We start from the raw sequence: 57,065 nt of genomic DNA, 5'->3' as shown, positions 1-57,065 counted from the left end.
TGGAAGCATGAGGGGGACACTCCCGCCGACGCCGTCGCCAACGACCTCGCACGGTCGGAGGACGAACACGTCCTGGCCGTACGCCGTGACGCACGGGCTCTCGACAGCCTCTCGTCCCCGGCGCTGGAGGTGCTCTGGGAAGCCGGCTGCCAGTACATGCCGGCCTTCGAGGATCTGGGGGGCGGAACGACGTGGACCCGCACGGTCGCCGGCCTGTGTGACGCCCGGCTGTCGGCGAACGCCACTGGGCACGTGCTCACGGGGGCGGACGCCGAGGACGGCACCGCCTGCCTCGACGCGGTCGTCGCCGAGATCGGGGAAGCACGGTTCCTCACGGCCGAGGTGCGGTCGGCGCTCACCGACTGCGCGCGCCACTGCACCCCGGACCTGGCGTTCCGGATCCTGCTGAGAGCCATGAGGTGCGCCCCCGAAGTCTCGCTGTCCGCAGCGCAGTACACGAGGCTGGAGGCGATCGGAGCGGCGATGCGGTACGGCGAGTTCCTCGTCGACAGCGTCAGGTACCAGGTCCAGGAACCCTGACGGCACGCAACACCTGACGGCCCATGGGGGCGGGCGGAGAACGGATCTCCGGTCGCCCCCATGGCATGTCCGAAGCGGCCGGAGACCGCCGACGCCGGTGGACTGCGCGGACGGTCACCGCCCGTTCAGGCGGATGTCATCTACCGGACCAGCAGTTCGACCGGTGAGGCGGCGGTCGCCTCCATGGCCTCGGCCCCGGTGATGCGGGCCACGTCGCCAGGCCCCAACTCCTGACCCGCCAGGCGCACTTCACCCCTTACCGGATGGACGTAGGCATACGGCGCGCCTGAGGGCGGCGGACGTGGAGGAGGGCGTCAACCCGATCGGCATCCTCTTCGGTAGCTGGCGGCCAGCTGGTTCGTCGCGGGCGTGATCTTCCGGACGGCGAAGGCCGCGGTGATGGCGATGGACGCCTCCATCAAGACGGGCGTCGGGTTCATGGCCGCCTTCCAGTCGCTCCGCACCATCGGTCTGATCGAGGCCGCCGTCCAGGGCATCGTCCGCCGGATCTTCCAGCGGGTCGGCGTGGCGTGCGAGGTGGCGGACGCCGCGACCCTCAAGGTCGCGTCGTACTCCGTCACGGCGGCGTCGTCCGACGACGAGATCGTCAAGAAGTGCCAGGAGATCCTCAAGGATCTCGTGAAGGACGGTGATCACATCGTCCTCGGTATCAACGTCGGCAAGAACAATCCCGGCTCGGACAATCTGGCCGGCGTCGTCGGAGGCCAGACCTTCAACGGCAAGCCGTACGACATCGAACTGCCCGCAAGCATGGGCATGGGGGAGCGCGCCATCTGGACGGTGGGCGTGGAGCGGGAGGTGAGCAACCCCAACGTGAAGATCACGGTGTCCCTGGACGGTGTCGAAGGCGCCAAGGACTTCAACCCCGCGCTGCAACTGCTTCTGGCACGAAGGGAGACGATCACGGGCAGCAACTGGGAGCTCATCCAGTCCACCGGCTGGGGAACCGCGTGGGAGATGGTCAAGTTCCGTACGGCAGTCCGGGGCGGGGATCGTAAGTGGAGTTCCATCGAGTGGCGAATGTACAACCCCGATACGAAGCAGTACGACGTCGTCAAGCCGGATCGCTTCACGTACGCCAACGGAACGCTGGTGCCCGACGAGTGAGAAGGAAGGAGTGGTCATGACGGATTTCGTCCGAGAGGGGCGGCTCTTCAGAGTGAGCGGGTTCAACCCCTCACACCGCCAGCTCTTCCTGACCAGTGAGGCCCTGCGCGAGGACCGGACCACGAAAGGGTCGAGGTCTATATCGGGCATGTGGAACTGATGTTCCTGAAGCCCTTCTACGGGAACGGGCTCCACATCCGGCGGGCGACCGCCGAGGAGTTCGCCGTGCTCAGCGAACGGCACGGCATTCCGGCGGAGGACGCCGCCTACACCTGGATGCTGGAGCGGGACGGCGACAGCTTCGTCGTCGGCGGCCACCCGTCCTGGCGGGAGGCGGAGTACGAGCTGATGGTTGACCGGACGTCGTTGTACGACGCGAGCAAGCCCTGGCCGCCGGAGTACCCGGTGGAATCGGGGCACGTCACCTGAGTGAAAAGGGAAGGGGCTTCCCCGGTGCACAGAGCACCGGGGAAGCCCCTTCGTTTCGCGTTCCCGCTCAGAGCCGGTCGAGCGGTGATGCGGTAACCGCAGTAGGTAGCCTTCGTTGGTGAGTTGGAACAGCCGATTACGCGTGTACGCAAATTGGATCGGTGATGTTGGCCATTCCCTCGCACTGACGTCTGTGGACAACTTCTCCGGGAACCGGAATTATGATGTCAGTCCAGCTTCTCCAACTGCGCCTCGATCGCCGCCTCCGGAATCGCGCTCTTCTCCGGCGTCAGCATGTTCACCCCGTAGAAAGCGGCGATCACCCCGCCCTTGCGGACGATGGTGAACGTCATCGGCACGGACTGTTTGCCGACGACGTTCGTGATGCGGTAGCCGACCGCCTCGTCGCCGAGGGACGGGTCCTTGAGCTGCCTCACGTCCTTGTACGTGAGGCCGAGCGTCTTGAAGCCGTCGCACTTCTTCAGGGAAGCGCGCAGGTCGGACATGACCAGTTTGGCGTTCTTCTCGGAATGGGAGGCGAGCCACATCGAGCCGATGGTGGCGTCGGTGGCCTCCGTGGGCGTCAGGGAGCGGTGTTCCACGCTCACCGCCTTGATGTGGGTGTAGCCGCCCGCGAGGCTGGCGATCGGCTGGCACGCGGCCTTGTCGGCCTTCATGTCCAAGCCTGCCTCGACGTCCGCCTTGGCGACCTGCTTGAACTCGAAGCCCTCGCCCTTCCCGGAGATTGTGGCGCTTTTCAGAGCTTTCGGGTCCATCGCGCCGATCCGCTTGGCCTCGGCGGCCTCCTTGGCCTCCGCGCTCGACGTCGCCTCCGCGGTCGGTGTGGCCTTCTTGCCGTCGGATTCTTTCGAATCGCTACTGCACGCGGATATCACCAGCAGGGCGGGAAGTGCGGCGACGACCGGGAGGACCCTTCGCAATCTCATGCTCATTCCTGACATTTCTCGCGGGGCGAAGCATTGGCGAAAGAATCTTACCGACGTAAAAGTCTTTTCCCTATTACGTTTTGACTACGCCGGTTCCGCCGCGCCTGCCAGACCCAGCAGCAGGATTCGAGTGAAGCTGCGTACCCACTCCTCGTCCGCGGGCTCCGCACTCACCAGGGTGCGGTGTACCACCGCGCCCGCCACCACGTCGAAGATGAGGTCGGCCGTGCGGGCCGCCGTGACGGGGTCCGTCTCCGGGGGGAGTTCGCCTCGGAGCTGGGCGCGGGCGCGGCCCTCCAGGACCAGGCGCTTCTGGCGGTCGACGATGGAGGTGCGGATGCGTTCGCGCAGGGGTTCGTCGCGGGTTGATTCCGCCACCACCGCCATCAGGGCGGTCTTCGCTTCCGGGCGGGACAGGATCGCCGCGAACTGGAGGACCACGCCCTCGATGTCGGCGGCAAGGCTGCCGCGGTCGGGGAGTTCGAGTTCGTCGAAGAGTTCGGCAACCGCGTCGACCACGAGCTCGTTCTTGCCCGCCCAGCGGCGGTAGAGCGTCGTTTTCGCCACCCCGGCGCGGGTCGCGACGTCTCCCAACGTGAGCTTGGACCAGCCCAGTTCGACCAGTGCGGCCCGCGTCGCCTCCAGGATCGCGGCGTCCGCGGCGGCGCTGCGTGGGCGCCCCGTCGTATGGGGGGCGGAAGTGCGACTCTGCATGTCAGTGACCATATCCGGCCGTCCTGCGCCGCTGGATCCGGCCGTGCCCGCCGTCTCGCGCACCCGTATCCGAGCGTTCCTGTGGAGCCGTGAGGCAGATCACCGGTGGAGCGCGGACAGCGAGGCGCTCGGGCAGTTACGCTACGACTCGTAGCGAAAGCTCGAACGCGGGTGACAACCGCACTGGCGTCAGGTGGGGACCCGGCGCCTAGCAGTACTCAGTGGGGACGAAAACTGGCCTGGCTTTCACTTGATTCTTGCGTGGATGCCCCGGCGTTCACGCCGGGGAAGAATCGCATCCTTGACCGGTGACGCTCCGCGTCACCGGTCAAGGTCGGGGGCGGAGTGTCCGTGTCGCTGTCCGGCGGGCCGGGAGATGCGTACGTGTGTGCGGGGTGGTCGCGAGGGTGGGTGGCTGTGTGCGAAGTCCGCTCGGGTGTGCGGGGTGGTGTCTAGGTTTGGGGTCGTGAAGCTGGTGGTGCAGGTGAAGCTGTTGCCGTCGCCGGAGCAGGTGGCGGCGTTGGAGGCGACCCTGCGTGCCTGCAACCGGGCTGCCGATCATGTCTCCCGCATTGCTTTCGAGACGGGCGTGAGGGACCGCAACGGGCTGCAGAAGCTGGTCTACGCGGACGTCAAGGCTGCGTTCGGGTTGTCGGCGCAGCCGGCGGTGCGGGTGGTGAAGAAGGTTGTGGATGCCTACAGCGCGCTTGCGGCGAGTCTGAAGGCCGGGCGGCTGGGTGGTCCGTCGTCGAAGCGGTACCGCAAGGCGGTCGGTTCGCCGGCCGTTTTCCGGCCGGAGGCGGCGCAGCCGTTCGACGACCGGTGTCTGTCCTGGCAGACGGACGTGCGCACGGTGTCCATCTGGACGGTGGACGGGCGGATGCGCGGCATCCCCTACACCGGTTCAGCAGACCAGCTGAACACGCTGGCCGGGTACCGCAAAGGCGAGTCCGACCTGGTCCGGCGGGGCGGCAAGTGGTTTCTGATCGCGACCTGCGACCTTCCCGATCCCGAGGTGTTCGAGCCGGTGGACTGGGTCGGTGTGGACCGTGGCATCGTCAACCTGGCCACCACCTCCGACGGCACCAACTACCAGGGCCGACGGCTGGCCCGCTACCGGCGCTGGCAAGCCCGCAAACGCGCTGAACTCCAGGCCAAGCGGACCCGTTCGGCCACCCGTCGCATGGCCCGCCGGGCGAAGAAAGAGCAGCGCCATGCCACTCACCTGAATCACGGCATCAGCAAGGAGATCGTGTCCGTCGCGCAACGCACCGGTCGCGGGATCGCCGTCGAGCTGCTGGACGGGATCCGGGACCGGGTACGGCTTCGCCGCGACCAGCGGGGCGCGTTCTCCTCATGGCCGTTTCACCAGTTGGGACAGCACCTCGCCTATAAGGCAAAGATGGCCGGGGTGCCGTTCCTGGAGGTGGATGCGGCTTACACCTCGCAGCGCTGCCCGCGCTGCGGGCACACCGAGAAGGCCAACCGGCCTGACCGGGACCACTTCTGCTGTCGTCGGTGTGGCCTCGCTGGGCCCGCCGACCACGTCGCCGGGGTCAACGTGCGCAACCGCGCACGCTCGGCGTGGGTGTTCGTCACCGCACCCGTCCCCGCACCGGCCTGAACAGGCCGAACCGTGGGGAGATGCGCCCCGTGACCGTCCCGTCGTAGGGGACAGTCGGGAGCGCGACAAGGTGTGAACGACCGAGTGCACAAGCTCGGCCGTCCACGGCCGAGAAGATGACAAGGCTTTTCACACACGCGCACGGGAAGGGGGAAGATGTACTCATGCAGCCACGGAACATGTCCATGAGCGGAGTCGTCGACCTCGCCGCGGTGAAGGCGGCCCAGGAGGCCAAGGCGAAGGCGGAGCAGGCGCGCGCCGAAGCGGCCAGGCAGGGTGGCGGGGGTGTGAGCGGGGGCGTTTCCCCCGCCAGCCTTGTCATCGATGTCGACGAGGCCGGGTTCGAGCGCGACGTCCTGCAGCGCTCCACCGAGGTCCCGGTCGTCATCGACTTCTGGGCCGAGTGGTGTGAGCCGTGCAAGCAGCTCAGCCCGGTGCTCGAGCGGCTGGCCGCCGAATACAACGGACGCTTCGTTCTTGCCAAGATCGACGTCGATGCCAATCAGATGCTGATGCAGCAGTTCGGGATCCAGGGGATCCCGGCCGTCTTCGCGGTGGTCGCCGGGCAGGCGCTGCCGCTCTTCCAGGGTGCGGCGGGCGAGGCCCAGATCCGCGGGACCCTGGACCAGCTCGTGCAGGTCGCCGAGGAGCGCTTCGGGCTGACCGGCCTGGTCGTCGACCCGGACGCCGAGCCCGGGAGCGCCCCGGTGGAGGCTGCCGAAGCACCGGCCGGACCGTACGACGCGCTCCTCGAGGCCGCCGTACAGGCCCTGGACGCGGGCGACTTCGGCGGTGCCGTACAGGCGTACAAGAACGTGCTGAGCGACGACCCGGGCAACACGGAGGCCAAACTCGGTCTTGCCCAGGCCGAGTTGCTCCAGCGGGTGGCCGGCGCCGATCCGCAGCAGGTGCGCAAGGACGCCGCTGAGAAGCTGGGGGACGCGCAGGCGCAGATCGCCGCCGCCGACCTGGATCTCGTGGGTGGGCATGTCGAAGACGCTTTCGGGCGGCTCATCGACACGGTGCAGCGCACGGCGGGCAGCGACCGGGATGCCGTACGACTGCGGCTGCTGGAGCTCTTCGAGGTGGTCGGCGCCGACGACCCGCGGGTGATCGCGGCGCGCAGGGCGCTGGCCCGGGCGCTGTTCTGACGGGTGCTCCGACAGGTTCTCTGACCTGTTGCTAAACGCCAGGTCGTGTGATGCCCGGGTGAAAGATGTGCCGACGGAGCGAGAAGTGGCCGCGCTTTACCAAATCTTGGTAAACGCGGCCGCTGTTACTTGGAGTAAGTCGAGGGCGTTGTTCTGTCGGATTCTGTCCGAGGATCAACCGGTGTGTCACCCACCTTGGCGCCACCCTGCGTTGTCGACCGATACCGACGGGTCGTTGTTCGGTTATCCGCCCGTTACTAGCCAGTAACGAACCCCCTTGCGGGGGCGGCGAGAATGCACCACGATCGGCGACGCTCGGTCCATTACCCCCTACCCCGACAGCCAATCGGGTCAAGGGGTTTTCTGGGTCCCCACCGAGTAGGGACGGCGACAGTGGTGCCGTCTCTTGGGCAGGGGGGTCTTTGCCGTTCGGCAGAGCCTGTCCAGCAGGTTGTGCGTGATGTGCGTCAGGCGCGACCAGTGGTTGTCGCTCGGGGGTGATCGCCAGTGATTCGGGCTCGGTTTGCGCCTGAAAGTACGGGCGCTCTCCTTCCCGAGGACGTAGCACTTCTCCCATCCCTGCCCGGCTGGGCCGCTACAACGGGGCAGTCAGGGCCAGGAGATGTACGTCCGAGAAGGAGGAAATATGGAGTCCCAGGTGCGTGGCGGGACAAGATGGAAGCGCTTCGCTGTGGTCATGGTGCCCAGCGTCGTCGCGGCCGCGGCCGTGGGTGTCGGGCTTGCGCAGGGTGCGCTGGCCGCGTCGTTCAGCGTGTCCGGCCAGCAGTTCAAGGTGCATGTCGACAAGCTGCACGGTGACGGTTTCGCCCAGTACGGTGGCATGGACACCGTCTACACCTCGACCGCAGGTGACAAGCAGACGCAGGTTCCCGTCGCCATCTCGTCGTTCGACGACGCGACCCTGACCAATATGTGCCAGTCGGTTAAGACGACGATCCCTGTCATAAACAAGACGATCTACCTTCGTCTTGACGCGGGGGCCGACCCGAAGAACCCGGTCAAGGCACACAATCTCTACATCGACATGTCGCAGCTCGACGCCGATGCGACGTTCACGAACATCGACATCGGTGTTGCCCTTCAGGACAAGACCCGTGGTCCTGCCGTGAAGGACACGAAGACGACGCTGCCGGGCGGCTTCGCCCAGCAGGCGGAGTCGGCCGACCTGTCGGACGTCGATCAGACGGCGTGGGCGACCTCGGCCGGCACCTTCAAGCTCAGTGGCCTGAAGATGCGCCTCGGCACGAGTGCGGACATGGAGTGCTTCTGACGGCTGCGGCCGTGAGAAGTGACCTTGGACAGCTGAGCTGACCAGGGGGGCGGGGAAGCCTGTGCTTCTCCGCCCCACATGCCCAGCCCGACGCCCGACGGCGGACAACAAACTCAGACTTTCCGGCTTCTCCACGCCAACGGCCGAGCCGGTACGTACTTCAACCGGACCCAGGGAGCTGTTTTCCATGAGTGCCGAGACTCCGGTCCAGAGCGCCGGGTACTTCACCCACGCGCGTCTGCGATTCCGGGCCTGGCGGGGCGCCCGGCCGTTCTGGGCGGGTCTGTTCACCCTGCTCGGCGGTGTGCCGATCGCCTACTTCCCGTACGCCACCCTCAAGTTGGGCACCATGTCGGTCGCCATGGCGACCACCGCGGGTGCCGGCTCCCTCATCATCGGCGTACTGCTGTTCACGCTCGGCCTGACGATGTGGTTCCAGCAGGCCACACGCATCTTCGCCGGCGTCGCGGCGATCGTCCTCGCCCTGGTGTCCCTGGTGGTCTCCAACATCGGCGGCTTCATCGTGGGCTTCCTGCTGGCGATGCTCGGCGGCGCGCTCTCCGTCTCCTGGATGCCCGCCGACGCGTCGGCCGACGGCACGAAGGCCAAGCGGTCCCGTAAGCACGCGGGGTATGCGAAGGAAGCGCCCGCTCCCGCCGAGGCCGATGCCGCAGGCACGACCGACGCGGGCGCGCCGGAGTCGGACCAGCACCTGCCCGAGAGCGCCTCTGCCGACAACGGCAATGGGGGGTACCGTGCCGACTGACGAGGTGTCCCAGGGTGACTCCGAGGCTCAGCCCCGTGTGAGAACCGGGCCGCGTCACGCCGCTCCCAAGAAGCCGCTGTCCACCAGGTTCCACATGCCCGCCGGTAAGGCGATAGCCTTCGCGGCCATGCCGACCGCCGTCCTCATGGGCATAGGTCTCACGCCGACGCTCGCCAACGCCGAGGACCAGCCGACCACCTCGAAGAGTCTGACGGCCGAGGAGTACCAGGCCTGCGTCGAGCTCCTGGACGGGGCCGAGGACGGCACGGACGCGTCCGCCAGCGCGACGCCGTCCGCCTCGGCGAGCGCTTCGGAGTCCGCGGACGAGACCGAGCCGAGCCCTTCGGCCACGGCGACCTCGGGTGAGGGCGACACCTCTTCGTCGGATTCAGGTTCCGACGACGAGGCCGAGCCCACCCCGTCGGCGTCCGCGACCAAGACGTCCGAGAGCAGCGACAGCAGCGCGGACACGGTTACGGCGACCCCCTCGGCGTCCGAGACCAGCAGCAACCCGCTGGACCCGCTGGGCATCGGCGACGCCATCAAGGACATCCTCACGCCCGACGAGACGGCGAGCGCCACCCCCACGCCGTCCGCCAGCGCCTCGGCGAGCGCGAGCGAGGACACGTCGGGCAGCGACAGCTCCGGCACCGTCAAGGACACGGCCGACAAGGTCACCGAGACGGTCGAGGACACCGTGAAGGACGCCACCGACACGGCGTCCCAGGCGGCCGAGGACAGCGCGGAGGCGGCCAAGGAGGCGGCGGACGAGGCCACTTCGTCGGCCAGCCCCAGCCCGTCCGCGAGCGCCAGTACGGACGCCGCCGACTGCCCGATCTCCACCGACGAAGAGGGCAACGTCGACAACCCGGTGATCCTGCCCAACGATCCCTGGTACCTCAACGCCAGTTCCCTGCTGCTCAAGGGTGCCGACTACCAGGGTGTCGTGAAGGTGAAGACCGCCGACGGCACGGTCAAGAGGGTCCTGAAGTACGTGATCTCCGACGGCACCGACATCGGCGATCTGCACCAGACGGTGATCGACAAGCATGCGGGCGCGACCTACCACGTCCAGGCGGACGAGGGCACGACGTCCACCATCCGTGACGGCGACACGGTCATGTACACGGAGAGCATCTCCGGCAAGCTGTTCGGCCTGATACCGATCACGTTCGACCCGGACAACCCGCCCCCGCTGAACATCCCGCTGATCTACTTCACCGACGTGAAGGTCGTCCAGGCCGGCCAGTTCGGCGGAACGCTGACCATCCCCGGGATGAGCACGTACCAGACCGAGGACTGAGCACGGCCCAGAGCCCATCCGGGAGCCGCACATAGGGCTGTGGCCCGGTTCTTCCGCTCACGCGGAGGTGCCGGGCCACAGTCATTGCGGGTCCTCTGCCCCCGGGCCACTCCTTTAAAGGCTGTTTACAACTTTCACAACTTCCCCATAGAGTGAATTTGCCGTGAGCATGACCAGCCACGGCACGGGGGCGGCACCGGGGAAAGCATGACCAGCGCGCGATGCGCTGGGGCGTGTGCGCGTGCGTGTCCCCCGCCGACCTCATCAGCGAGGGGCATCACTCCATGTTCACTCTCGTCAGCCGCTCGGTACGCCGGGCGGCGGTGCTCGCGGCCGCAGTCGCCGTGACCGCCGCACTGGCGGTGACGACGGCGACGGTCGCACAGACCTCGCCCTCCGCGCCGGACTCCGCAGAGGCCGCGCACACCGACCAGGCGCCGCTGGTCCAGCAGGCGGCCGCCGACGGTACAGGCCTCTTCCCGCTCATCGGCCTCGACAAGAACGGCCGTCTCTTCGATCACGAGGCCAAGGGCACCGGTGGTTTCGCGGCCAAGTTCGACCTGGGTGGCGGCTACGCCGGTGCGACCCTGCTCGCCCAGGCCAACATCTCGAACAACCTGACAGGTACCGACCTGTACGCCGTGATCGACGGCACGCTGTACTACACCGCCGAACGCGGCAACGACACCAAGGTGCTCGGAACCGGCTGGGACCAGTACACCCTGCTCATCTCCGTGGGCAACATGGGCGGCACCGCCCACCCTGACTTGCTCGCCCGCGACACGACCGGCGCGCTCTGGCTCTACCAGGGCAAAGCCGACGGCACGTTGTCCACCAGAGTGCTGGTCCGCTCAGTCGGCTGGAACGGCATGGACAAACTCGCCGGCCGGGGTGACTACACCGGCGACGGCAAGGCCGACGTGATCGCCCGATCCACGGCTGGTGCCCTCTACGTCTACCCGGGCAGCGGCACCGCCACGGCCGAAGCGGTGTTCGCCAACACCCGCTACATCGTGCCCGCTCCCACCGGCGGGGCGTGGGCGGACTACACCAATCTCGTCTCTGTGGGCGACAACGATGGCGACGGCAAGACCGACCTGATCGGCGTGGACAGCGCGGGCGTGCTGTGGCTGTTCAAGGGCACCGGCACGGCCACGGCCCCCTTCGCACCGCGCACGCAGATCGGCGGCAGTGGCTGGGGTTACAACCTGCTCTTCTGAGTAGTTCCGGCCAGCCCCTTCGCCCCCCAACTTCCTCTCAGCAGAACGGCTGACACTTCCGCATGCGTACACACGCACGTCCGGTTGCGCAGAGACGCCGGACCATGTTCCGCCGGGCCCCGGGCAAATGGTCCCGGCTCCTGACCACCACGGCCCTGGCCACCGCCACCGCGATCGCCATCACCGGCGGCCAACTCCCCAGCCTGGACCGCCAACAGGCCGCGGCCACCACTGACGACCCCACCGTCCCGACCCTCTTCGACCTGGAGAACACCCAGCAGGTCCGCGAGGACCAGTGCCTCCTCAACGGTGTCTTACGCAAGGGCGGTCCGGCGACGAAGGAGGTCGCACGGGCAGGACTCAGCGGCACGGAAGCGCAGCTGCACACGGCTGCCAATCGGGAGTACTGGACCGCCACGCCGCTTGCCACGTCCTACAAGACGGACCGGGCAGTGGCCGACACCAAGCTGGATGAGCTCGCCGGCCGCCCAGACGTGTGGGAGGAATCCCTCGCGATTCCGTCCATGAGCACACCGCCGGGTTATACGAAGACCGGTTTCGAGTGGGTGGAGAGCGACGCCAATCCCTTCGACACGATCAATCTGAGCAGCTGGGTAGCCGCCCAGTACTGGAAGCGTGACAGCGACCTCTACACCGACTCCCACCCCATGGCGAGCCAGGAGTCCGTCGACGCGGCCACGGCGATCTACAACGCCCGCTACGACGAGGACGCGCACGAGGACTACGAGGACCGCCAGGCTTGGGAGTCCATGCAGTTCATGCATGGCATGTACGCCGATGACGCGCGCCTTTTCCTCCAGTACGGCGGATTCCCCACCACCGCTCCCGACCCGGACTCGATGGAGTTCCGGATCGACGTCGAGAACCTCAAAGCCCGGTTCGCGTCCTGCGCATATACCAACCCGCCGGACCCGCATGAGGTGCTGGGCACCGAGCTGGCCGTGGCCGCCACCGAGTGGCAGGACGAACTCGCCGGCCAGAAGAGCCAGCGGGACGCCATCATCAAGGCCGAGACCCAGGCCAACGCCGATCTGTCGATGGCCTCGCAGGCGCTCGGCGAGGCGCTTGCCCAGTCGCTGATCGCCGACCGGCTGACCGACTGGCAGGCGTACTGGACCAAGCAGAAGCCGGCCGACCACCCCATCTTCTACCCCACGGCGGCTGAGTTCGCCCAGGTCAAGAAGTGGATTGCGAACGCGCAGGGGCGTGCCTCGGGTCGTCTCTTCGTGGCGTCCCGCGCCGCGCTCTCCGCCAAGGCGCAAGGGGCGAAGGTCACCAAGGCGCAGACCGAGGCGTACGCCATAGCCGATGCTGCCGGTCTGCCGCGCGGCAGGGGTCTGATGTACGGGCAGCAGGCCGCGCAGGTGACCATGGCGTCAGCGGCGGCCGCGCAGGCGGCGGCGAAGGCCACGGAGACGGCGTTCAACGCCACCCGCGCCTCGGCCGCCGACAGCAAGACGCTGAACGCGCTGGCCAACACCCAGGCGCATGCCGCGAAGGCCGAGTTCCGGCGCAAGGCCGCCGAGGAGGCTGCCGCCCAGGCGAAGGCCGCTTCGGAGGGCGCCGCCGCGCAGGCCGCGGAGGCCGCGAAGCACGCGTCCGAGGCGAAGGCCGCCGAGAACAGGGCCAAGGCCGCTGAGCAGACCGCGAAGAACGCGGCGGCGGACGCCAAGACCAAGCGGCAGAAGGCCGAGACCGAGCGCGACTACGCCAAATCGCAGAAGGAACTGGCCGAGAAGGAACGCAAGAAGGCGCAGGACGCCGAGGCGATCGCTCAGTCCCAGCGTCAGGTCGCGGCCGACAAGCTGACCGCGGCCCAGACAGCGGGGAAGACGGCGTCCGATCGGAAGGACGACGCCCTGGCCGCCGAGAACAAGGCAGCGAAGGCACGTGACAAGGCGCTCGAAGCCGAGAGCGACCGGGACACCGCGGCTGCCAAGGCCGCAGCGCTGGAGGCCAAGGCCGAGGCGGACGAGGGCACATCGGCGGCCGAGGCGTCACGGAAGGCGGCCACCGACGCGCGGGCCGCGGCCGACGGCGCCACCACGGCCGCGACAAAGGCTCGCCAGGCGGCCGACGACGCGACTCAGGCGGCAGCCGATGCACGAGCAGCCGCGACCCGCGCCCAGGGCGCGGCCAAGCGCTCCCAGTCGGCGGCCGACGGTGCCAAACGTGACGTGGCCATCACCAATGCAGCCGTGACGAAGGCTCACGCTGCCGCCGCCGACGCCATCGACGCGTCCATGGCGGCGAAGTGGAACGCGATCGCGGCGAAGTCGGAAGCAGAGACGGCCCAGAAAGCCGCCGTGAAGGCCAAGGGCGACGCACTGGTCGCGCGCTCCGAAGCCGTGCTCGCAGGCGCCGACTCGATTCGCGCAGCGGGGCACGCCTACTCCACCGCGCAGGCCGCTACGGCAGCCCGTGACTCGGCCGCCCAGGTCGTCAAGCCGGCCAACGACGCCATCGAGCTCGGTTCCCCGTACGCGGAAACCGACTCCTCGGCGGGCCTCGCCGTGCTGACAGGTCAGGCTTCCAAGACGGCGGCCCAGCAGCAGGCCGCGCTGGCCAACGCCAAGGCGGCCGAGGCGGCGAAGGCCGCGGCGCTGGCCAAGACAGTGGCCGCCCAGGCGGGTGCCGACGCGAAGGCGGCGGCGCAGGCAGCGGCCGACGCGGCCGGATACGCGGCGAGTGCGACCAAGTCCGCGGCCGAAGCCCAGGCTTCGTCCGACGCTGCGGCGGCCTCCGCCAAGGCGGCGAAGAAGTCGGAGGCCAACACGGTCGAGTACGACCGGCAGGCCACCGAGGATGCCGCGGCGGCGCAGAGGGCGGCCGACTCGGCCGGCGGGTACGCGTCGGACGCCGACTCGGCGGCCACGGACGCCGAGCGGGACGCGGCGAGCGCCCGAGGCGCGGCAACCGCGGCAGAGGCCGACGCGGGCACCGCGCGTGATGTCGCCGACCAGGCCGAGGCCGATGCGACCGTGGCCGAGAAGGCTGCGGCGAACGCCCAGCAGTCCGCCAAGGAGGCCCAGGACGCAGCCACCCGCACCGAGAACGCCAAGGCCCGCGAGGACCTGACCAAGGGGGGTGCCACTGGCATCGGCGGCCTTTTCACCAGGCAGAAGGTCACGCCGCTCGGTGACCCGGTGGCGATGAACGAATGTGTGCTGGACGGCACCCCCTGGGACAGCTGTGACGTCAAGTTCAAGATGCGGTACGACCTGAAGGTCGACTTCTACCTGTGCCAGGGCTCGACCGACCTCGAAGTATCCGCGTCAACCTGCCCGACCGAGAACGTGACCTGGCTCGGCAGCGAGACGTACGAGGACCAGACGGCCTACATGACGAAGACCTTCACCACCTGGGACGTAACCAAGATGGTGGACAGGATCTTCCTGAACGTCCTGTGGGACATCTTTGTCCAGGACTTCATCGACTGCTCCAAGGGCGATGTCAGCGGCTGTGCCTGGGCGGCGAGCAACTTCGTCCCGGGCAAACTGATCGAGGACGCGGCGTTGGCGCTACGCGGCTTGGACGCGGCGCTGAAGACCGGGGTCGGGGTGGGCGACGCGATCAAGGCTCTGAAGAAGCTGGACCTGGACCCGCAGGTGCTGGCGGCCATAGAGCTGCAGGTCAACATCCTTGAGGACGCCCTCACTGCATGCAGGGTCAACAGCTTCCCCGGCAGCACCCAGGTGCTGATGGCGGACGGCTCACGTAGGGCGATCAGTGAGATGCGGGAGGGCGACCGACTGTTGGCGAGCGACCCCGAAACGGGGGAGCTGCGGCCCCAGCCGGTTACCGATACATTCCGGCACGACACCGAGCGACTGGTGGACATCACTGTGGCCGGCGATGGTCGGCTCACCAGCACAGTGGGTCACAGGTTCTACGTCACCGGCCGTGGCTGGACGGTGGTTTCCGACCTGCGTCTGGGCGACCGGTTGCGAACTCCGGATGGTTCCGTGCAGCCCGTGACGGCTTTGCGGGATCGTTCGGGCCTGGCTCCGCGCGAGGTCTACGACCTGACGGTGGGTGGTCTGCACACGTTCTTTGTGCGTACCGACGGGGTACGGCCGCAGGACGTTCTCGTCCACAACTGCTTGAACATCGTCGGTGACGAGGGTGTTAGCGGCGCTCACACCCTGAGGGATCACGTGATCCCCGACGCAGCTGCGCAACTGAGGGCGGACAAGTATGGAATCGCGACGAAATGGAGGGACCAGGAAACGGCCGCACGCGCCATCGACAAGGCGTTCCAGCAGTGGGTCACGCGGGGGAGCAACGCCAAGACCCTGGCGAACTGGATGACCAAGCAGGCTCAGCGAGGAGGCGCCTTCGATCCCACCATCGACCTCAAGGAGATCCGATGGCAGGTCAGGGACGAAGGTCAACTCGGCACGGTGTTCCGTCGCGACGGCTCCGGAGGTGTCCCGACCGGCAATACCGTGGTGATCCAGCTGAAGTACGTCAAGACACATGCACAGAAGTTCGTCGTCTACACGTCCTACCCGGAGTAAGAAAGCGATCATGGCCCATTCATACGAGGGGTGCGACGAGGACTTCGGACTCAGTGGTCTCACGCAGAAGGTGCGTTACCCGACGCTGTTTCCGGACGAGACCGAAGCGCTCCGCCTCGTCGAGCGGATGGCAGGCTACTTCGACGGGGCAAATGCCGGACTGTTGTTGGAGGACGTTCGGCTGCTATTGGAGTCCCCGCTGCCCGACGAGGTGATCGTCACGTTGTGGCTGGCTGCGACGCGCAGGTACTTCGACCCGGTTGCCCACGGCCTCGACGGCCGTGCATGGTTGAACCGGATCGCCGATGTGTGCGTCGCCCGGATCCGGCTGGACGATCCCTCTTTCGTCCTCCCCGCCGCCCCCGAGCCCGTTGGGGACCAGGGGGTGCGGGCGGCAGTTCTGGAGGAGATCCGGGGAGTCTCACCGGCTCTGACGAAGGCGGCTGCAACCAGCCTCTATGCTCCCGCGCTCCCGGACGTCGTGCCGGCGCTGGAGCGGGCTGTTGCCGAGGTTGGCGCCGACCTGGCATTCCGGCTCTTCCTGCGCGCCATGAAGGCGTACTTCGTGCCTATCGGCGAGGCCCGGCACAGCCGGTTCCTTTTGCTCGGTGAGAGGTTGGGTTACCACGAGTTCGTCGTCGACGACGGCTGTCTGAACGTCTGGGACGACCTAGTGGACTGACCGCGACACCAAAGCGTTGAGGGCGCCCCCTGCACACAGGGAGCGCCCTCAACGTCGTACAAGCACTGCCACAGGTCAGGCCGTGCGGGCGCTTTCGCCCAAGTGGTGTACCCGGACCATGTTGGTGGTGCCCGGGACCCCGGGAGGCGAGCCGGCCGTCATGACGACGACGTCGCCGTCGTTGAAGACGTTGAGCTGCTGGAGTTGCTGGTCGACGAGATCGACCATTTCGTCGGTGCTGTGGACGAAGGGGACGACGTGGGACTCGACGCCCCAGCTCAGGGTGAGCTGGTTGCGGGTGCCCTCGTCCGTGGTGAAGGCCAGGATCGGCTGGGAGGCGCGGTAGCGGGAGAGACGGCGGGCGGTGTCGCCGGACTTGGTGAAGGCGACCAGGCCCTTGCCGCCGAGGAAGTCGGCGATCTCGCAGGCGGCGCGGGCGACCGAACCGCCCTGCGTGCGCGGCTTCTTGCCGGGGACCAGGGGCTGCAGGCCCTTGGAGAGGAGCTCCTCCTCGGCCGCCACGACGATCTTCGACATCGTCTTGACCGTCTCGATCGGGTACGCGCCCACGGACGACTCGGCGGACAGCATGACCGCGTCGGCGCCGTCGAGGATCGCGTTGGCGACATCCGAGGCCTCGGCGCGCGTCGGGCGGGAGTTGGTGATCATCGACTCCATCATCTGGGTCGCGACGATCACCGGCTTGGCGTTGCGGCGGCACAGCTCCACGAGGCGCTTCTGCACCATCGGGACCTTCTCGAGCGGGTACTCGACGGCCAGGTCGCCACGGGCCACCATGACGGCGTCGAAGGCCGCGACGACGCCCTCCATGTTGTCGACCGCCTGCGGCTTCTCCACCTTGGCGATGACGGGGACCCGGCGGCCCTCCTCGTCCATCACCTTGTGGACGTCGTTCACGTCGTGGGCGTCGCGCACGAAGGACAGGGCGACCATGTCGCAGCCCATGTTCAGGGCGAAGCGCAGGTCCTCGACGTCCTTGTCGGACAGCGCGGGCACGTTCACGGCCGTACCCGGCAGGTTGATGCCCTTGTGGTCGGAGATCACGCCGCCCTCGACGACGATCGACTTGACCCGGGGGCCCTCGACCTCGACGACCCGCAGCTCGACGTTGCCGTCGTTGATGAGGATCTGGTCGCCCTTGGAGACGTCGCCGGGCAGGCCCTTGTAGGTCGTGCCGCAGATCGACTTGTCGCCCGGAACGTCCTCGGTGGTGATGGTGAACTCGTCACCGCGCACCAGCTCGACGGGCCCCTCGGCGAAGGTCTCCAGGCGGATCTTCGGGCCCTGGAGGTCGGCGAGCACACCGATGGCCTTGCCGGTCTCGGCCGAGGCGGCCCGGACACGGTCGTACCGGCCCTGGTGCTCGGCGTGAGTGCCGTGGCTGAAGTTGAAGCGGGCCACGTTCATGCCGGCCTCGATCAGCGCGACGAGCTGCTCGTGGGAGTCGACCGCGGGGCCGAGAGTACAGACGATTTTCGAACGGCGCATAGGGCGATCCTATCGGTTTGTTTCGCTACGGAATATTCCGTCTGGCGGAAGATACAAATGGGCGGGTACGTGCTCAGGCGTGGACCTCGGAGGCCCCTCCGGCGTCCGCGCCGCCCACCAGTGCGTACGTCTGTGTCGCGATCTCCAGTTCCTCGTCCGTCGGCACCACGGCGACCGCCACGCGCGCGTACTGCGGCGAGATGAGCCTGGGCCCATCCGCTCGTGCGGCGTTCAGGTCGCCGTCGACCGCCAGGCCCAGCTCCTCAAGCCCGGCGATCGCGGCCTCGCGCACCGGGGCGGCGTTCTCCCCGACTCCGGCGGTGAAGGCGATGGCGTCCACCCGGCCGAGGACCGCGTAGTAGGCGCCGATGTACTTCTTCAAGCGGTGGATGTAGATGTCGAAGGCGAGCCGGGCCTGCTCGTCACCCTCGTCGACACGACGGCGGATCTCGCGCATGTCGTTGTCGCCGCACAGGCCGATCAGGCCGCTCTTCTTGTTCAGCAAAGTGTCGATCTCGTCGGTGGACAACCCCCCAACGCGCATCAAATGGAAGATGACCGCCGGATCCAGGTCCCCGGAACGGGTCCCCATCACAAGCCCCTCCAAGGGCGTGAGCCCCATCGAGGTGTCCACGCACCGCCCGCCCCGCACCGCGGAGGCCGACGCCCCGTTGCCGAGGTGCAGCACGATGACGTTCACCTCCTCCGGCGCCTTGCCCAGGAGCTCCGCGGTCGCCCGGGACACGTACGCGTGCGAGGTGCCGTGGAACCCGTACCGGCGGATGCGGTACTCGTCGGCGGTCTTCACGTCGATCGCGTAGCGCGCCGCGGACTCCGGCATCGTCGTGTGGAACGCGGTGTCGAACACGGCGACCTGGGGGAGGTCGGGGCGCAGTGCCATGGCGGTACGGATGCCGGTGAGGTTCGCCGGGTTGTGCAGCGGGGCCACCGGGATCAGCCGCTCGATCTCGGCGAGTACGGCGTCGTCGATGACCGTCGGATCGGTGAAGGTCTTGCCGCCGTGCACGACCCGGTGGCCGATCGCGGCCAGTTCGGGGGAGTCGAGGCCCAGCCCGTCCTTGGCCAGTTCCGCGGCGACGGCCTTGAGGGCGGCCTCGTGGTCGGCGATGGGCGCGACGGTCTCGCGGGACTCGCCACCGAGCAGCGGGGTGTGCTTGAGCCTGCTGGTCTCCTCGCCGATGCGCTCGACCAGACCCATGGCCAGTCGACTGCTGTCCCGCATGTCGAGCAGCTGGTACTTCACCGACGAGGAGCCGGAGTTGAGGACAAGGACGCGGGTGGCGCTCACAGCTGGGACACCTTCTGGTCGGGGCTCTGGGCCTGGATCGCCGTGATGGCGACGGTGTTCACGATGTCCTGGACGAGCGCGCCGCGGGACAGGTCGTTGACGGGCTTGCGCAGGCCCTGGAGGACCGGGCCCACCGCGATCGCGCCGGCCGAGCGCTGCACGGCCTTGTAGGTGTTGTTGCCGGTGTTGAGGTCCGGGAAGATCAGCACCGACGCCTGCCCGGCGACCTCCGAGTCCGGCATCTTGGTGGCCGCGACGGACGGCTCGACGGCCGCGTCGTACTGGATCGGCCCCTCGATCCGCAGGTCGCCGCGGCGCAGCCGTACCAGCTCGGTCGCCTCGCGCACCTTGTCGACGTCGGCGCCCGAACCGGACGTACCCGTCGAGTACGACAGCATCGCGATCCGCGGCTCGACGCCGAACTGCTGGGCGGTGGCGGCCGACTGGATGGCGATGTCGCAGAGCTGCTCGGCGTTCGGGTCCGGGTTGACCGCGCAGTCGCCGTAGACGAGGACCTTGTCGGCGAGGCACATGAAGAAGACGGACGACACGATCTTCGTGTCCGGCTTGGTCTTGATGATCTCGAAGGCGGGCCGGATGGTGGCGGCGGTGGAGTGCACGGAGCCGGAGACCATGCCGTCGGCGAGGCCCTCCTGCACCATCAGGGTGCCGAAGTAGTTCACGTCGGCGACGACGTCGTACGCCAGCTCGATGCTCACGCCCCGGTGGGCGCGCAGCTCGGCGTACTTCTCGGCGAACCGGTCGCGCAGTTGGGAGGTCGCCGGGTCGATGAGCTGGGTGGCGCCCAGGTCGATGCCGAGGTCGGCGGCCTTCTTGCGGATCTGGTCGAGGGGGCCGAGCAGCGTCAGGTCGCAGACGCCCCGGCGCAGCAGCACCTCGGCGGCGTGCAGCACGCGCTCCTCGGTGCCTTCGGGCAGCACGACGCGGCGCTTGTCGGAGCGGGCCTGCTCCAGGAGCTTGTGCTCGAACATCATCGGCGTGAGGCGGTCGCTGCTCGGCGCGGAGACCCGCTTGAGGAGGTCGGTCGTGTCCACGTACCGCTCGAAGAGACCGAGCGCCGTCTCCGCCTTCCGCGGTGTGGCGGCGTTCAACTTCCCTTCCAGGCCGAAGAGTTCGGTGGCGGTGGGGAAGGAGTTCCCGGCCACCGAGACGACCGGGGTGCCGGGGGCGAGGCGGGCCGCGAGGGTGAGGATCTCGTCGGTGGGCCGCTCGTTCAGGGTGAGCAGTACACCGGCGATGGGCGGGGTGCCAGCGCTGTGCGCGGCGAGTGAGCCGATGACCAGGTCGGCGCGGTCGCCGGGGGTGACGACCAGGCAGCCGGGGGTCAGGGCGTTGAGGAAGTTCGGCAGCATCGCGCCGCCGAAGACGAAGTCGAGCGCGTCACGGGCGAGGCCCGCTTCGTCGCCGAGGAGCACTGTGCCGCCGAGGGCCTGGGTGATCTGCGCGACGGTGGGCGCGGAGAGCGCGGGCTCGTCCGGGAGCACGTAACAGGGCACCGGGAGACGGCTGTCGAGCCGCTCGTGTATCCCGGCGCGGTCGGCCGGGGCGACCCGGTTCACGATCATCGCGAGGACGTCGCAGCCGAGTCCGTCGTACGCGCGGTAGGCGTTGCGGGTCTCGGCGCGCACGGACTCGGAGGTCTGCCCGCGGCCGCCGACGACCGGGATGACGGACGCGCCGAACTCGTTTGCAAGCCGGGCGTTGAGCGCCAGCTCGTCGGGGAACTGCGTGTCGGCGAAGTCGGTGCCGAGCACGAGGACGACGTCGTAGTCACGGGCGACGAGATGAAAACGGTCGACCAGGGTGGACACCAGCTCGTCCGCCCCCTGCTCGGCCTGGAGCGCGGACGCCTCGTGGTAGTCCATGCCGTAGACCGTCGCCGGGTCCTGGGCGAGGCGGTAGCGGGCGCGCAGCAGCTCGAAGAGCCGGTCGGGACCGTCGTGCACGAGTGGACGGAACACCCCCACCCGGTCGACCTGGCGGGTCAGGAGTTCCATGACCCCCAGCTCGACGACCTGGCGGCCGTCGCCGCGGTCGATCCCGGTCACGTACACGCTGCGCGTCACGCGTGTTCTCCATCCGTTTCGTCGCTCGGTGAGCCCCTGGGCCCGTATCCGGATGAGCCCCTGGGCCCGTACTGGATGAGCTCCTGGGCCCGTAGGTGGTTTTTGGGGCTCGAGAAAATAGCCCGCTGACGTGAGCAGAACCCTCTTGACAATACCTCTGCGGGTAGCTAGGGCGCCCGCCAGGGAGAACGTCCTGCCCGGGGGTGCGGAAGCGACGGTGCCCTCCGTGCCGTGAAACAATCGGACCGGCTCACACGTACCGGCAGCGAGCAGGAGAAACAGCACGATGCGCATCGGAATTCTCACCGCAGGCGGCGACTGTCCTGGCCTGAACGCAGTGATCCGGTCGGTCGTGCACCGAGCGGTCACCAATTTCGGGGACGAGGTCGTCGGCTTCGAGGACGGCTACGCCGGCCTGCTCGAAGGTCGCTACCGCACCCTCGACCTCGACGCGGTCAGCGGCATCCTGGCCCGCGGCGGCACCATCCTCGGCTCCTCCCGCCTGCAGCGCGACCGGCTCCGGGAGGCCTGCGAGAACGCGCAGGACATGGCCCGTGAGTTCGGCATCGACGTGCTCATCCCGATCGGCGGCGAGGGCACGCTGACCGCCGCCCGGATGCTCTCGGACTCGGGCGGCCTCCCGGTCGTCGGCGTTCCGAAGACGATCGACAACGACATCTCGGCCACGGACCGGACCTTCGGCTTCGACACGGCGGTGGGTGTCGCCACCGAAGCCATGGACCGCCTCAAGACCACCGCCGAGTCCCATCAGCGCGTGATGGTCGTCGAGGTCATGGGCCGGCACGCCGGGTGGATCGCCCTGGAGTCCGGCATGGCCGCCGGTGCCCACGGCATCTGCCTGCCCGAGCGGCCCTTCGACCCGTCCCATCTGGTGTCGATGGTCGAGGAGCGCTTCGCGCGCGGCAAGAAGTTCGCCGTCATCTGCGTCGCCGAGGGCGCCCACCCCGTCGAGGGCACCATGGACTACGGCCACGGCGCAATCGACCAGTTCGGCCACGAGCGCTTCCAGGGCATCGGCACGGCCCTCGCGTACGAGCTGGAGCGGCGCCTCGGCAAGGAGGCCAAGCCGGTCATCCTCGGCCACATCCAGCGTGGCGGCACACCGACCGCGTACGACCGGGTGCTCGCCACCCGCTTCGGCTGGCACGCCGTCGAGGCCGCCCACCGCGGCGACTTCGGCAAGATGACGGCGCTGCGCGGCACGGACGTCGAGATGGTGCCGCTGGCGGACGCGACCACTGAGCTGAAGACGGTGCCGAAGGACCGGATGGACGAGGCGGAGTCGGTGTTCTAACCGACCTCTGGTTCGTACCGCTCAGTACGTACTCCTCTGGACCGGGTTCTGGTTCGTGCCGCTCAGTGCGTACTCCTCTGGACCATCGACCAGAAGTGGCCGACGATCTGGTCCAGGAAGTCCCGGCCCGATTCGCCGGCGTCGGTGGCGGCCGACCCGCCGCCCCAGCTCAGCGAGGCGACCATCTGCCCCTGGTACTCGGTGTGCATCTCCTCGAGGACGCCCTCCAGGAGACGCCGGTCCAGGGGCACCATCTTGCCGACCGGGCGCACGTACGCCTGCCAGCGCGTCGTCATCGCGCTGCGCAGCAGCTCCGCGAGCTTGCCGTCACGCCCTGTCACCGTGATGAAGTCGGGCAGCGAGAGTTCCAGGACCTCGGCGAGCGTGGTCGACTGCCGCTCGTTGCCGCGCCACTCGCCGGACTCCTCCATCCGCTGGTACGCGAGGAGTTCGAGCCCGACGGCACGCGCGAGGTCCTCGGTGGCGAGGCCGCGTGCGACACGGTGTTCGCGCAAGGTCCGTGGCGCGCCGATGAGTTCACCCTGCGAGCACCACAACACGCCCGCGAGCGCGGTGAGTTCGGGCGCGCTCGGCTCGGCTATCCCGCGTTCCCAGGCGGCGACCAGGTCCGGAGTGACGTAGGGAAGTCCGTACGAGGCTCTCATCCCGTACGCGACATGCTCGGGCCCCATTCCGAGTGCTGCGCGCAGTCTGCGGGCGGCCGGGGCGTTGAAGGGCGGGGTGGGCTGGTGGGCCTGCGGTCGGTGCACGCGGTCAAAGTATGGGCCGGGGGCGGCGGTGACTACGGTCTGTTCGGCCACAATCACAGATTGTAGGAACATACGGTTTCGGACGTAGGTCCGGGGTGGCCGAAGATCGGCTGGTGACACGCGTGCGTGGGTTGTCGCGCGGGTGCGGGGTGGCTGGTGGGGGACGGTCCGGGGCGGCGCCGAAAGCGTGAACGGCAAGGTGAAGGGGCATATGCGCGAGCGTTTGCCCACTCCCGGTCTGTGACGCCTGGTGACGGTGGGATCCGACGGTGCGCCGCAGGTGGAGCCTCCGCGGCTGGTGTCGGGTCCCGGTCGCGTCAGGGTCGGCACGGAGATCGGCCTTGCGGCGGGGTGCAACCCCCGGCGCGATTCGGCTCCTGCCCGGCTGCCGTGTGGCTCCTGGGCGCGGCTACGGCTCCCGGTCGGCGTCCAGTAGACGCCGGCCGAGAGCGCGGGCTGCCTCCCGCAGCTCGCGTGGTTTCACGATGCGGAAGGGTGCCTTGATCGCCGTCAACTGATCGGCGTACCAGTCCGGTTCGTCGGTGGTGGCGAGCAGGCGGGTGTGGTCGCCGTCGATCGGCTCGGGGCGGCCAAGGCTTCGCGGGATCCACTGGGCGACCGTGTCGGCGGGGGCATCGATGATCACTTCCACCTCGTACGTCCAGCCTTCGGCGAGGTGTGCTTCGAGGGCTTCCGCCGGGTTGAGGCCGGGGGGAAGGGTGTATGCGTCGTGTGTGTCGGCGAGTACGTCGACTGCGGTGACCCGGTCCACGCGCAGGACCCGCCTGGCGTTCTTCGTGTGCGACCAGCACAGGAGGTACCAGCGACCATGGCGTACGACGACGGCCCACGGGTCGACTTCCATGGCGCGCTCCTCTCTGCCGGGGCCCGTGCGGTATCCGAGGCGCAGCCGGCGCTGCGAGGCGCAGGCCTGGACGAGGGCGGCGGTGGTGTCGGGGGCGGGGCTCGCGGCGTCGGGGTCCGGGACCAGGGCGCTCACCTTTCGGACCGCCTGGGCCGGGCCCGCGACCGACTCGGGAAGCACGCGCATGATCTTGCCGAGCGCGCTGCCCACCGGGTCGGCGGGGTCGGCGGCGTCGCGATGTCCGTCCAGTACGGCCATCACCAGGCCGAGGGCCTCAGCTGTGGTGAACATCAGCGGAGGCAGCCGTAGCCCGCGGCCGACGCGGTAACCCCCGTGCGGGCCCCGGGCCGACTCCACCGGCACACCCGCCTCGCGCAGGATGCCGACGTACCGGCGGACCGCCCGCTCGGAGACGCCGAGCCGTTCGGCCAGTCGGCTCGCCGTGACTCCGGGGCTGCTCTGGACCAGTTCGAGGAGCAGGAGGGCTCGGGCGGTGGGGCTCGTGTCGTGTTTCATCGCCAACTCCGTACCTCATGGCCCCGTAATTGATCCGGAATTCCGGAAGCAGATCGTCCTGAATGGACCGTAGTCTGCCTGCCATGAGTGAGAGCAACGAGACGATTCTTTGGGAGCCGCCCGTCGCGGGCGACGAGGTCGACACGCTGTTGGGCTCCCTGGAGCGCCAGCGCAGGACCTTCGCGTGGAAGTGCGGCGGGCTGGACGCGGCGGGTCTGAGTGCGACGGTCGGCGCCTCGACGATGACCCTGGGCGGGCTGCTCAAGCACCTCGCCCTGGTGGAGGACGACTACTTCTCCGGGCGGCTGTTCGGGCGGGAGCCGGGGTCCCCCTGGGACGCGGCGGACTGGGATGCCGTGCCCGACTGGGAGTGGCGCTCCGCCGCCGAGGACACCCCCGAGCAGCTCTACGCGCTCTGGGAGGACACCGTGGCCCGCTCCCGCGCCCTGACCGCGGAAGCGCTGGCCGACGGTGGCCTGGACCGGCTCGCCCTGCGTACCTCGCGCAACGGCAGCGCCCCCAGCCTGCGGCGGATCCTGATCGACATGATCGAGGAGTACGCGCGGCACACCGGCCACGCCGACATGATCCGGGAGTCGGTGGACGGGCTGGTGGGGGAGGACCCGCCGCGCCCGTAGTCCCTACGGGGTCCCTACGGGGGGGGCAGCCGCTCAACCGGTGTAGCCCGCCAGGGTCTTGGTGAAGGCGTACGTGGCCTGGTCGATGCCGCTGCATTCGTCCGACGCCGTCGCCTCGGTGCCGTCGGCGCAGGCCCTGTCGCGGTTGACGGACCAGACGGAGACGCGCGCGAGGTGACGCTGCTTCGCGTACGTCACCATCGCCTTGAAGTCGGAGACGGTGACCGTCTCGCCGGCGGAGTCGGTCACACCGTTCATGGTGGAGAAGCCGACGCGACGGTAGGCGGCGGCCGAGGAGATGCCGTACGCGTCGGCGACCACGTCCTTGAGGCCCTTCACCGCGGACTTCGTCGCCGTGACCATGTCCGAGGTGCCGTCGTCGAAGTCGAAGGGCATGACGGCCCAGCCGTCGACGTCCAAGTCCTTGGCGGCGGCCCGCTCGACGAGGTCCACGCCGTCCGAGCCCGGCCCGGCGGGACCGGTGCCGAAGGTGACGTACACCTTGAGACCGGGGTTGTTCTTCTTGACGGTCTTGAGCGCGCCGACGACCCGCTTGCGTGCGGCGGCGCTCTCGTACTCCGTCGACTCGATGTCGATGTCGATCGAGTTCAGGTCGTACGCGTCGATGACCTTCTGATACGCGGCCGCGAGCTTCGCGACGGTCGTGCACTTCTCGCCGAGCTTGGCGCCGCTCCAGCCGCCGAAGGAGACGGTGACATCGCCGCCGGCCTTGCGGATCGCCTTGATCGCGGCGGCGTCGGTACCGCCGGTGAGCGCGCGTTCCCCGTCCCACTTCGGGTTGCAGGTGCCGTCGGAGAGCATGAAGGCGAGGGTGAACTGGGTGGTGCCGGTCGCCGACATGACCTTGGTGGGGGAGGGCGGGTTGCCCCAACCGAGGTAGAGATAGGGGGCGTTGAGGCCGCTGGGGATGGCGCTTGCCGTTGCGGTCGTGGTCGCTGCTTCGCTGTTGGGGGTTGCCGTGTACCAGAGGGTGGCTGCGGTGAGGGTGGTGGCGGTCATGGCGACGAGGGGTCTGTGGCTCATGCGAGTAAGAGTCAGTTAAGCGGCATGGTCACACCAAGGCGTGGATCATGAGTTCCCTCTCAGGTGGGTGAGAAGTGGGTGAGCGGGTGGGCGAGGGGTGGGTGAGGGGTCCTCTTGCGGGAGTTGGTCCTCCCAGGCCGCCCCCCACCACTGCCGGCGTCGGTTCTCGCGGGCCAATGTCGTCGACGGCCGCAACGCTTCTACGGCAACGGTCGGCCTGGGGCCGGGCTCGCTTCTATCGCGTACAGGAATCCGTCTCTGCTGCCGACGTAGAGCACGCCGTCGGCCACGACCGGGGACCTCACCGGCCCGCCCGTCCTCACCTTCCACCGCACACGGCCGTTCTCCGCGCTGATGGCCCACAGGTGGCCGTCGTCGCTGCCGAAGTACACCGTGCCGTCCGCCACCACGGGGGAGGAGTCGACGGGGCCGTCCGTGGTGACGTGCCACCTGACGGCGCCGGTGGTGGCGTTCAGTGCCCACAGCCGGTGGTCCTGGCAGCCGACGTACAAGGTGTTGCCGGAGATCGCGGGCGTGGTCCGGACGCTGCCGACGGAGTCGAGCAACGTGCGCCAGCGGAATGCGCCGGTGGCGGCGTCCAGCGCCTGTACGTGCGGGCCCAGTCCGTCCCCCACGTACAGGGTGCCGTCGTGCAGCAGCGGCGTGGCAGGCAGACGGCCGATGATGCGCTGTTTCCAGCGGACCTTGCCCGTGGCCGGGTCGAAGGCCCAGACGGTTCCGTCCTTGGCGGCCGCGTACAGGATGCCGTCGGCGAGCGCGGGCGCCGATACGGTCCCCCAGTCTCTGGGCTGGTACTTCGCCCTCCAGCGGCGGCGCCCGGTCGCCGCGTCCACGGTCCGCAGGTACCGGCTGCCGTTGACGTAGTGGAGCAGCCCGTTCGCGACGAGGGGCTGGGTGGTGGAGTACCAGTTCATCCGCCTGAGCCAGCGGGGTCGGCCGTCGGCGGCGTCGAGGGCGAGCAACGTGCCCCAGTGCGGGGCATGGCCCGAGGCATAGACGGTGTCACCGGCCGCGGTGGGAGAACCCGTGAGTCCGGCGTCGGCGTTGGTCCACCGGACGGATCCGTCGGCCGTGTCCACGGCCCACACGCCCCAGCCGGTGACATAGACGGTCCCGTCGGTGACGTACGGCGCCGAGTTCACCCTGCCTCCTACGTGCACGCGCCATCGCACGGTTCCGGGTCCCGCGGTTCCGGTTCCGGTTCCCGCGGTTTGGGCCGGTGGGCTCGGCGTGCGGAGCTGGATGCCCTCGAGTGGGCGCCGGGTTCTCCGTCGGCGCGGGCTTCGCTTTGGCATGTGGACCCCCGTGTCGGGTGCTTTCGGTTCGTCAGAGGTCTTCAGGTTCGTCAGAGGTCTTCCGGTTCAGCGGAGGTCCTCCGGTTCAGCGGAGTCAGATGTCGCAGGCGTCCTGCCAGCCGCACGCGCCGCAGATCACCAGGTACAGGGCCCGGTCGCTGATGTGCTCGACGGTCGTGTACGAGCCCAGCCGGTCACTGCTCACGCCGCACCCCGGACAGGCCGCGAAAAGGCCCAGGTCGCCGAAGTCGCTGATGGCCAAGAGGTCTTCGGAGACGTTGCCCCGAACGGCGGGCGCGGGCACGGAGGTTGAACCCATGTGCACGATCATGGCCGCCGTCGCGTCCGTCATACGGAACGTGCCGCCGGCGAGGCGTACGTGGCGAAGGCTGCCCAGGGAGGGCGGCAGCGGCGTGTCGTCGAGACGGACGGGCACGAGGCGGGCCTCGGCGGTGCCGGTGAGCCCGCTCGGCAGGCCGGATTCCGCCAGGGCCTTGCCCCACGCGGTTCCGGCGGCGGCCGACCACAGGAGGACGACGGCATCCTCAGTATCGGCGGAGGGGTGCGCCATGCCGCGGGACGCAGGGGAGTTGTCCGGGCCCGGGCCCGTCGTCCATGCGTCGAGTACGAGGTCGGCCCCGACACGCCTCAGCGCGGCTGCCAGCGAGGAAGCCGGTCGCTCGTCCTGCTGCTGGTAGGAAAGTCGGGTGCGCATGAGGTCATGGTGCGCCACGGGGGCGCGCTGTGGCGTGCGCTTTTCGAACACCGGACCCTTTCGCCGACCGCCGTCGGGGAGTTGCGACCCGGCCGGGGGTTAGAGGAGGTGGTCGGCCTTTCCGGCCTTGATGTCCTGGATGAGGGTGCGGAGGGCTTCTCGGGTGTCGGTTAGGTAGGTGTCTTCCTGGCCGGCGATGGCGATGTAGGCGTTGCCGGTGGGGTCGGTGCCTATGCGGAAGCAGTTGGCGCCTTCGCCGCAGTACGGCTCTTCCCAGGTGATGTCGGGCATGGGGTCTCCTAGAGGTCGTCGGCGAGGGTGCGGATGAAGTCCCGGGAAGCCTTCGGGGCGAGCGCCACGGAGGCGGCGGCATCGAGTTGGGCCCGGTACTTGCGGAGCTGTGTCTCGGTGTCGATGAACTCCGGGCCGTGCGTGCTGTCGAGTTCCACGGTGTCGAGGCGGGGAACGTCCGACTCGGCGTAGACGACGGACTGCCCGGCGCCAGGAAAGCCGCCCGCCTTGAACGGGATGACGCGTACGGTCACGGTCTCGCGTTCGGACACGTGCAGCAGGTGCTCCAACTGCCGCCGCGCGACCGCCGGTCCGCCGAACTCCATGCGGAGGGCGGCCTCGTGGAGGATCACGTCGAGGTCCGAGGGCTCGGGACGGTCGAGCACCTGCTGCCGGTCGACGCGGTGGGCGACGCGCACGTCGACGTCGGAGACGGACAGGGGCGGGATTACGGCCTCGAAGACCGCGCGGGAGTGTTCCTCGGTCTGGATCAGCCCCGGCAGATGCACGGTGACCGCGATCCGAAGCCGCCTGGAGTGCCACTCCAGCTCGGCGATGTCCAGGAATCCGTCGGGCAGTTGACCCCGGTACGCCTCCCACCAGCCCTTGTCGCGCCCGGCGGCCATGGCGGCCAGCGCCTCGACGAACTCCCCGTCCGCGCAGCCGTAGTTGCTCGCGAGCGTGCGTACGCGGTCAGCGCTGATGCCGGAGCGGCCCGACTCCATGTTGGGCACGTTCGTGCGGGGCACGCCCAGCAGGCCGGCGGCGTACTCCGTCTTCATCCCGGCCGCGACGCGCATCCTGCGCAACTCCGCGCCCAGCCGCCGCTGTCGCTCTGTCGGTGCACTCCTCGGCGGCATGCGCCCCCTCCCGTCCGGCTTTGTGACGGGGCCAGTCTGCCGCTGGCGTGTGTGATCGGTCCACCGGGAGTTCCCCGGAGAGTAGTACACGTACTCCGCCGATGCCCTACAGTCGGTGACGATTCGCTTACGGCCCGGCGTTGTTCGGAAGCGCATCGCGTGAGCATGCCCGTGTTCTCCCTCCCTGGGAGGGGCAGGCCCGCGCCAGGGAGACAGGCCACTGGTCGAGCCGTACGTGCAGGTCAAGTCCACTGCAGCTAGAGGGAGTTCGCCATGTCCGCATCGCTGGCCGCTTCGGCCTGTCCCATCTCCGCCGACCTACGGGAGACGGCGCCACCGTCTCCGGACACGCTCGCGTACAGCTTCACGTTGCCCGCCGGGGCGGCGAGTTCGCGGGTTGCGCGGGCGGCGACCCGAGTTGTTCTGCAGTCGCATGGGCTGGAGGACATGACGGAGGCGGCGGTGCAGGTAGTGGCTGAAATGGCGGCTTGCGCTTGTCGGTTCACGCCGGATGCGGAGGTGTATGTGTCGTTGCGTTATCGGGAGGGGGCGTTGAGGGTGGTTCTGTTCGATGGGCATCCTCGGCACAGTCATCCGCGGCTGGTGGCGGCTTGTGATGCGCGGAGGCGGGGGGCGTTGCGGGTGTTGGGGTGCGTGGTGCGGGTGTGTGGTGGGGAGTGGGGGTTTGGGGAGGCACGGGAGCCTGGGGGTGGGACGCGGATGTGGGCGGTTTTGCCTTGGCGGGGGGCTCGGGAGTTTGCGGAGGTGGAGGCTGGGAGGGGATGACGCGGGGGTGGGGTGGTGGTTATTCCTGCTCCTCGGCCCAGGTGCGGGCCTGGTCGGCTTTGGGGGTGTCGCCTGCCTGCGTGTAGGCGTCGGCGGCCTGGAGCCAGCAGGCACGGGCCTCGGCGGGACGGCCCTCGGACTTGTGGACGAGAGCGAGGCTGTGCAGAACGTCGCCCGTCCGGTACCAGTCCTCGAACTCCCGGTAGACCTCCAGCGCCTTGCCGTACCCCTCGACCGCCTCCGCCACCCGGCCCGCCTCCCGCAGGGTGATGCCGAGGTTGTGCCACGCCATGGCTTCGCGGTGGCGGTCCCCGGCGGCCTGCAGTAGGTCGCGCGAGCGGGTGTGCGCCTGGACCGCCTCCGCCACCCGGCCCGCCTCCAGCAGGGTGATGCCGAGGCTGTCCCACGCCATGGCTTCGCGGTGGCGGTCCCCGACGACCTGGTAGAGGTCGCGGGCGCGGATATTGGCCTCGACCGCCTCCGTGACCCTGCCCGCCTCCAGTAGGGCGATGCCGAGGCAGGCCCATGCGACGGCTTCGCGGTGGCGGTCCCCGGTGGCTTGTAGCAGGTCGCGGGAGCGGGTGTGGGCCTCGATTGCCTCCGCCACCCGGCCTGCTCCGCGCAGGGCGTTGCCGAGGCCAATCCACGCGTTGGCCTCGTCCGTGCGGTCCCCCAAACGGCCAGCGGCTTCCAGCGCGGCCCGGCCCACAACGACCCAGTCGTCGAAGTGCCGCCGCCAGTACAGGTATTCCCCCAGACACACGGCCAGCCGCACCGCTGTGCCCGCGAACCGCTCCCGCTCCGCCCACCCCACCGCCGCGACCAAACCCGCCCGCTCCCCATCCAGCCAACCCAACGCCTCACCCCGCCCCCCGAACCGCCCCGGCACCGGCCTCCCCGGCAACCACCGCAACCAGTCATCCGCCGCATCCGCCCACGCGTAATAGAAGGCCAGCACCCGCCCCCGCGCCGCCTCCCCCTCCTCCACCAACCCCGCATCCCCCGCCACCACACCCACCCCAAACACCCGCACCAAGTCATGCAACCGCCACCGCACGCCGCCGTCCGGACTCTCGGCAGCCCGCACCGGTGTGACGAGGCATGTTGCGGCCAGATCCTCCAAGAGGCTCACCGTGGCCTCTGTGCCGAGGTCGGCCAGGACGGCTACCGCGTCTGTGCCGGATTCCGTGCCCGGGGCGAGTGCGAGCAGGCGAAGCAGACGGGCCTGGTCGGGTGGGAGGCGGCGGTACGAGGTCTCCAGGACCGGGCGGAGGACGAGGGAGCGGCCGTACTGGTCGGTGCTGCGCGTGCCGTGGTCCAGTGCGGCCAGCGTGTCCCCGGCGTGCTTGATCTCCGTCACCAGCGAGGCGATCCCGCGTGTACGGCGTCGGCGCAGCATCGCGGCGGCGATCTGGAGCGCGAGGGGCAAGTGGCCGCAGAGGGAGGTCAGTTCGCGGAGGGCGTCCGGTTCTCGGGCCGGGCGGTCGTCGCGGTCGTCGGCGTCGTGGAGGGCGCGGGTGATGAGCGCGGCTGAGTCGTCGGCGGGGAGCGTTTCCAGGTCGATGAGGCGGACGCCTGAGAGGGCGTCCGGGCGGTCGCGGGTGGTGATCAGTACCCGGTGGCGATCCGTGCCGGGCAGCAGGGGGAGGAACTGAGCCGGGTCCGAGGCGTTGTCCAGGATCAGCAGCATGCGGTGCTGCCGCTCGGAGAGGAGTTGGCGGTACGCGTCGTACTGGCGTGCAGCGGATGACGGCAGATCCGGGCCGTGTACGCCGAGCGCGTCGAGCAGAGCCAGGACCGCCTGGTCGGCGGTTGCCGGGTCGTCGTCGTAGCCGCGCAGGTCGACGAAGAGTGTTCCGCCGGGGAACCAGTCCCGCGAGCACGCCTGGTGTGCCGTCTCGACCGCCAGTGCCGTTTTGCCGATGCCGCCCATGCCGGTGACGGCGAAGATGAGGAGGGGGAGCGCGGCGGCACCGTTCGGGGCGGGTTCGAGGTGGGGCAGCAGGCGGCCCAGTTCTGCCGATCGGCCCGTGAAGCCGAGGGGGCGGGGCGGGAGCGTGGCGGTCGCTACGGGGACCGGGCCGTGGGAGTGAGCTCCTGTGCCGAGCCCCGCGTCCGGGCTATCGGCCGTCGTTGTCGGGGCGCTGTCCGACCGACTTCGCCGTGAAGGGGCCGTTGAAGGTGCTGCCCCGAAAGTCGAGGTGGTCACCTCCGTACCTTGAGCCGCGAAAAGGACGCTCCCGGGGGTCGGAGTGCGCCTGGCCAGGCACCGGCTTCGGTTCCAGCTCGTGGAGTACGGTGATCGCCGCCTCGGCCGCGTTGGCGGCTGCCAGGGGTTGGGAACCTTTGGCGTCGGCCTGGGACTTGTCCGCGTTGGCCTTGTCGCTGATCCCTCGGATGATCAACGCGCCCGCCTCACCGGCGAGATGCACCGCATGGGCTACGCCGGAGCTCTCCATCTCGATGGCGACGGCGTCGTTGTAGTGCGTCCGGATGTGCTCGGCGAGCTCGGATTCCCTGTCCGCGAGGACCACGTCTCCCACTGCGATCGGCTTGAAGAACGCCTTGAAGTCCGTCGTGGCGCCCAGCGCTTCCTTGGCCGCCTGTTCCAGGCGGTGCGAAGCGCGCCATGCCTCCGGGCGGACCAGGAAGCCGTCAGGAGTCTGCTTGCCGCCGTGGATCGAGTACACCTTCGTGGCGACTACGACGTCGCCGATCCCGATGTCGTCCTTGAGGCCGCCCGCGACACCGACGAGCAGCACGGCCTCGGGCTCGAGCCACGTCAACACGCGTTCGGTGAGTGTGGCCGCCGTGAGCGTGCCCTCGCCCATGTTGACCAGAGCCACCTGCCAGGGGGTGCCGGGGAGTTGGCCTTGCTTGGCCTTGGTGCCGTAGCGCGGGTGAGTGAGCGTTTGGACGTCCGTCAGGTGGGCGAGTACGGCGTCGTATTCGAGCGACAGTGCGGTGAGGACTGCCACCGTGGGCGTTGTCTGCGGCACGCGGTCAACGGTACTGCCAAGTGGCTTGCACAGAGTGTGTGTTGGGGTGATGGGGTGCGGCGTACCGTGATGTCACGCGAGGCTCGAACGCGGTACGGGGGACGGCGCGATGACTACCGAGTACAGCGGGGACCATCTCGACTTCCAGGGAGCGAAGTTCACGGGTCCCTTCACCGCAAAGAAGGAGTACAGCGAGCACGCGCCTGCGCCCAGCGCGCTGGACGCCCTCCCTGCACGGACAGTCGGTTTCACCGGCCGGGACGGTGAACTGCGGGTGCTGCTAGACGCGTTCGACCCGCCCGCGTCCGGTGCCGCCCCGGAGGCGGTGGTGGTCGCCGCGGTGTCCGGGCTCGGTGGCATCGGCAAGACCGCACTCGCGGTCGAGGCGGGTCACGAGGCCCGCGGGAAGGGCTGGTTCCCGGGCGGGGTGCTCTTCGTCGACCTGCACGGGTACGACGAGGAACCCGTCACGGCCGGCCAGGCTCTGGAGGCGTTGCTGAGGGCGCTGAGTACGGAGCCGGAACACATCCCGACCGGGGTGGATGCGCGAGCCGCGCTCTACCGTTCGGCCCTCGCCGCCCGTGCTCGGGAGAAGGGCCCCGTGCTGATCCTGGCCGACAACGCGTCCTCGCCCGCCCAGGTGCGGCCCCTGCTTCCCGGCGGTGGCGCGGGCCACCGACTACTGGTCACCTCGCGCGACCGACTGCCCCAACTGGGGGCTCGGCTACTGGCGTTGGACGAGCTGACGCCGGGGGAGGCGTACGACCTCCTCGACCGCGCCCTGCGGATCGCCCACCCCACAGACAGCCGCGTCGCGGATGACGCCGAGGCAGCCGAGGAACTTGCCGCTCTCTGCGGGCACCTGCCGCTGGCCCTCCAGATCGCGACGGCATTGCTGGTGGTGGACCGGGACAAGCCGGTCGGGGAACTCGTCACCGAACTCGCCGAGTCCCGTGACCTGCTCGGCCATCTCAACGACGGCGAGCGCAGCGTCCGCGCGGTCTTCGACCTGTCGTACAAACGGCTTCCGCCCGAGCAGGCACGCGTACTGCGTCTGCTGGCACTGGCGCCGGGTCCGGATGCGAGCGACGAGGTAGTCGCCGCGCTCGTCGGGACGGGCGCTCCTCCGGTGCAGGACCTGGAGGCCCTGGTTCGCGCGCATCTCGTCGAGCGGGGGCGGGAGAGCGGGCGCCGTCGGTGGCGGTTGCATGACTTGGTGCGGGCTTTTGGGGTGGGTGTGGTGGCGGGGGATGCGCGGCTGGTGGAGGAGGGGGAGGCGGCGCGGGAGCGGGTGCTGGCCTTCTATTGCGCGTGGGCGGATGCGGCGGATGACTGGCTGCGGTGGTTACCGGGGTTGCCGGTGCCGGAGCGGTTCGGGGGGCGGGGCGAGGCACTGCGGTGGCTGGATGGGGAGCGGGCGGGTCTGGTGGCCGTGGTGGGGTGGGCGGAGCAGGAGCGGTTCGCGGACACGATGGTGCGGCTGGCCGCGTGTCTGGCGGTCTACCTGGATTGGCGGCGGTATTTCGACGACTGGGTCGTTGTAGGCCGGGCTGCGCTGGAGGCTGCCGGTCGTTTGGGGGACCGCGCGGCCGAGGCCGACGCGTGGAACAACCTCGGCCTCGCCCTGGAGGAGGTGGGCCGGAGGGCGGAGGCGGTCGAGGCGCACACCCGTGCCCGCGACCTGTACCAGGCCGCCGGGGACGGCCACGGCGAGGCCAGGGCGTGGCATGGCCTCGGCATCGTCCTGCGGGAGGCGGGTCGGGTGGCGGAGGCGGTCGAGGCGCACACCCGTGCCCGCGACCTCTACCAGGCCGCCGGAGACCGCCACGGCGAGGCCGCGGCCTGGACCAACCTCGGCCTTGCCCTGCGGGAGTCGGGTCGGGGGGCGGAGGCGATCGACGCCCACACCCGCGCCCGCGACCTGAACCAGGCCGCCGGGGACCGCCACGGCGCGGCCGGGGCGTGGAGCAACCTCGGCATCGCCCTGCGGGAGGCGGGCCGGGTTGCGGAGGCGGTTGAGGGGTACGGCAAGGCGTTGGAGGTCCTCCGGGAGTTCGAGGACTGGTACGGGACGGGCCAGGTGCTGCACAACCTCGCCGTCGTCCACGAGTCCGCCGGCCGTCCCGCCGAGGCCCGTGCCTGCTGGCTCCAGGCCGCCGACGCCTACGCCCAGGCAGGCGACACCGCCAAAGCTGACCAGGCCCGCACCCGAGCCGAGCAGTAGCAGTAACACCCGCCCAACCTCTCACCCCTTAACCGCCCCACCCAAAGCAAACCCCCCACCCAACCGCCTCGCCACCAACACATACAACAAAATCACCGGCGTCGAATAAATAATCGAGAACGCCGCCAACTGCCCATAAACCACAGTCCCCCGATTCCCGAAGAACTCATTGATGCTCACCGACGCAGGCATCTGATCCGGCGTAAGCAGCAACATGAACGGCACAAAGAAGTTCCCCCACATCATCACGAACGAGAACACCGTCACCACAGCCACCCCCGGCCCCATCAGCGGCAGCACAATCCGCACGAGCGACTGAAGCGACGAAGCCCCGTCCGTCCAGGCGGCTTCCTCCAGCTCCTTCGGCACGCCATCCATGAAGTTCTTCATCAGCCAAATAGCAAAAGGAAGTTGAGAAGCCGCGAAGAAGAAGATCGTGCCCTGCACGGTGTCGATCAGGTTCACCTGGACGAAGAGTGCGTACACCGGCACCATGATCGCCGTGATCGGCAGACTCGTCGCGAACAGAATGGTCAGCAGGAAGGGCCGGTTCAGCCGCGACCGAAACCGCGACAGCGGATACGCGGCCAGTGTCGAGCACACCACCGTCAGCAGCGTCCCGCCCCCGCACAGGATCAGGCTGTTGAGCAGCGGCGTGAACGTGATGTCCGGCGTCAGGACCGCGTCGAAGTTGTCCAGCGTGACGCCGTCCGGGACCTGCACCTTCAGGCCCGCGTGCGGGTCCAGCGAGGACAGGACCACCCAGACCAGCGGCAGCGCGAACGCGGCGGCCAGGACGAGGAGCCCGGCATCCGCCGCCAGACGCCGGTTCGTGCGGCGGGACTTGAGAGGTGCACGCAAGGTCGGGTGAGCGGTCGTACGAACCGCGGGTGTCGCCATCTCAGACCTCCGTCCGCAGCAGCCGCATATACACGACCGAGAACAGCGAGCCGACGACCAACAGCAGCAACGCCACCGCAGTCCCGTACCCGATCATGCTCTTCTGGAATGCCTGCTCGTACATGAACAGCGGAAGGGTCTGGCTCTTGCCGCTCGGCCCGCCCCGGGTCATCACCCAGATCAGCCCGAAGACAGAGAGCGTCTGCAGCGTGTTGAGCATCAGATTCGTACCGATCGACCGGCGAATCATCGGCAGCGTGATGTGCCACATCCGCCGCCAGCCCCCCGCACCGTCCACCTCCGCCGCCTCCGTTATCTCCTTCGGGATTTCGTTCAGCGCGGCTGAATAGACGAGCATCGAGAAAGCCGTACCCCGCCACACATTCGCGAACGACACCGCCAGAATGGGCAAGGTGAACAACCAGTTCTGGCTGGGCAGATGGAGCCAGTCGAGGATGGCGTTCAGCGTCCCCTCCCGCCGGAAGAACGCGTACAGCAGAAACCCCGCCACCACCTCCGGCAGCACCCACGCCGTGACGACGATCCCGCCCACCACCGTCCGCACCGGCTTCGACGCCCGCTGCATGAGTGCGGCCAGGGCAAGCCCCAGCGTGTTCTGCCCGACCAGCGACGACAACACCGTGAACACCAGCGTCAGCCAGACCGCGTTGAGGAACGCCTCGTCCTCGAACGCCGCCCGGAAGTTGTCGAAGCCGACGAACGACGACTGGGCCTGGCCGGTCAACTGCAGGTCTGTGAAGGCGATGTAGGCGCAGTAGCCGATCGGGCCCGCGAGGAAGAGGAGCAGGAGGATGACGGCGGGGGAGACGGGGAGAGCGCGGACGAGGGAGCGGCGGAGGCCTCCCCGGCGAGGGGAGGCGACCTTCGCGCCTGAGGGATCCGGGGGACGGACCTGAGGCGCCACCCGCGTATCCACGCTCACTTGGTGATCACATGGTCGTCGGTGGCTGTCTTCAGCTCCTCGTCGTACCCGCTCGCCGCCTTGTCCACCGAACTGTCACCCGTCGTCACGCCCTCCATGGCCTCCTGGATGGCGGTCGAGACCTTCGGGTATGCCGGGTACGCGGGCCGGTAGTGCGTGCTCGCGACCAGGTCCGTGAAGAACTTGATGCCGGGCTGCGCGTCCACGTACGCGGGGTCGGCGGCGACGTCCTTGCGCACCGCGATACCGGAGTTGGCGATGTACCACTTCTGGGCGTTCGCCTTGGTCTGCATCGTCTCGATGAACTTGAAGGCCAGGTCGGGGTTGGAGGCCTTGGACGGGATGGACCAGGTCCAGCCGCCGGACATGCTCACCTTGCCGGGGGCCTGGCCGTTCTGCGTGGGCATGGCGGCGAGGCCGAGTTTCTCGGACCACTCGGGCCATGCGTGGCCCGCGCCCTCCAGCCAGTCCTGCGGGAGCCAGCTGCCGTCGAGGTTGATGCCGAGCTTGCCCTCGGGCAGCAGCTCGCCGCGGACCCTCGTCGCGATGTTGGGGTCGAGGGCGTCGGAGACGTCGAGGCCGAGCTTCTCCTTGTAGACCGTCTCGACGAAGCCGAGAGAGTCCTTGAAGGCCTGGCTGCCGGCGATCCACTTCTTGGAGGCGGTGTCGTACAGGGGGTCCGCGGAGCCGTCCCCCGTGCCGTACAGCAGCATCTCGAAGCCCTGCATGGTGGCGGCTTCACCGGCCGGCTTGCCCGTGTAGATGTTGAGGGGCGTGACGCCGGGGACCTTCTCCTTGATCGTGCGGGCCGCGTCGAGGACCTCGTCCCACGTCTTCGGCTGCCAGTCGCTCGGCAGGCCCGCCTTCGCGAAGATGCCCTTGTCGAACCAGAGCCCCCGGGTGTCCGTCCCGTCCGGGACGCCGTACGTCTTCCCGTCCTCGGCCTTGGCCGCCGTCTTGGCCGTATCGATGAACTGGTCCCAGTCCGCCCACTTGTCGAGGTAGGTGTCGAGGGGCTTCAAGTACCCGCTGGTGATGTCCGAGTTGATGAGGAAGGTGTCCTCGTAGACCAGGTCGGGGGCCGTCTTCGGTGACCGCAGCATCTGCTGGAGCTTCGTGTAGTACTCGGAGTCCGGGGCCTTGATCGGGACGAGCTCTATCTTCTTGCCGGGGTTCGCCTTCTCGAACTGCTTCTTCATCTCGCCCAGATAGGTGTCCATCACCTTGATGGAGTTGTCCGTGGACTGTTTGAACGAGACCTTCACGGTGTCCGGATCGCTGCCGGAACCCGATCCGCAAGCGGTGAGCGTGGTGGCGGTGAGCAGCGTGACGAGGAGAAGTGGGGCGGCGGTGGGGCGCACGGGCAGGACCTCCTGCTGGCCGACGTCGATGGTGGCCGAGATTGTCTGCTCGGTGAACCTAAGGTGGGTGTTGGAGCACGGTCAATGCCTGTGCAACGGTGCATGTCATCAACGTGACAACGTTGTTATTCGCCCACGGTCGGCCGGTGGTGGACAACCTCCCGCATACTCCAGCGTGAGGGCGGCGAGGATCCCGGTGCCGGGTCGCGCGTCGGGCACATTCCCGAGTACTGCCAAGTCGCCCACCCAGAAGGTGTGTTGGGAGCAGATCGAAGGGGGCACCGGTGCCGGAGCAAGACGTCACCGTCGGGCAGTTGCTGCTCGCCGAGTATCAGGTCGTCAAGGATGAGCAGAAGGCGCGGATCGGGTTCCGGGACAACCTGCTGTACGTAACCCTCGCCGTGGTGGCCGCAGTTGTCGCCGCGGCCGCACAGGCCAAGCAGACGTCGATGCTGCTGGCGTTTCCGCCCGTGTGCGTCGTCCTCGGGTGGACCTACCTGGTCAACGACGAGAAGATCTCCGCGATCGGGGCCTATGTCAGGGAGGAGTTGGGCCCGAGGCTCGCCGAACTCGCCTATGCCGAGGTCGCCTTCGGGTGGGAGACCGCCCATCGCGGCGACCGGCGCAGAGTGTCCCGCAAAGTCATCCAGTGCGGGGTCGACCTGCTCGCCTTCTGCGTCGTACCGCTCGCCGGGCTCGTCGTGTACTGGAGCAGTGGTCAAGTCGCGGACGGGCTGCTGGTGTTGTCCGTTGTCGAGGCGCTGGCCGCGGTGGGGCTCGGGGTCCAGGTCGTGTCGTACGCGCAACCCTCGGGGGCTGCCGTGAGTCCACCCCGTACGAGGTGAATCGTCGCGGCGGGTCATCGCAACGGGGGGCGTGATGTCGTACGACAAGGAGCACGGTTTCGTCGAGAGTGTGCGCCGGTTCTTCTGGCTGCCGGGTGAGGTTCCGCGACGTGTCTCCCCGGTCGGGCCGCTGGTGGGCGGCTGGTTCGTCTTCGCCGTCGTGGGGGCGGGGTTCATCGCCGTCGACTGGATCGATGGGTTTGTCCCGGTGGTGGTCGGCACCGTGCTCGCGTTGCTGGACGACGTGATCAAGGGAGTGCGGCATCGCTGGCCGGCCTTCGTCATCGGGCTCGGGGTCGGCTGGGCCGTCGGCAGGCTGGTGCGTACCGGCGTGCCCGCTCCCGCCGATCCCGACTGGGCCTCCTACCCCGGCCTCTTGTGCGGGAGTCTCGCCGCTTTCCTGGCCTTCGCGGCGATCACTCGGCTGCCTGAGGTCTCGCGGGCTCGGTGATGTCCCGGTGGGACATGCGAGCGTTTCCCCGCCGGGAAGGTGAACGGCCGGACAGTCGTCCTTCCCGATAGCTGACGGCTGACGCCTACGCCCGCGAGGTCACCCCTTCACCCACCGGTACTGCAACTCCGGCCGCCCCACCTGCCCGTACTGCGGACTCCGCGCGGCCCGGCCCGACTCCACCAGGTGCTCCAGGTACCGCCGGGCCGTGATCCGGGAGATGCCGACCGACTCGGCGACCCCGGCCGCGGTCAGGCCCTCGGCGCAGTCCCGCAGAGCGACGGTGACGCGCTCGAGGGTCGGGGCGCTCAGACCCTTGGGGAGCGCGGCCGGGCCCGGTGCGCGCAGGGTGGCCAGGGCGCGGTCCACCTCGTCCTGACCGCTCGCCTCGCCCGCCGCCGCGTGGAACTCCGCGTACCGGATCAGCCGGTCCCGCAAGGTGGCGAAGGTGAAGGGCTTCAGCACGTACTGGACGACCCCGAGCGACACACCCTCCCGTACGACCGCCAGATCCCTCGCCGACGTCACCGCGATCACATCCGCGTGATAGCCGGCGGCACGCAGGGAACGCGCGAGCTGCAGCCCGTGCACGTCCGGCAGATGCAGGTCGAGCAACAGCAGATCCACCGGCGTACGGTCCAGCGCACGCCGCGCCTCCGCACCCGTGTGCGCCTTCCCGACCGCCGTGAAGCCCGGCACACGGCCCACGTACATGACATGCGCGTCGGCGGCGACCGGGTCGTCCTCGACGACGAGCACGCGGATGGTGTCGGTCGTCGTACCTCTGGGGTCGGGCGTCATACGTCGCCTCCTGGCAAGGCGGGCTGGGCGGATTCGGGCCGGTCGTCCTGCTGTCGGGTCGGCGCGGCGGATGCTTCGGCATCGGGCGCCGCGGCCCTCGCCGCCGAGGACACCGTAGGCAATGGCAGCCGGGCCTCGAACTCCGCCCCGCCCCCGGCGGCCTCCGTCACCGTCAACGTACCGTCGTGCCTGCCCACGGCCTGCCGTACGAGAGCCAGTCCGAGCCCCCGCCCGCCGGGCCCCGACGGCTTGGTCGACCAGCCGCGCTGGAAGACGGCTTCCGCGTGGGCGGGAGCGACCCCCGCACCGGTGTCGGCGACCCGCAGCACCAGCCCGTCGGCGTCGGTGAACGCCGTCACCGTGACGCGTGCCCCCGTCGTGCCCTGCGCCGCGTCGACCGCGTTGTCGATGAGATTCCCCAGGACGGTGACCAGGTCGCGGGCGGAGAGTGAGTCCGGCAGGAGCCCGTCGTCGATGGCGCTGTCCTGGGACACCACCAGTTCGACGCCCCGCTCGTTGGCCTGGGCCGCCTTGCCCAGGAGCAGCGCGGCGAGGACCGGCTCGCTGACCGCCGCGACCACCTGGTCGGTGAGCGTCTGGGCCAGTTCCAGTTCCGCCGTGGCGAAGTCGACGGCCTCCTCGGCACGGTCCAGTTCGATGAGCGACACCACCGTGTGGAGACGGTTCGCGGCCTCGTGCGCCTGCGAGCGCAGCGCCAGGGTGAAGCCGCGCTCCGAGTCCAACTCGCCCATCAGGGACTGGAGTTCGGTCACGTCGCGCAAGGTCACGACGGTGCCGCGGCGTTCGCCGCCGGAGACGGGGGAGGTGTTCACGACGAGTACGCGCTCGGCGGTCAGGTGGACCTCGTCCACCCGCGGCTCCGCCGAGAGCAGCGCGCCCGTCAGCGGTGCGGGCAGCCCGAGTTCGGCCACGGAACGGCCGACCACATCGCCGCTCACGCCGAGGAGCTCCCGCCCGCCGTCGTTGATCAGCGCCACCTTGAACTGCCCGTCCAGCATCAGCAGACCCTCGCGTACGGCGTGCAGCGCGGCCTGGTGGTAGTCGTGCATGTGGCTCAGCTCGGCCGCGTTCATCCCGTGGGTGGAGCGGCGCAGCCGGGCGTTGATGACGTACGTGCCGAGACCGCCCAGGGCCAGCGCAGCCGCAGCGACCCCTAGTAGCGCCGTCACCTGTTCCTGCACACGGGCACTGATCGCCTCGACCTTGATGCCCGCGCTGACAAGACCGACGATCTTGCCGTTGTCCCAGATGGGCGTGACCGCGCGGACGGACGGGCCGAGGGTGCCGGTGTACGTCTCCGTGAAGGGCGTGCCCTCCAGCGCCGGACCGATGTGCCCCAGGAAGTGCTTCCCTATCAGCGTCTCGTCGGGGTGGGTCCAGCGGATGCCGTTCGTGTTCATGATCGTGACGAAGTCGACCCCCGTGTCCTTCTGGACCTGGAGGGCGTACGGCTGGAGCGTCTTCGTCGGCTTGGGGGTGTGGATCGCCTCGCGTACCGAAGGGGAGTCCGCCACCGCGCCGGCGACAGCCATGGCCTGGCGGCCCGCCGCGTCCTCGGCCTGGCCGCGGTCGGTGACGTAGCTGAACAGCGCGTACCCGGCGACGAGCACCGCGATCAGCACGGCCTGCATGCCGAAGAGCTGACCGGCGAGGCTGCGGGGTTTGGGGACGCGGGGGAAGCGCATGTCCAACAGTCTCCCTCTACGTATAAGTGTGAACTAAATGAACGGAAGGGTGACCGCCCTCACAAGGCGGGAGATAGTCACCGCATCCCCTGGGAGTGCGCCTCCCGGACACACCGGGAGCCCGTCTCCCGGCCCCGCCGGGAATCCGCCTCCCGGATTCCGGTAGGCGCGACTTCCAGATCCCCCGGACGTGAGCCGTACTCCGGGGTTTCCGCCGGTCGTGAGCCGCACGCCGGATGATGCCGACGACGTCGTCAAGGAGGGCAGCCGTGGCCAGCACCCCGCAAACCGCACCTGCCGCACCCGCCGCAAAGCGGGACCGCACCCACTATCTCTACATCGCCGTGATCGGCGCCGTGATCCTCGGTATCGCCGTGGGCCTGATCGCTCCCGACTTCGCGGTCGAGCTCAAGCCCATCGGCACCGGCTTCGTGAACCTCATCAAGATGATGATCTCCCCCATCATCTTCTGCACGATCGTGCTGGGCATCGGCTCGGTACGGAAGGCCGCCAAGGTCGGCGCCGTCGGCGGTATCGCGCTCGGCTACTTCCTGGTCATGTCGCTGGTGGCTCTCACCATCGGCCTGGTCGTCGGCAACATCCTGGACCCGGGTACGGGCCTCCAGGTGACCGACGCGGTCAAGGAAGCCGGTCAGGGACAGGTGTCGGCCGAGGCGCTGCCGCCGGTCGAGTTCGTGCTGTCGATCATCCCGACCACGATGATCTCCGCGTTCACCGAGGGCCAGGTCCTGCAGACCCTCCTCGTGGCGCTGCTCGCCGGGTTCGCGCTGCAGGCCATGGGATCGGCCGGACAGCCCATCCTGCGCGGAGTCGAGCACATCCAGCGGCTCGTCTTCCGCATCCTTGCCATGGTGATGTGGGCGGCCCCGCTCGGTGCCTTCGGCGCCATCGCGGCCGTCACCGGTTCCGCCGGTCTGGACGCGCTCAAGAGCCTCGCCGTCCTGATGCTCGGCTTCTACGCCACCTGCTTCCTCTTCGTCTTCATCGTGCTCGGCACGCTGCTGCGCGTCGTCGCGGGCCTGAACATCCTCACGCTCTTCAAGTACCTGGGCCGTGAGTTCCTGCTGATCCTCTCCACCTCCTCCTCCGAGTCCGCCCTCCCGCGGCTCATCGCGAAGATGGAGCACGTCGGTGTCAGCAAGCCGGTGGTCGGCATCACCATCCCGACCGGCTACTCCTTCAACCTCGACGGCACCATGATCTACATGACCATGGCCTCGCTCTACATCGCCGACGCCCTGGGCACCCCGATGTCGCTCGGCGAGCAGATCCCGCTGCTGCTCTTCCTCCTCGTCGCCTCCAAGGGCGCCGCGGGCGTCAGTGGCGCGGGTCTCGCGACCCTGGCCGGCGGTCTGCAGTCGCACAAGCCCGCCCTCGTGGACGGCATCGGCCTCATCGTCGGCATCGACCGCTTCATGAGCGAGGCGCGCGCCCTGACGAACTTCGCGGGCAACGCGGTCGCCACCGTCCTGATCGGCACCTGGACCAAGGAGATCGACATGGACCGGGTGAACCGCGTCCTCGCCGGTGAGCTGCCGTTCGACGAGAAGACCCTGCTGGACGAGGACGAGGACGGCGCGGTTCCGGCCGACGCCGAGGTCCCGGAGCAGGGCGGCGAGAAGGAACTCGCCAAGGCGTAAGCCTCGCGGGTGCCCTCCTGAACCGGGCGCCCGCGAACCGGGGACCGGGACATCCCCTCCCCAGAACGCCGAGCGGCCAGGCCTCCCCCCGTAGCCTGGCCGCTCGGTGCGTCTCCCGAAGTCGCGACCTCAGTCGCTCAGCTTCGCCACCAGCTCGGTGGCGTGTGAGGCGGGTACGCCCGCCGCGGTCAACATGGTGACCACGGCGGAGCGGCCCGCCTCTTCCGCTGCCAGCAGACCGTCGTTCACCGCCTCCATGAGGGCGAACAGCATCTGCTCGTGTACGTAGGCGAGTGCCGTCGCGGACAGCGGGGACTCGAAGACGCCCTGTTCCAGGCCGCGCCGGAGCACGTCCACACTGGCCTCGCGTACGGGTGCGAGGCGCTCGTGGATGCCCTGGGGCATGACGCTGCGCTGGGCGAGCGCGACCAGCAGCCGGTAGCGGTCGGCGATCTCCCAGACGGCGAGCGTCGAGCGGACGAGCGACTCCGCCGGCCCCCCGGCACCTTCACGAACCGCCGCGTGCGCCACCTCCACCGCCTCCACCGCGCTGTCGAACAGCGTGCAGATCAACGCCTCACGGCTCGGGAAATGCCCGTACACCGTCCGCCGTACGACGCCCGCGGCCCGCGCGATCTGGTCCATCGACGCGTCGGGGTCACGCAGCAGCTCGACGAGCGCGACGTCGAGGATGCGGCGGCGGTTCACATCCGCGCGGCTGGGGGCTTCCCTGCGGCCGGGGATCTGGGTGGTCATGGCGGCCATTCTGCACGGCCGGGGGGAAAGCCCTTGCTCCCTCCACAAGGGCTCCACCAATTGGTACGGGGGAGACGGTTCACCGGGCTCGCGCGGCTCGCGCGGCTCACGCGACTCACGGGGCTCACGCGTAAGGGTCGGTGATCTCCCGCAGCATCGACAGCGCCTGCCGCAGCTGGGACATGCGGCGCTTGCCGAGGTGAGCTTCCCACTCCTTCTCGACCTCGGCGACCGTCCCCTCGGCGACGGGGATCGCCGCGAGGCCGCGCTCGGCGACGCACACCAGCCGGGCCCGCCTGTCGGTAGGGTCCGGCACCCGCTTCACGTACCCCGCCCGCTCCAGCTGATCTACCAGGAAACCCGCCGTCTGCTTGGTGACCTGGGCCTGCTCGGCGAGTTCGGTCAGCCGCGTGCCGTTCGGGCCGATGCGCTGCATGACCCGGGCCTGGGCGGGCGTGAAGTCGTCGAAGCCCGCCTCGGCGAGCGCGGCGAAGACACGGTTCTCCAGGGCCCGGTACGGGATGAACAGGAGCAGCCCCGTGTTGAGCTCGCTCTCGGCCACCATGATCGCCACTCCCTGCTTGAGCCGTTGAGTCTCTGAGCCCCTGAGCTGCTTGACAATGGTCAGAGTCTCTGACTAATTTGGTCAGAGAAGCTTACCACTTTGAGTAGGCGGTGATCCCCATGGGCGTAGTCCTCGGCACCGAAGAGCGCTGGCAGACGATCGACCGCGAGCGAGCCGGCCTGGCCGACCTCCTGGAGAGCTTGAGCCCCGCCCAATGGGAGCTGCCGACCCAGTGCGGCGGCTGGCGCGTACGGGAAGTCGCCGCGCATCTCACGCTTGCCCCGCGCATCTCGTACGGGACGGCCGTACGGGAGTTGGTCCGCGCCCGCGGCAACATCGACCGGATGATCCACGACACCGCCGTTCGCGCCGCCGACCGGCCACCCGCGGACATCCTTGCCGACCTCCGCTCGACCGTCGGCTCCCGACGCCTCGCCCCCGGCACCACCCGCCGCGAACCACTCCTCGACATCCTCGTCCACGGCCAGGACATCGCCCTCGCCGTCGCCCGCGAACGAACCATGCCCCTCGAAGCCGCCCGCGACGCGGCCGACCGCGTATGGACGATGCGCTTCCCACCCCGCCCGTGGCCCCTCCCGCACGCCCGGCTCGTCGCCACGGACATCGAGTGGACCCGGGGCGAGGGCGCGGAGATCAGCGGCCCAGTCTCCGCGCTGCTGCTCCTGCTGACGGGGCGTAGGGAGGCGGCGGTGCCCCGGCTCAACGGGGCGGTTCCGACGGGTAGTTGAAGAGGGCCGTTCGAAGTCCAGGACGGCGAGACCATTTCCGGCTGGGGGGAGGCTCCGGTCTTGCGTGACGCAAGGCCGGAGCCGCCGGATCTCAGCCGAGGGCCACACATCCCAGCACTCAAGGGGCGGGGGAGCGCTTGGATGTCCGTCGCCAGGCTAAAGGAGTCGACTGGAAAGAGGGAGCGTCCAGGAACGGTGAGCGAGCTGGAAGTAACCACAAATTCCGGCCTCTCGGCAATATTTGAAGGTACATCCGGAGGCGCCAGCAATGAGACAGTAGCGCTGGGCCTCAAATCTCTCCTCGACACTGTGGTGCACCCCGTGGCGGGTGCAGTGAGATCGCATGCATCAATAGTGCGCTACAGGCGGGGATAGATGTGCTGGATATTACTTCCGCTGGAGGGAGAAGGTAGTGAGACGCGAGAAGGGGCATATTCTCGAGAATCCGAATGGAATGACGCCTCGGGCGGCCTCGTTCCTTGGTGAACGTGCCACGCGAGTTCCACGGGGGCGCGAGAACCTTGGTGAGCAGGCTGACTTCGCGAGTGCGGCTGCCTGCTTCGGCGTAGAGCTTGAAGAGGTAGTGCTCAGGGCGTCTTGGATTGGCCAGCGCTTTGGTGGGCTTCGTTACAGGAGTGACTCGTGGTCGTTCGAGGAGGAAATTGGGTTCTTCCCGTCCTTGGATTTCGATGAAGAGGATGATGGGATCCTTCTGTCCTTGATCGAGCACACTGTCGCGCATCCGTTTGGCGTGTGGGTGAACCTTGATGGCGTCGTGTATTTCATGTTCCCTGAGGTGGAGGGCGGAGATTATGTCAAGGCCTTCGGGAGCGTTGAAGGGATGATTGAATCTGATGCGCTCCATTCCGAGTGCATGAGCTGGGATGTCGCTGGTCGCGGTGGTGCAGAATCTTTGGATGAAGTGCGTGGGCGATGCCGGAACTTGCAGCGTGCCGAAGAGGTTGACGGCAGTAGCGAGGCCTGGTTTTTCGGTGATGGATTTAGAGTACATATTTGGGAGACCTGGGCGAATGTATTCGCTCGGGATGAACTGTCTCGGTGGGCCGTCTGGGCTTGTGATCCAGCGGGTCGAGAGAATGCTCGACGATTTCTCCTTGGCGTGTTGTAGGCCGTTCCTGCGTGTCGTCTTTGGCTATTTATTCGTGACCTTTTGGTGGTTGCGTGAGTCGCGCCCGAGCTGTTCTCATTCAATTGTTCTGACGTGCTTTTGATTGATTGGATGGCATTTCGTGGCGCCGAAGATATTGGCCAGAGTTATTGAGCGTTCGCAGGGTTTGTTGGAGCCTGGTGAGCGTGTGGAGCGGGTCTTGCTGGCGCAGGGTGGGATCAATCCCTGGGCGCAGGTCGGGTTTTTCCTGGCGGGGCTGATCGGGGTCCGGGTTGTGGTTGTCGCGGCCGGGGCGGAGAGCGGGCTCGGGGCGCTCGGGGGTGCCCTCGGTGGGCTGGTCGGGGCGGCGGTTGCCATGGCGTTGACGACGCGGCGGGTGGTGCTGGTGACCGACCGGGGTGTCGTGGTGCTGGAGTACGGGCGGTTCGGGGGTGTGAAGCCGACCAAGGTCATCGCGCGGCTGCCGCGGGGCACGGGGATCGGGGCCCTGTCCGGTACGTGGGCGCAGACCGAGTTGGCCGGGGAGCGGCTGTGGGTGCACAAGAAGTGGCACGGGGATGCGGCCGCGTTCGCGGGGCGGCTCGGCTAGGGGCCGGCAAGCAGGCGAAGCCGAGTGGGCCGGGCGTCCGTTGTAGGGCGCCCGGTTGCGTACGTAGGCATGACAGAGAGCAAGGGAAAGGGTGGGGCGCGTGGTCCGGAATGTGTGGGGGCGCGCGGCGGTGGCATCGGTGATGTTGGCGCTGGTGGCGGGGTGCGGTTCGAGTGAGGGAGCCGCGGAGCTGGGGGCCGGCGCGGAGGGTTCCGCGGTGACGGAGTCGACCTCGGCTTCTCCTTCTGCTGCGGTCTCGGCGGTGGCGGACACGGGCAGCGACCCGTTGACCGAGGCCCAGCTCACCAAGGCTCAGTTGGAGCAAGGTGACCTGGAGGGGTACAACATCACGGCGGTTGCGAGCACGGACACCGAGGCACCTCCCATCGACGCCGACGACGACGTGTGTGCGGCCGTGTCGATGATGATGTTCTTCTCGCTGAGCGTCACTCCCGAGGCCCGCGTCGGCCGGTCCGTGTCCGGCACGTCCGGCGACACGGCGGGTACGGGTACGAGCGTGCTGCTCGCCTCCTACCAGGAAGCCGACGCCAATCAGGGCATCGCCGACCTGGCGGCCTCCGTGAAAGGGTGCCCGGACGGCTTCGAGGTGACCGAGGACCTGAAGGCGTCCGCGGTGAAGTCCTTGGACACCCCGGATGCCGGGGACGAAGCGGTGGCCTTCCGACTGAGCGGTGGGATGCTCGGTGCGGACACCCCGACCGCGTACACCGTCGTACGGTCCGGATCGACCCTCGCGGTGTTCTTCACGGTCGACATGACGGACCCGAAGACGGTCACCGTCCCGGACGAGGTCGTCACGGCGCAGCTCGCCAAGCTGGAGAAGACGGCGGGCTGAGCCGTCTCCGGCGGACGGATCGCCGCCGTGCATCCCTTTGGGGACATCCCGCCCAAATCCTTTGACTGGTCCACGTGTTCGGGCCCACGCTGGGAGGCCTCAGTGAGCCGGGACGGCGTGGAGGCAGCATGGGTGAGACCGAGATCATCAGCAGTTCGGAGTACAGGGCCCGGGTCGCTGCGGAGGGGGCGGGGCCGGCTCTGTCGCTCGATCGGGTGGCCGAGCTGTTCCAGGAGTTTCTCGAGGCGGTCGCGCGGCCGAAGCGGCGGGACGGCGACGATCGCAACCTCGCCGAGCGGATGCGGGCGCATCTGGGGTCCGCGCCCGGGGACCAGCCGGTGGTCAAGGCGGCGTATGCCCCGTACGACCTGCCCAATGTGCATCTGGCGCTGGAGCGCTGGTTCGCGGCGGACGGGCGTTCGTACGAGCTGATCGGCATGCGGGGCTCCTCCCATCACGGGGACCTGACGCTGGGCGAGATCCTTGAATCGGCCGACCGCTACAACCGGTTCGTGATCGGCGCGGTCGACTACGCGCATCTGCCGGTCTCCCCCGACGAGGAACTCGCCTGTGTGTCCTTCGGGTTCTACCTCGGAGTGGAGGGTGAGGAGCGGTTCGCGGTGCTGCTGCGCGGCCCGGCGGACCAGTACGGGCGCAACAAGGTCGAGATCGAAGTCCTTGCCCAGGAGAAGGAGTTCGCGGACCGGCTGCTCGCCGAGATCGACGTACTCGTACGCGAGCACAACATCTTCCGAGGGCAGGTCCTCTCCTTCGAGGGCTCCGACTTCGACCATGGTCTCGGCCCCTTCCGCTTCCACCGCCGTCCCGGGCTCAGCCGCGAGGAGATCGTGCTGCCGGCCGGGCTGCTGGAGCGAGTCGAGCGGCAGGTGGTGGGGGTGGCGCGGCGCCGTGAACGGCTCCTCGCCGCCGGGCAGCACCTGCGTCGCGGCCTTCTCCTGTACGGTCCGCCCGGCACCGGCAAGACCCACACGATCCGCTATCTCCTCTCCCACCTGCCGGAGTTCACGGTCGTCGTCCTCGCAGGCACGAGCATCAACGCCATCGGCCCGGCGTGCGCGCTCGCCCGCATGCTCCAGCCCGCGCTCGTCGTCCTGGAGGACTGCGACCTGATCGCCGAGGCCCGCGACTACGGGGGCGGTGAACAGCCCCTCCTCTTCCAGGTGTTGAACGAGATGGACGGTCTGGGCGACGACGCGGACGTCGCCTTCCTGCTCACCACCAACCGGGCCGATCTGCTGGAACCGGCGCTCGTCCAGCGCCCCGGCCGCGTCGACCTCGCCGTCGAGATCCCCGTCCCGGACGCCGAGGGCCGCGCCCGCCTCCTCACCCTGTACGGCTCCTCCCTCGACCTCGGCAAGGACCTCACCGACGAGATCGTCGCCCGCACGGACGGCACGACGGCCTCCTTCACCAAAGAGCTCGTACGACGGGCCGTACTGATCGCCGCGGAGCGGGAGGCGGAGTTCACCGAGCCTGACGATCTGCGCGCGGCCGTCGACGAGCTGCTCTCCGACCGGGACCGACTGACGCGGAGGCTGCTGGGGGTACGGGACTCCGGGGACGACGGACTCGACGGAGTCGAGGAGTTCCTGTCGGCACAGGAAGACGGATAGAGGGACAGAGGGACAGAGGGATGGGCGGACGGGGGAACAGCAACGGCCGGAGCCCGCATGAGGGCCCCGGCCGTCGGCTGCTTCTCGTCTATCCGAACTGGCCGGGCTGGTAGTCGCCGGCGGGCTGCTGGACGATGACGTTCATGCGGTTGAAGGCGTTGATGAGGGCGATGGTGCACATCAGGGCGGCGAGCTGCTCCTCGTCGTAGTGCTTGGCGGCATTCGCCCAGGCCTCGTCCGTGACACCGCCGGCCGCGTCGGCGATGCGGGTGCCCTGCTCCGCCAGCTCCAGGGCGGCGCGCTCGGCATCGGTGAACACCGTGGCCTCGCGCCAGGCCGCGACCAGGTTGAGGCGCGTCGAGGTCTCCCCGGCGTGTGCGGCGTCCTTGGTGTGCATGTCGGTGCAGAAGCCGCAGCCGTTGATCTGGCTGGCGCGGAGCTTCACCAGTTCCTGTGTCGAGACCGGCACCGTCGAGTCCGCGAGCACCCTTCCCGCGGCGACGATGTGCTTCCCGAACTTGGCTGCGACCGGGTTGGTGAAGAGGTTCAACCGAGCTTCCATGGTGTGCACTCCCTTGCAATTGCCTGCGGATACACCTCTGTGACGGGCCGGCTCGGCGGTTTGTGACATGAGTGGGGGCGACATGGGCGAATGTGACGCGCGTCTCGGACCCGGAGCGTTCGGCAGCCAGGTCCTAGCGCCCCGCCGCCCCGTCGAGCCTCGCCAAGTCGGCCGGTGTCAGTGCCAGGTCCGCCGCTCCTGCGGAGTCCCGGATCGTCTCCGGGCGGCTGGCGCCGGGGATCGGGAGCACGGTCGGTGAGGTGGCCAGCAGCCAGGCCAGGCAGATTTGTTGGGGGGTGACGCCGTAGGCGCGGGCCAGTTCGTGGAAGGCGTTGAAGCGGGGGTCGGGCTCCGGGTTGGACGGGCCGTCCAGGGAGCTGCGGGAGATGCCGCCGAGGGGGCTCCAGGGAAGGAAGGCGATGCCGAGGTCGGCGCAGAGGCGGAGTTCGGGGGTGCTGTCGCGGACGGCGGGGGAGTACTGGTTCTGGACCGAGGCCAGGCGGTCGCCGAGGATCGCGTGGGCCTGCTGGATCTGGGCGACGGTCGTGTTGGAGATTCCGGCGAGGCGGATCTTGCCCTCGTCGAGGAGTTCGCGCAGGGCGCCGAGCGAGTCCTCGAAGGGGACGGCCGGGTCGGGCTTGTGGAGTTGGTAGAGGCCGATCGCCTCCACGCCGAGTCGCTTGAGGGAGGCCTCCGCGGCCGACTTGAGGTGGCGCGGGGAACCCGTCACCGTCCAGCTCCCGTCGGCCGGTCTGCCGCGCCCGCCCTTCGTGGTCACCAGTACGTCGGCAGTGTCGCCGCCGTACGTCGCCAGGGCGCGGGCGACGAGCCGTTCGTTGTGGCCGGGCTCCTCGCCGGGCAGGTGGTAGGAGTCCGCCGTGTCCAGCAGCGTGACGCCCGCGTCGAGGGCGGCGTGCACGGTGGCGACGGCACGCGCCTCGTCCGGGCGGCCCTCGATGGACAGCGGCATCGCACCGAGGCCGATCGCGCCGACGCGGAGGTCTCCAAGAAGCCTGTAGTGCACGTCAGTTGTCCTCTCCGAGTGTTTCGGCGACCGCCCGCGGCAGCCATTCCCGCGCCTCGCCGAAGGTGAAACCGAGCTTCGTAGCCCGGGAGTTGTCCATCCCGTACGACCGCGCGAACGAGAACGGCGAGACATCCCCGACCTCGACACTCCGGAAGAGCGTCCTGCCCTCCGGGAGGTGGACGGCCACCGCCGCGCACAACTCCTCGGTGGTGAGCACCCCGTGGGAGGCGGCGTTCACCGGACCGGTGAATTCGGCGCCCGCCGTCCAGGTGAGGAAGTCCGCGATCTCCTCGACGTGGATGTAGGTGGCGGGGTGGTTCGCGGCGGGTACGGCGATCGGCTCGCCGGTGCGGATGCGGTCGGTGTAGTGGTCCAGGCGGCCGGTGAAGTCGTCGTCTCCGCCCAGGACATGGGCGACGCGCACGGCCACGTACGGAAACCCGGGGCCGGCGGCCGCGAGGACCGCCTCGGCCTGCCGCTTGCCCTCGCCGTAGTGCGTGTCGACGAACTCCGGGTCGTCCCAGGGGAGTTCGAGGTCGACTGCGATCGTACGAGGGTCCACGGCATCCTCGGGCACGAGGGCCGCCGAGTCCTCGTACTCGTACACCTCGACGGTGGACGTCATGACGTACCGCTGCGTGCGGCCCGCGAAGACGCGTCGCGCGATCTCGGCCTGCCTGGGCGTGTAGCAGACCTGGTCGATGACGACATCGAACGCACGCGAACCCAGCGCGCTTTCCAGGGACTTCTCGTCATTGCGGTCGGCGACGAGGTGAATTGCCCCCGGGGGCGGCGGCGACGAACCGCGGTTGATGACGGTGACCCGGTCTCCGGCGGCAATCAGCCGGGCGATCACCCGCTTTCCGAAATACCGGTTTCCGCCAATGACGCATACCTCGCGCACGCTGTCCCTCCCCGCAAAACAATCCCTGAGCTGCTGTGGTCATAATTCTCCCGAGGTGACAGTGAGGTCTGAAGGGGGAGTCATGGGAGTTCCGGCCGCGGCACCGAAGGAACCACGGCATCTGCGCGCCGCCGCCAACGAAACGTCGGCGGCCTTCGATGCGCTGGACCGGCAGATCCTGGAACTGCTGCAGAGCGACGGCCGGATCAAGCTCAGTGAGCTGGGCCGCCGCGTCCGGCTGAGCCCGGCCGCCGTCGCCGAACGCGTCCGGCGCCTGGAGTCGACGGGCGCCGTCACCGGCTACGGCGCCCACGTCTCGCCGCCCCGCCTCGGCTACGGCATCCAGGCATTCATCCGCGTCAACCCGCACGGCGGCTACACCCTGAAGCACCCCAGGACCCTCGAACTCCTCGCCCGCCCGGAGGTCGTCGAGGTCCACCACGTCGTCGGTGAGGACTGCTGGATCCTCAAGGTCGTGGTCGAGGACACCATCCACCTGGAGGACGTCCTGGAGCAGACCTCCGCCCTCGGCCGCACGACGACGTCGATCGTCCTGTCGTCCCCGGTGGAACGGAAGCCGCTGCTGCCGCCCGCCCACGGGACACCCCCGACAACATCCTTGCCTTGACGTCGGCGTCAAGGATTACCGTCGCGGTATGCGAATCGGCGAGCTGGCCGCGCGGGCCGGGACCTCCACGCGGACTCTGCGGTACTACGAGTCGCGGGGGCTGCTGCCCGCGCGGCGGGGCGAGAACGGGTACCGGACGTACGACGAGGACGATCTGCGGCTGCTGCAGCAGATCAGGACCCTGCAGGACTTCGGGTTCGACCTGGAGGAGACGCGGCCCTTCGTGGAGTGTCTGCGGGCCGGGCACCCGGAGGGCGACTCGTGCCCCGCGTCGCTCGAGGTCTACCGGCGCAAGCTCGGTGAACTCGACGCGGTGATCGACGAGTTGGTGGCGGTGCGCGCGACGGTCGGCGAGCAGTTGGCGCGGGCGGAGCGGGCGCGTGACGAGCTGGCGGCCGACGCAGGGGTTCCGGGTGGCCCGGAACCCGTATGCGAACTGGGAGGGCGGACGCGGTGATCAAGGCAGCGGGTGTGGCCGAGGTGACGGACGCGGACTTCGAGGCGGAGGTGATCGGGGCGGAGCTGCCCGTGCTGGTGGAGTTCACGGCCGACTGGTGCCCGCCGTGCCGGCAGATGGCGCCGGTGCTGAGCGCCCTCGCCGCCGAGGAGGGCGACCGGCTCAAGGTCGTACAGCTGGATGTGGACAGGAATCCGGGGACCACGCTGGCGTACGGCGTCCTGTCGATGCCCACGTTCATGGTGTTCCGGGGTGGTGAGCCGGTGAAGTCGATGGTGGGGTCCAGGCCGAAGCGGCGGCTTCTGGAGGAGCTGTCCGAGGTGATGTGAGTCCGCCCGGCGGACCCGGCCGCGCAAAAGAAATCCCCCGAGCAATTGCGCTCGGGGGATTTCCTTGCGTATATTTAATGGTTCGCGACTTCAAGGGGATTGAATCGCGGAGAAGTTCACTGAGCAGAGTATATCGGGCCGGGAGTGGAATTGTCAAACAGGGGCTCAAACACAGACTCCACCACAGGATTCACCGACGACGAATTGCGGATCGAGCAGGAATTCATCGACGGGCTGTACACACGCGTGGACGCGCTGCGCGGTGTCACGGAGGCCTCCGTCGTGGACGCGCTCGGGCAGGGCAACACGCCCATGCAGGCGCGGCTTGAGCGGGACGTGCTCGTCGCCGAACGCTCGGGGCTGCTGGCCGCGCTGAACGCCGTGGACGGTTCGCTCTGCTTCGGCCGTATCGACCTCACCTCCGGCGTCAGCCACCACATCGGCCGTCTCGGGATCCGCGCCGACGACACCGAGCACACCCCGATCCTCATCGACTGGCGGGCCCCGGTCGCCCGCCCCTTCTACCTGGCCACCGGACACACCCCGATGGGCCTGCGCCGACGCCGGCACATCACCACCGACGGGCGGCAGGTCACCGACCTGCACGACGAGATCCTCGACCTCGGCGACCACGAGCGCACCGGGCACGAGGACCCGAGCGGCGACGCGGTGCTCCTCGCCGCGCTGAACTCGGCGCGCACCGGGCGCATGAGCGACATCGTCCAGACCATCCAGGCCGAGCAGGACCAGATCATCCGCGCGCCGTACCAGGGTGTGCTGGTGGTCGAGGGCGGTCCCGGCACCGGCAAGACGGCCGTCGCGCTGCACCGTGCCGCCTATCTGCTGTACGAGTACCGGGAGTTGCTCGCCAAGCGTGCCGTCCTGATCGTCGGCCCCAACCCCGCCTTCCTCGGCTACATCGGCGAGGTGCTGCCCTCGCTCGGCGAGACGGGTGTGCTCCTCGCGACGATCGGGGAACTGTTCCCCGGCGTGAAGGCGACCGCCACGGACACCTCCGAAGCGGCTGCCGTGAAGGGGCGCGCCGACATGGCCGACGTGCTCGCCGCCGTCGTACGGGACCGGCAGGCCCTTCCCGACCCCGTCATCGCCATCGAGCACGACCGGGACATCCTCATGCTCGACGCCGGGCTCGTACGGGTCGCCCGCGAGCGCACCCGCGAGGCCCAACTGCCGCACAACGTCGCGCGTGAGCACTTCGAGGGCCACATCCTCAACACCCTCACCGACATGCTGGCCGAACGCATCGGCACGGATCCCTTCGACGGCTCGAACCTCCTCGACGCGAGCGACATCACGCAGATCCGTGACGAGCTGGCCGAGAACCCCGAAGTCTGGGACGCGATCGAGCAGTTGTGGCCGCGGCTGACTCCGCAGCGAGTGGTCGCCGACTTCCTCGCCGAGCCCGACGGCTATCTGCCGGACGGGGACGCGGACGCCATCCGGCGGGAGGTCACGCGCGCGTGGACCACCGCGGACGTTCCGCTGCTGGACGAGGCGGCGGAGCTGCTGGGCGAGGACGACCGGGTGGCCCGGGCCCTCGCCGACCAGGAACGGCGTAGCCAAATCGCTTACGCACAAGGCGTGTTGGACGTCTCCTACGCTTCCCGCACGTACGAGTTCGAGGACAAGGACGAGGAGGACTCCGAGGTCCTCTCCGCGCACAACATCATCGACGCCGAGCGGATGGCCGAGCGCCACGAGGAGGACGACCACCGCAGCGCCGCCGAGCGGGCTGCCGGTGACCGGACCTGGGCGTTCGGGCACATCATCGTGGACGAGGCCCAGGAACTGTCGCCCATGGCCTGGCGGCTGCTGATGCGGCGGAGTCCTACGCGGTCGATGACGCTCGTCGGCGACCCCGCGCAGACCTCCGAAGCGGGTGGGGTCGGATCCTGGGAGGGGATCCTCTCTCCCTACGTCGGGGACCGGTGGGAGCACGTCCGGCTCGCCGTCAACTACCGGACTCCGTCCGAGATCATGGACCTTGCGGCGGGGGTGCTGCGGGCGGAGCATCCTGGGTTCGAGCCGCCTCGGTCCGTGCGGAGTACTGGCGTACGGCCGTGGGTGCGCGCCGTTTCTGATGACCTCCCGGGCGCTGTCGCCAAGGCTGTTGCCGAGTTGGCGCCTGCGGAGGGGCGGCTTGCGGTGATTGCGCCGCGGGGGCTGCACGGGGCCCTTGCCGGGGGGCTGGACGGGGTGACGGTGGGGGAGGCGCCCGATCTCACTCGTGAGGTTGTGCTTCTTGATCCTCGGCAGGCCAAGGGGTTGGAGTTCGACTCCGTGTTGGTGGTTGAGCCCGGGGGGTTCGGGACGAGTGATCTGTATGTGGCGCTGACTCGGGCTACGCAGGTGGTGGGGGTGCTTTATACGGGGGAGTTGCCTGGGGTGTTGAGGGGGGCGGGGGCGGTGTAGGCGGTTTTTCGCCCCCTCCGCCCCTACCCGTCCCGTTCCTGGGGGCTGCCGCCCCCAGACCCCCGCTTCGGCCTGGACGGCCTCGTCCTCAAACGCCGGACGGGCTAAAGGTGTTCAGCCTCTCCGGCGTTTGAGGAGCGGGGGTTTGGGGGCGGAGCCCCCAAGGGACGGGAATGGGTAGGGGCGGAGGGGGCGAAAA

50 protein-coding genes and 2 pseudogenes (1 of these 52 running past the window's edge) are annotated in these 57,065 nt (G+C 68.9%); 26 read left to right on the top strand and 26 right to left on the bottom strand.

Annotated elements, in window-relative coordinates; translation table 11 throughout:
• On the top strand, nucleotides 1-540 hold the 3' portion of the coding sequence (locus tag OG246_RS00260) for a hypothetical protein (protein ID WP_266454145.1). It extends 63 nt beyond the left edge of the window; 540 of the gene's 603 nt are visible here — the last part of the coding sequence; its start codon lies off the left edge, out of view; the stop codon is at nucleotides 538-540.
• Between the two features lie 140 nt (nucleotides 541-680).
• On the opposite strand, the pseudogene OG246_RS00255 reads toward OG246_RS00260, so the two are convergent.
• Nucleotides 681-812: pseudogene (locus tag OG246_RS00255) on the bottom strand (pirin family protein); the annotation flags it as partial.
• A 97-nt stretch (nucleotides 813-909) separates the two neighbouring features.
• Here OG246_RS00255 and OG246_RS00250 point away from each other — a divergent pair.
• On the top strand, nucleotides 910-1,668 hold the full coding sequence (locus tag OG246_RS00250; RefSeq protein WP_266454143.1) for a polymorphic toxin type 27 domain-containing protein: 759 nt from the start codon (nucleotides 910-912) through the stop codon (nucleotides 1,666-1,668).
• Nucleotides 1,669-1,684: 16 nt separating this feature from the next.
• A pseudogene (locus OG246_RS00245) lies at nucleotides 1,685-2,097 on the top strand (hypothetical protein).
• A 227-nt stretch (nucleotides 2,098-2,324) separates the two neighbouring features.
• Here the strand turns inward: OG246_RS00245 and OG246_RS00240 are convergent.
• Nucleotides 2,325-3,044, bottom strand: coding sequence for a hypothetical protein (locus OG246_RS00240; RefSeq protein ID WP_266454141.1), 720 nt, complete (start codon nucleotides 3,042-3,044; stop codon nucleotides 2,325-2,327).
• 84 nt (nucleotides 3,045-3,128) lie between these two features.
• Nucleotides 3,129-3,758: a TetR/AcrR family transcriptional regulator gene (locus tag OG246_RS00235; protein WP_266454139.1), complete on the bottom strand. Its 630-nt coding sequence runs from the start codon at nucleotides 3,756-3,758 to the stop codon at nucleotides 3,129-3,131.
• Nucleotides 3,759-4,224: 466 nt separating this feature from the next.
• On the opposite strand from OG246_RS00235, the gene OG246_RS00230 reads away from it, so the two are divergent.
• The 8 genes from OG246_RS00230 (at nucleotide 4,225) to OG246_RS00195 (ending at nucleotide 16,336) form a co-directional block, all read left to right on the top strand.
• Nucleotides 4,225-5,382, top strand: coding sequence for a transposase (locus OG246_RS00230; RefSeq protein ID WP_266454137.1), 1,158 nt, complete (start codon nucleotides 4,225-4,227; stop codon nucleotides 5,380-5,382).
• A gap of 164 nt (nucleotides 5,383-5,546) precedes the next feature.
• On the top strand, nucleotides 5,547-6,533 hold the full coding sequence (locus OG246_RS00225) for a tetratricopeptide repeat protein (RefSeq protein ID WP_266454136.1): 987 nt from the start codon (nucleotides 5,547-5,549) through the stop codon (nucleotides 6,531-6,533).
• A 646-nt stretch (nucleotides 6,534-7,179) separates the two neighbouring features.
• Complete coding sequence (locus tag OG246_RS00220) at nucleotides 7,180-7,824, top strand: DUF6230 family protein (protein WP_266454134.1); 645 nt, start codon at nucleotides 7,180-7,182, stop codon at nucleotides 7,822-7,824.
• A 187-nt stretch (nucleotides 7,825-8,011) separates the two neighbouring features.
• Nucleotides 8,012-8,590 (top strand): DUF6114 domain-containing protein, encoded by a 579-nt coding sequence (locus tag OG246_RS00215; RefSeq protein ID WP_266454132.1) that lies wholly within the window; start codon nucleotides 8,012-8,014, stop codon nucleotides 8,588-8,590.
• Nucleotides 8,568-9,893 carry a hypothetical protein gene (locus OG246_RS00210; RefSeq protein WP_266454130.1) on the top strand — a complete coding sequence of 442 codons (1,326 nt, stop codon included), beginning with the start codon at nucleotides 8,568-8,570 and terminating at the stop codon, nucleotides 9,891-9,893. Before OG246_RS00215 ends, OG246_RS00210 begins: the two co-directional genes overlap by 23 nt.
• Before the next feature lie 284 nt (nucleotides 9,894-10,177).
• Entirely contained in the window at nucleotides 10,178-11,113 is a 936-nt protein-coding gene (locus OG246_RS00205; protein WP_266454128.1) for a VCBS repeat-containing protein, read from the top strand.
• Between the two features lie 104 nt (nucleotides 11,114-11,217).
• Nucleotides 11,218-15,654, top strand: a complete 4,437-nt coding sequence (locus OG246_RS00200; protein WP_266454127.1) for a polymorphic toxin-type HINT domain-containing protein — start codon at nucleotides 11,218-11,220, stop codon at nucleotides 15,652-15,654.
• Between the two features lie 10 nt (nucleotides 15,655-15,664).
• The gene (locus tag OG246_RS00195; RefSeq protein WP_266454126.1) at nucleotides 15,665-16,336 is read left to right on the top strand and encodes a hypothetical protein; all 672 of its coding nucleotides are present in this window, start codon (nucleotides 15,665-15,667) and stop codon (nucleotides 16,334-16,336) included.
• 75 nt (nucleotides 16,337-16,411) lie between these two features.
• On the opposite strand, the gene pyk is transcribed toward OG246_RS00195, so the two are convergent.
• From pyk to pta, 3 genes are all read right to left on the bottom strand, one after another.
• Nucleotides 16,412-17,845, bottom strand: a complete 1,434-nt coding sequence (pyk, locus tag OG246_RS00190; RefSeq protein WP_266454124.1) for a pyruvate kinase — start codon at nucleotides 17,843-17,845, stop codon at nucleotides 16,412-16,414.
• Between the two features lie 73 nt (nucleotides 17,846-17,918).
• Nucleotides 17,919-19,154: an acetate kinase gene (locus OG246_RS00185; RefSeq protein ID WP_266454123.1), complete on the bottom strand. Its 1,236-nt coding sequence runs from the start codon at nucleotides 19,152-19,154 to the stop codon at nucleotides 17,919-17,921.
• A complete protein-coding gene (pta, locus tag OG246_RS00180; RefSeq protein ID WP_266454122.1) occupies nucleotides 19,151-21,241 on the bottom strand; it encodes a phosphate acetyltransferase in 2,091 nt (696 codons plus the stop codon). The genes OG246_RS00185 and pta overlap by 4 nt, the downstream gene beginning before the upstream one ends.
• A 286-nt stretch (nucleotides 21,242-21,527) precedes the next feature.
• Between pta and OG246_RS00175 the strand changes: the two genes are divergently transcribed.
• Complete coding sequence (locus tag OG246_RS00175) at nucleotides 21,528-22,556, top strand: ATP-dependent 6-phosphofructokinase (RefSeq protein WP_266454120.1); 1,029 nt, start codon at nucleotides 21,528-21,530, stop codon at nucleotides 22,554-22,556.
• A 62-nt stretch (nucleotides 22,557-22,618) separates the two neighbouring features.
• On the opposite strand, the gene OG246_RS00170 is transcribed toward OG246_RS00175, so the two are convergent.
• Both OG246_RS00170 and OG246_RS00165 read right to left on the bottom strand, forming a co-directional pair.
• A complete protein-coding gene (locus OG246_RS00170; protein WP_266463718.1) occupies nucleotides 22,619-23,248 on the bottom strand; it encodes a helix-turn-helix transcriptional regulator in 630 nt (209 codons plus the stop codon).
• 487 nt (nucleotides 23,249-23,735) lie between these two features.
• Nucleotides 23,736-24,707, bottom strand: a complete 972-nt coding sequence (locus OG246_RS00165) for a YafY family protein (RefSeq protein ID WP_266454118.1) — start codon at nucleotides 24,705-24,707, stop codon at nucleotides 23,736-23,738.
• An 83-nt stretch (nucleotides 24,708-24,790) separates the two neighbouring features.
• On the opposite strand from OG246_RS00165, the gene OG246_RS00160 reads away from it, so the two are divergent.
• Nucleotides 24,791-25,345 (top strand): DinB family protein, encoded by a 555-nt coding sequence (locus tag OG246_RS00160; RefSeq protein ID WP_266454116.1) that lies wholly within the window; start codon nucleotides 24,791-24,793, stop codon nucleotides 25,343-25,345.
• Between the two features lie 33 nt (nucleotides 25,346-25,378).
• Here the strand turns inward: OG246_RS00160 and OG246_RS00155 are convergent, their stop codons facing one another.
• From OG246_RS00155 to OG246_RS00120, 8 genes are all read right to left on the bottom strand, one after another.
• On the bottom strand, nucleotides 25,379-26,389 hold the full coding sequence (locus OG246_RS00155; RefSeq protein WP_266454114.1) for a chitinase: 1,011 nt from the start codon (nucleotides 26,387-26,389) through the stop codon (nucleotides 25,379-25,381).
• 200 nt (nucleotides 26,390-26,589) lie between these two features.
• Nucleotides 26,590-27,705 (bottom strand): PQQ-binding-like beta-propeller repeat protein, encoded by a 1,116-nt coding sequence (locus tag OG246_RS00150; RefSeq protein ID WP_266454113.1) that lies wholly within the window; start codon nucleotides 27,703-27,705, stop codon nucleotides 26,590-26,592.
• A gap of 94 nt (nucleotides 27,706-27,799) precedes the next feature.
• A complete protein-coding gene (locus OG246_RS00145; RefSeq protein ID WP_266454112.1) occupies nucleotides 27,800-28,420 on the bottom strand; it encodes a toll/interleukin-1 receptor domain-containing protein in 621 nt (206 codons plus the stop codon).
• A gap of 99 nt (nucleotides 28,421-28,519) precedes the next feature.
• Nucleotides 28,520-28,711, bottom strand: a complete 192-nt coding sequence (locus tag OG246_RS00140) for a hypothetical protein (protein ID WP_266454111.1) — start codon at nucleotides 28,709-28,711, stop codon at nucleotides 28,520-28,522.
• An 8-nt stretch (nucleotides 28,712-28,719) separates the two neighbouring features.
• Nucleotides 28,720-29,571 (bottom strand): helix-turn-helix transcriptional regulator, encoded by an 852-nt coding sequence (locus OG246_RS00135; protein ID WP_266454109.1) that lies wholly within the window; start codon nucleotides 29,569-29,571, stop codon nucleotides 28,720-28,722.
• A gap of 257 nt (nucleotides 29,572-29,828) precedes the next feature.
• Nucleotides 29,829-30,020 (bottom strand): hypothetical protein, encoded by a 192-nt coding sequence (locus OG246_RS42730; protein WP_323178267.1) that lies wholly within the window; start codon nucleotides 30,018-30,020, stop codon nucleotides 29,829-29,831.
• A 356-nt stretch (nucleotides 30,021-30,376) separates the two neighbouring features.
• The gene (locus tag OG246_RS00125) at nucleotides 30,377-32,308 is read right to left on the bottom strand and encodes a tetratricopeptide repeat protein (protein ID WP_266463716.1); all 1,932 of its coding nucleotides are present in this window, start codon (nucleotides 32,306-32,308) and stop codon (nucleotides 30,377-30,379) included.
• Nucleotides 32,309-32,477: 169 nt separating this feature from the next.
• Entirely contained in the window at nucleotides 32,478-33,356 is an 879-nt protein-coding gene (locus OG246_RS00120) for a 5'-methylthioadenosine/S-adenosylhomocysteine nucleosidase (protein ID WP_266454106.1), read from the bottom strand.
• A 109-nt stretch (nucleotides 33,357-33,465) separates the two neighbouring features.
• Between OG246_RS00120 and OG246_RS00115 the strand changes: the two genes are divergently transcribed.
• Entirely contained in the window at nucleotides 33,466-35,580 is a 2,115-nt protein-coding gene (locus OG246_RS00115; protein ID WP_266454105.1) for a tetratricopeptide repeat protein, read from the top strand.
• 21 nt (nucleotides 35,581-35,601) lie between these two features.
• Here OG246_RS00115 and OG246_RS00110 read toward each other — a convergent pair whose 3' ends face one another.
• The 3 genes from OG246_RS00110 to OG246_RS00100 all read right to left on the bottom strand — a co-directional run bounded on the left by OG246_RS00110 (nucleotide 35,602) and on the right by OG246_RS00100 (nucleotide 38,790).
• Nucleotides 35,602-36,480 (bottom strand): carbohydrate ABC transporter permease, encoded by an 879-nt coding sequence (locus OG246_RS00110; protein WP_266454104.1) that lies wholly within the window; start codon nucleotides 36,478-36,480, stop codon nucleotides 35,602-35,604.
• Between the two features lies 1 nt (nucleotide 36,481).
• A complete protein-coding gene (locus OG246_RS00105; protein ID WP_266463713.1) occupies nucleotides 36,482-37,294 on the bottom strand; it encodes a carbohydrate ABC transporter permease in 813 nt (270 codons plus the stop codon).
• Nucleotides 37,295-37,419: 125 nt separating this feature from the next.
• The gene (locus OG246_RS00100; RefSeq protein ID WP_266463710.1) at nucleotides 37,420-38,790 is read right to left on the bottom strand and encodes an extracellular solute-binding protein; all 1,371 of its coding nucleotides are present in this window, start codon (nucleotides 38,788-38,790) and stop codon (nucleotides 37,420-37,422) included.
• A gap of 278 nt (nucleotides 38,791-39,068) precedes the next feature.
• Here OG246_RS00100 and OG246_RS00095 point away from each other — a divergent pair, with 278 nt between their 5' ends.
• Together OG246_RS00095 and OG246_RS00090 are read left to right on the top strand one after the other, a co-directional pair.
• Nucleotides 39,069-39,629, top strand: coding sequence for a hypothetical protein (locus OG246_RS00095; RefSeq protein WP_266454103.1), 561 nt, complete (start codon nucleotides 39,069-39,071; stop codon nucleotides 39,627-39,629).
• A gap of 34 nt (nucleotides 39,630-39,663) precedes the next feature.
• On the top strand, nucleotides 39,664-40,080 hold the full coding sequence (locus OG246_RS00090; protein ID WP_266454100.1) for a hypothetical protein: 417 nt from the start codon (nucleotides 39,664-39,666) through the stop codon (nucleotides 40,078-40,080).
• 99 nt (nucleotides 40,081-40,179) lie between these two features.
• On the opposite strand, the gene OG246_RS00085 is transcribed toward OG246_RS00090, so the two are convergent.
• Both OG246_RS00085 and OG246_RS00080 read right to left on the bottom strand, forming a co-directional pair.
• Nucleotides 40,180-40,881 (bottom strand): response regulator, encoded by a 702-nt coding sequence (locus tag OG246_RS00085; protein WP_266454098.1) that lies wholly within the window; start codon nucleotides 40,879-40,881, stop codon nucleotides 40,180-40,182.
• On the bottom strand, nucleotides 40,878-42,587 hold the full coding sequence (locus OG246_RS00080) for a sensor histidine kinase (RefSeq protein ID WP_266454096.1): 1,710 nt from the start codon (nucleotides 42,585-42,587) through the stop codon (nucleotides 40,878-40,880). The genes OG246_RS00085 and OG246_RS00080 overlap by 4 nt, the downstream gene beginning before the upstream one ends.
• A gap of 239 nt (nucleotides 42,588-42,826) precedes the next feature.
• Here OG246_RS00080 and OG246_RS00075 point away from each other — a divergent pair, with 239 nt between their 5' ends.
• Nucleotides 42,827-44,248 (top strand): cation:dicarboxylase symporter family transporter, encoded by a 1,422-nt coding sequence (locus tag OG246_RS00075; RefSeq protein ID WP_266463705.1) that lies wholly within the window; start codon nucleotides 42,827-42,829, stop codon nucleotides 44,246-44,248.
• A 129-nt stretch (nucleotides 44,249-44,377) separates the two neighbouring features.
• Here OG246_RS00075 and OG246_RS00070 read toward each other — a convergent pair whose 3' ends face one another.
• The gene (locus OG246_RS00070) at nucleotides 44,378-45,013 is read right to left on the bottom strand and encodes a TetR/AcrR family transcriptional regulator (RefSeq protein ID WP_266454094.1); all 636 of its coding nucleotides are present in this window, start codon (nucleotides 45,011-45,013) and stop codon (nucleotides 44,378-44,380) included.
• A gap of 115 nt (nucleotides 45,014-45,128) precedes the next feature.
• A complete protein-coding gene (locus OG246_RS00065; RefSeq protein ID WP_266454092.1) occupies nucleotides 45,129-45,569 on the bottom strand; it encodes a MarR family winged helix-turn-helix transcriptional regulator in 441 nt (146 codons plus the stop codon).
• A 119-nt stretch (nucleotides 45,570-45,688) separates the two neighbouring features.
• On the opposite strand from OG246_RS00065, the gene OG246_RS00060 reads away from it, so the two are divergent.
• The 5 genes from OG246_RS00060 to OG246_RS00040 all read left to right on the top strand — a co-directional run bounded on the left by OG246_RS00060 (nucleotide 45,689) and on the right by OG246_RS00040 (nucleotide 50,526).
• Nucleotides 45,689-46,318, top strand: coding sequence for a maleylpyruvate isomerase family mycothiol-dependent enzyme (locus tag OG246_RS00060; protein ID WP_266454090.1), 630 nt, complete (start codon nucleotides 45,689-45,691; stop codon nucleotides 46,316-46,318).
• A 412-nt stretch (nucleotides 46,319-46,730) separates the two neighbouring features.
• Nucleotides 46,731-47,447, top strand: a complete 717-nt coding sequence (locus tag OG246_RS00055) for a hypothetical protein (protein WP_266454088.1) — start codon at nucleotides 46,731-46,733, stop codon at nucleotides 47,445-47,447.
• Nucleotides 47,448-47,646: 199 nt separating this feature from the next.
• A complete protein-coding gene (locus OG246_RS00050; protein WP_266454087.1) occupies nucleotides 47,647-48,036 on the top strand; it encodes a hypothetical protein in 390 nt (129 codons plus the stop codon).
• A 100-nt stretch (nucleotides 48,037-48,136) separates the two neighbouring features.
• Nucleotides 48,137-48,892 (top strand): hypothetical protein, encoded by a 756-nt coding sequence (locus OG246_RS00045; protein ID WP_266454086.1) that lies wholly within the window; start codon nucleotides 48,137-48,139, stop codon nucleotides 48,890-48,892.
• 128 nt (nucleotides 48,893-49,020) lie between these two features.
• Nucleotides 49,021-50,526, top strand: a complete 1,506-nt coding sequence (locus OG246_RS00040; protein WP_266454085.1) for an ATP-binding protein — start codon at nucleotides 49,021-49,023, stop codon at nucleotides 50,524-50,526.
• A gap of 88 nt (nucleotides 50,527-50,614) precedes the next feature.
• On the opposite strand, the gene OG246_RS00035 is transcribed toward OG246_RS00040, so the two are convergent.
• The 3 genes from OG246_RS00035 to OG246_RS00025 all read right to left on the bottom strand — a co-directional run bounded on the left by OG246_RS00035 (nucleotide 50,615) and on the right by OG246_RS00025 (nucleotide 53,019).
• Nucleotides 50,615-51,088 carry a carboxymuconolactone decarboxylase family protein gene (locus OG246_RS00035; RefSeq protein ID WP_266454083.1) on the bottom strand — a complete coding sequence of 158 codons (474 nt, stop codon included), beginning with the start codon at nucleotides 51,086-51,088 and terminating at the stop codon, nucleotides 50,615-50,617.
• Between the two features lie 133 nt (nucleotides 51,089-51,221).
• Nucleotides 51,222-52,112: an aldo/keto reductase gene (locus OG246_RS00030; protein ID WP_266454079.1), complete on the bottom strand. Its 891-nt coding sequence runs from the start codon at nucleotides 52,110-52,112 to the stop codon at nucleotides 51,222-51,224.
• A gap of 1 nt (nucleotide 52,113) precedes the next feature.
• Complete coding sequence (locus tag OG246_RS00025; RefSeq protein ID WP_266454078.1) at nucleotides 52,114-53,019, bottom strand: NAD-dependent epimerase/dehydratase family protein; 906 nt, start codon at nucleotides 53,017-53,019, stop codon at nucleotides 52,114-52,116.
• Between the two features lie 82 nt (nucleotides 53,020-53,101).
• Here OG246_RS00025 and OG246_RS00020 point away from each other — a divergent pair, with 82 nt between their 5' ends.
• From OG246_RS00020 to OG246_RS00005, 4 genes are all read left to right on the top strand, one after another.
• Nucleotides 53,102-53,647 (top strand): Lrp/AsnC family transcriptional regulator, encoded by a 546-nt coding sequence (locus OG246_RS00020; RefSeq protein WP_266454077.1) that lies wholly within the window; start codon nucleotides 53,102-53,104, stop codon nucleotides 53,645-53,647.
• A gap of 28 nt (nucleotides 53,648-53,675) precedes the next feature.
• Nucleotides 53,676-54,104, top strand: coding sequence for a MerR family transcriptional regulator (locus OG246_RS00015; RefSeq protein WP_266454075.1), 429 nt, complete (start codon nucleotides 53,676-53,678; stop codon nucleotides 54,102-54,104).
• A 14-nt stretch (nucleotides 54,105-54,118) separates the two neighbouring features.
• Entirely contained in the window at nucleotides 54,119-54,433 is a 315-nt protein-coding gene (locus OG246_RS00010; protein WP_266463702.1) for a co-chaperone YbbN, read from the top strand.
• Between the two features lie 204 nt (nucleotides 54,434-54,637).
• Nucleotides 54,638-56,866, top strand: coding sequence for a UvrD-helicase domain-containing protein (locus OG246_RS00005; RefSeq protein ID WP_266454074.1), 2,229 nt, complete (start codon nucleotides 54,638-54,640; stop codon nucleotides 56,864-56,866).
• Nucleotides 56,867-57,065 lie beyond the last annotated feature (199 nt).

The sequence above is a fragment of the Streptomyces sp. NBC_00620 genome (genome assembly GCF_026341825.1).
Classification (GTDB): Bacteria; Actinomycetota; Actinomycetes; order Streptomycetales; family Streptomycetaceae; genus Streptomyces.
This window is presented reverse-complemented; position numbering and strand designations above follow the sequence as displayed.

Bases quoted from the DNA above. Each gene is read 5' to 3' on its own strand.
- OG246_RS00240 (WP_266454141.1), bottom strand. From the start codon at position 3,044: ATGAGATTGCGAAGGGTCCTCCCGGTCGTCGCCGCACTTCCCGCCCTG.
- OG246_RS00235 (WP_266454139.1), bottom strand. From the start codon at position 3,758: ATGCAGAGTCGCACTTCCGCCCCCCATACGACGGGGCGCCCACGCAGC.
- OG246_RS00225 (WP_266454136.1), top strand. From the start codon at position 5,547: ATGCAGCCACGGAACATGTCCATGAGCGGAGTCGTCGACCTCGCCGCG.
- OG246_RS00220 (WP_266454134.1), top strand. From the start codon at position 7,180: ATGGAGTCCCAGGTGCGTGGCGGGACAAGATGGAAGCGCTTCGCTGTG.
- OG246_RS00215 (WP_266454132.1), top strand. From the start codon at position 8,012: ATGAGTGCCGAGACTCCGGTCCAGAGCGCCGGGTACTTCACCCACGCG.
- OG246_RS00210 (WP_266454130.1), top strand. From the start codon at position 8,568: ATGGGGGGTACCGTGCCGACTGACGAGGTGTCCCAGGGTGACTCCGAG.
- OG246_RS00205 (WP_266454128.1), top strand. From the start codon at position 10,178: ATGTTCACTCTCGTCAGCCGCTCGGTACGCCGGGCGGCGGTGCTCGCG.
- OG246_RS00200 (WP_266454127.1), top strand. From the start codon at position 11,218: ATGTTCCGCCGGGCCCCGGGCAAATGGTCCCGGCTCCTGACCACCACG.
- OG246_RS00195 (WP_266454126.1), top strand. From the start codon at position 15,665: ATGGCCCATTCATACGAGGGGTGCGACGAGGACTTCGGACTCAGTGGT.
- pyk (WP_266454124.1), bottom strand. From the start codon at position 17,845: ATGCGCCGTTCGAAAATCGTCTGTACTCTCGGCCCCGCGGTCGACTCC.
- OG246_RS00175 (WP_266454120.1), top strand. From the start codon at position 21,528: ATGCGCATCGGAATTCTCACCGCAGGCGGCGACTGTCCTGGCCTGAAC.
- OG246_RS00170 (WP_266463718.1), bottom strand. From the start codon at position 23,248: ATGGGGCCCGAGCATGTCGCGTACGGGATGAGAGCCTCGTACGGACTT.
- OG246_RS00165 (WP_266454118.1), bottom strand. From the start codon at position 24,707: ATGAAACACGACACGAGCCCCACCGCCCGAGCCCTCCTGCTCCTCGAA.
- OG246_RS00160 (WP_266454116.1), top strand. From the start codon at position 24,791: ATGAGTGAGAGCAACGAGACGATTCTTTGGGAGCCGCCCGTCGCGGGC.
- OG246_RS00155 (WP_266454114.1), bottom strand. From the start codon at position 26,389: ATGAGCCACAGACCCCTCGTCGCCATGACCGCCACCACCCTCACCGCA.
- OG246_RS00150 (WP_266454113.1), bottom strand. From the start codon at position 27,705: ATGCCAAAGCGAAGCCCGCGCCGACGGAGAACCCGGCGCCCACTCGAG.
- OG246_RS00145 (WP_266454112.1), bottom strand. From the start codon at position 28,420: ATGCGCACCCGACTTTCCTACCAGCAGCAGGACGAGCGACCGGCTTCC.
- OG246_RS00140 (WP_266454111.1), bottom strand. From the start codon at position 28,711: ATGCCCGACATCACCTGGGAAGAGCCGTACTGCGGCGAAGGCGCCAAC.
- OG246_RS00135 (WP_266454109.1), bottom strand. From the start codon at position 29,571: ATGCCGCCGAGGAGTGCACCGACAGAGCGACAGCGGCGGCTGGGCGCG.
- OG246_RS42730 (WP_323178267.1), bottom strand. From the start codon at position 30,020: ATGTCCTCCAGCCCATGCGACTGCAGAACAACTCGGGTCGCCGCCCGC.
- OG246_RS00115 (WP_266454105.1), top strand. From the start codon at position 33,466: ATGACTACCGAGTACAGCGGGGACCATCTCGACTTCCAGGGAGCGAAG.
- OG246_RS00110 (WP_266454104.1), bottom strand. From the start codon at position 36,480: ATGGCGACACCCGCGGTTCGTACGACCGCTCACCCGACCTTGCGTGCA.
- OG246_RS00090 (WP_266454100.1), top strand. From the start codon at position 39,664: ATGTCGTACGACAAGGAGCACGGTTTCGTCGAGAGTGTGCGCCGGTTC.
- OG246_RS00085 (WP_266454098.1), bottom strand. From the start codon at position 40,881: ATGACGCCCGACCCCAGAGGTACGACGACCGACACCATCCGCGTGCTC.
- OG246_RS00080 (WP_266454096.1), bottom strand. From the start codon at position 42,587: ATGCGCTTCCCCCGCGTCCCCAAACCCCGCAGCCTCGCCGGTCAGCTC.
- OG246_RS00075 (WP_266463705.1), top strand. From the start codon at position 42,827: ATGCCGACGACGTCGTCAAGGAGGGCAGCCGTGGCCAGCACCCCGCAA.
- OG246_RS00070 (WP_266454094.1), bottom strand. From the start codon at position 45,013: ATGGCCGCCATGACCACCCAGATCCCCGGCCGCAGGGAAGCCCCCAGC.
- OG246_RS00065 (WP_266454092.1), bottom strand. From the start codon at position 45,569: ATGGTGGCCGAGAGCGAGCTCAACACGGGGCTGCTCCTGTTCATCCCG.
- OG246_RS00060 (WP_266454090.1), top strand. From the start codon at position 45,689: ATGGGCGTAGTCCTCGGCACCGAAGAGCGCTGGCAGACGATCGACCGC.
- OG246_RS00040 (WP_266454085.1), top strand. From the start codon at position 49,021: ATGGGTGAGACCGAGATCATCAGCAGTTCGGAGTACAGGGCCCGGGTC.
- OG246_RS00035 (WP_266454083.1), bottom strand. From the start codon at position 51,088: ATGGAAGCTCGGTTGAACCTCTTCACCAACCCGGTCGCAGCCAAGTTC.
- OG246_RS00020 (WP_266454077.1), top strand. From the start codon at position 53,102: ATGGGAGTTCCGGCCGCGGCACCGAAGGAACCACGGCATCTGCGCGCC.
- OG246_RS00015 (WP_266454075.1), top strand. From the start codon at position 53,676: ATGCGAATCGGCGAGCTGGCCGCGCGGGCCGGGACCTCCACGCGGACT.